The following is a 56,762-nucleotide window of genomic DNA, read 5'->3' as shown; positions in this document are numbered from 1 at the left end:
GCGCTTTTCGGCCGGGAAGGGATCGTCGATGAACGGGATCGGCTTCAGCTCGATGTTCTTGTGGGCCGTCTCCATGAAGCGCTGCCAGGTCATGGCCGGGAGCGAGCCGCCGGTGAGGTTGCGGGTCGGGCGGAAGCTGTCATTGCCGTACCAGACGGCAGCGGTGAAATTGCCGGTGTAGCCGACGAACCAACCGTCGCGGTAGCTCTGGGTGGTGCCGGTCTTGCCGGCGACGCGGGTCATGGAGAGCTGGGAGCGGCGGGCGGTGCCGCGTTCGGAGACCGCGACGAGCATCTCGTTCATGGATTTGGTCGCGTCCTCGGTGAGGATGCGCTTACGCGACGGCATGTCGCGGCGGGCATCCCAGATCGTCTGACCGGAGGCGTCCATCAGCTGCATGATGGCGTGGCGATGGGAATCCATGCCGCCATTGACGAAGACGCCATAGGCGGTCGCCTGGTCGAGGACGGTGACCTCGCTGGTGCCCAGCGCCATGGTCTTGTCGCCGCGCAGCGGGGATTCGACGCCCATCTCGCTGGCCAGCGCCGTGACATTGTCCATGCCGACCTTCTGGCTGAGCTTGACGGCGGGCACGTTGAGGGAACGGGCCAGCGCATTGGCCAGGGTGACGCGGCCGGAGAAGGAGCGGCCGTAATTCTGCGGCGACCAGCGGCCGATGGTGATCGGGCTGTCGACGATGGTGTCGGACGGAGTCATGCCGGCCTGCATGGCGGCGGCATAGACGAAGACCTTGAATGAGGAGCCCGGCTGGCGCAGCGCATTGGTGGCGCGGTTGAACTGGGAGACGCCGTAGTCGCGGCCGCCGACGATGGCACGCACGCCGCCATCCTCGCCGATGACGACCATGGCGCCCTGCTCGACGTCGTAATTCGTGCCGAACTGGCGCAGATGATACTCGACCGATTCATCGGCGAGCTGCTGCAGCCGCATGTCGATGGTGGTGCGGGCGAGAAAGCTGCGCTGCTTGAGGCCCGCCTCGCGGGCGAGGCGCTGCACCTCCTCGAAGGCGAAGTCGAGGAAATAGTCCGGCGACTGGGTGGAGGAGCGGTCGACGGCAACGGCCGGCTGGCGGCGGGAGGCGACGACCTGGCCCTCGGTGACGAAATTGGCCTGGACCATGTTGGTCAGGACCTCGTTGGCGCGGGCGCGCGCCGCCGGCAGGTTGATGTGCGGCGCATAGCGGGCCGGGGCCTTGAACAGGCCGGCCAGCATGGCCGACTCGGCCATGGAGACGTCGCGGATGTTCTTGTCGAAGTAGAATTCCGCCGCGGCGGCCGCGCCGAAGGTGCCGCCGCCCATATAAGCGCGGTCGAGATACATGGCGAGGATCTCGCGCTTGGTCAGATTCGACTCCAGCCAGAGCGAGATGAAGGCTTCCTTGATCTTGCGATCGATGGTCCGCTCGTTGGACAGGAACAGGTTCTTGGCGAGCTGCTGGGTGAGGGTGGAGCCGCCCTGGACGACGCCGCCGGCGCGGGCGTTCTCGGACATGGCGCGGGCGAGGCCGAAGAAGTCGATGCCCCAATGCTCGAAGAAGCGCCGGTCCTCGGTGGCCAGTACCGCCTTGATGAAGGAATCCGGCATCTCGTCGATGGGCACGGCGGCCGCGCGCAGCACGCCGCGGCGGCCGATCTCGTCGCCATGGCGGTCGAGGAACTGGACGGAATAGTCGGTTTCCTGGGGCAGGCCCTTCGCCGTGACCTTCATCGCCGGCTGGGCCAGCGCCAGAAGCAGCACGAAGCCGGCAAGACCAAGGGTCAGGCCTTCGCCCATGACCTCGAACAGGAAGCGGTTGAAGCCGCGCACGCGGAACTTGCGGGAGAACACGGTGACGCCTTCCCACCACGCCGCGAAGGCATGGAAGGAGCGCCACAGGCTGGAGTCGATCCAGGCGTCGATCTCGATCAGTCGCGAGGGCTGCCTGCGCCGCCGGCGTTTTTCGGGAGTTTCGTCCAAGGTCAACCTGTCACTCTCGGCCGGACCCCGCGCCCGCGACGCATCTGCGGCCGCGACGCGACGTCCCTTCATCAGGAAGTGCTTGTACCCTATACGTCGAGATCATGAAAAAGTCGCGAGGAAGTGCAGACATTTCAACCATGCGTGATTCCGGCAACAAGCCCTTCTGGCAGGCCAAGAGCCTCGAGGAGATGACCCCCCACGAGTGGGAGTCGCTCTGCGACGGCTGCGGGCGCTGCTGTCTCAACAAGCTGGAGGATTGGGACACGGGCGAGATCGCCTGGACCAATGTCGGTTGCCAGCTCTTGGACGGCGAGAGCTGCCGCTGCCGCGACTACGACAACCGGCAGGCGACGGTGCCCGACTGCGTGTCGCTGGACGTGGCGACGGTGCGCTCGATCGGCTGGCTGCCGCCGAGCTGCGCCTACCGGCTGGTGGCCGAGGGGAGCGATCTCTACTGGTGGCACCACCTGGTCTCGGGCGATCCCGACACGGTGCACCAGGCCGGCGTCTCGGTGCGCGGCCGCACGGTCAGCGAGGCCGGCATGGCGCTGGAGGATTACGAGGACCATCTGGCGGCCTGGCCGGGCGAGAACCCGATGGATGATGCCGCTTAGGGGGGGCATGAAAGAACTAGGGAAAAAGACCTAATTATATACGTGATAAAATTGAAATATTCCTATGGGTGATCCGCGACAGGCCGGCAGAGACGGAAGCGGAGATCGAGGTTACCCTTGAGATGGTGGCCGCTGCTGGAACTCTGATTTCGCTGAACAACGCGGAGAGGGATTCCGGCGCAAGCTAACTATAGATGTCTATAAGGCGATGGAGTCGGCAAGGATTCAGCGTAGTGATAGTCGATTGTAGAAATTTTTACCGACGCGTTGATTGTTTTCGCGCATAAGTTGGCGATGTCTTCGGATTTCACAGGTTTCAGGTCTGACAAAGTCAAAGCTCTAGTTCTCGACTGTGGTTTTTCTAGCTTAGGGTTTATGCGCAGGAGGTGTATCTCTTGTGCATCCTTGACGGGGATTGTCGTCCAGAAATCATGAATAAGCCGGTTCCTCTCGGTTCTTATCTCATTGTCGATCTCGTTTATCGTGTCTTCAAGCTCAGTGAACCAATCGTGAGATATCTTCTTAGCGAAGCCAAGTGTCCGCAGAGCCTGAATTTTGGATCGCATGTCCAGCTGGCTAAGCATGATTGTCTTCGTGTTGGGGTCCGAGAAGTCCGCTAGTCTTGCAAGCAAGATGGTAATGTCCATCTCAAGGGCGCTCCAAGCGACGCATAGACGACCGATTTCATGGGCGTGGGAGTCGAATGCCTGCATCCGCGTTTTCATGAAATTTTCCAGACCGGAGATGACTTCCATGGCGGGGACCCCAAAGACAAAGAGATGGATGAAACCACGCGCATTATGGAGCGCTTGGTTAATACGCCTTCCAGTCTAAGGGCGGGAGGGAGGATAAGGAAGGCGAGCAGGCTTCGCGGAGGACTGCAGTGAAAAGGACTCGCGAAAATTGCGACGCTGTAGTCGGATGGGCGGATGGAAAACCGACCTCCTCTCCCACGCCGCCCTTCGGCGTGGTCTCGAACGAGCCATCCTTCATAGCCTCGCGAATGCGAAGGCACATGAACCAAGCGGTCTTGTAGCTAGGAAAAAAGTCCTTGACGGCGTGACGGTGGTCGGGTAGGGTTCAGCTACAGTCGAGAAATTGCGGGCGGCGGGGTTTGACCCCGGCGCCCTTTTTGTTGGCCGGTGTCGCCGGCGGCGGGTTCGGGGGCAGGCGCGGCATGGCGGAGCTGTTGTCGGAGCGACTGTTCGTGCTGCTGCGCCGCGAGGTCGAGACGCTGCAGGCCGAGTTCTCGGACAATATTCCTTTATCGCGGGCGGCCGGCGCGGCGCGGGCCAATGCGCCCAGGGCAGCGACCGCCAACGGGGCGAAGCGGCGGGCGCCGGCGAAGGCTGGCGGTGAGGCCGCGCAGGCGCCGCGTCGGGCGAGCGCCAAGGAGCGGGTGGAGAGCATCGGCCAGGCGGCACGCACGCTGGAAAAGCTCCTGGAACTGAAGCGGCTGGAACGGCTGGCGGTGGAGGGCGGCGACGCGGACGCGGCGGAGACGGCCCGGCTGCGCGAAGAGTTTCTGTCGCGGCTGCGCAGCCTCGATGCGCGGCGGCGCGAGGGGGCGACCTTGTTCGATGCCGACGGCGCCTATGCAGGCGATCCGCGGCCGGTGGATGACGGGCCGGCGGGGCCTTCCGCGGCGACGGATGGCGCATGACCGGCGGGCGGCGGGTTGGCGCGACGGGGCAGGGCGGCGGCGACGATGAAGGCGCCGATGGCGGGTCGGGCCGTGCGGGTTTGGCACGGGGCGTGGGTGCGGCGTCTAGGGTCGCTGGGAGCAAGGCGGCGGCCGGCGATGGCGGCGCTGCCGTTGCGGGCGGCTGTGGAAACGGATCGGAGGTCGGAGCCGCTGCGGCAGCGGACGACGCGGGGCTGCCGCTCTTGTCGGAGGCGGAATATCAGGCGGAAGTGGCCGAGCTGTCGGGCGAGTATCCTGGACCGGTGCTGGCGAGCGCGTCGCCGCACTGGCTGCGGCTGGCGCGGCGCTCGCAATTGCCGCCGCCCGGCCACTGGCGGCAATGGCTGCTGATCGGCGGGCGCGGCTCGGGCAAGACCCGGGCCGGGGCCGAATGGGTGCGGGCGATGGCGGCGGGGGCACCGCCGATCGCCGCGCGCCCGCATGGCCGGATCGCGCTGATCGCCGAAACCCTGGGAGATGCGCGCGAGGTGATGATCGCCGGCGAAAGCGGGATCGTGGCGGCCTCGGTGGAGGGGCGGCCGGTCTATGAGGTGAGCCGGCGGCGGCTGGTGTTTCCGAACGGGGCGATCGCGCATGTGTTCTCGTCGGAGGACCCGGACGCGCTGCGCGGCTACCAGTTCGACGCGGCCTGGGGCGACGAATTCGCCAAATGGGTGCATGGCGAAGCCTGTTTCGACAATCTGCAGTTCGGTCTGCGCCTGGGCGTGCGGCCACGGGCGCTGTTCACCACGACGCCGCGGCCGATCCCGCTTCTGAAGCAGTTGATGGCGGATGCCGGGACGGCGACGACCCACATGCGCACGGCGGAGAACGCGGCGAATCTGGCGCCGGGATTCCTGGCGGCGATGGAGGCCCGCTATGGCGGGTCGCGGCTCGGCCGGCAGGAGCTGGAAGGGCTGATTCTGGAGGCGCGCGAGGACGCGCTGTTCGACGTGGCGGCGATCGACAGGGCGCGGGTGCGCACCGCGCCGGAGCTGCGGCGGGTGGTGGTGGCGGTGGACCCGCCGGCGACGGCGACGACGCGCTCGGACGCCTGCGGCATCGTCGCGGCAGGCCATGCGGCGGACGGCACGATCTATGTGCTGGCCGATGCGAGCCGGCGCGGGGCGAAGCCGCATCAATGGGCGGGCGCCGCGGTGGCGCTGTTCGAGCGGCTGGAGGCGGACCGGATCGTCGCCGAGGTGAACCAGGGCGGCGACATGGTGGAGGCGGTGATCCGCGCCTGCGCGCCGAGCGTGCCGTTTCGCGCCGTGCGGGCGTCGCGGGGCAAATGGCTGCGGGCCGAGCCGGTGGCGGCGCTCTACGAGCAGGGCCGGGTGCGCCATGCGGGGCGGTTTCCCGAACTGGAAGACGAGATGGCCGATTTCGGCCCGGACGGCTTAAGCGGCGGGCGCTCGCCGGACCGGCTCGACGCGCTGGTCTGGGCGGTAACGGCGCTGACCGGGCCGGTGCGCGACCCGCGGGTGCGCGGGCTTTGAGGCGGCTTCCGCGTCATTCGAAGCAATCTGGAGACATTTCATGGGACTGGCACGGACGATCGCCGACTGGCTCGGCGGCGGGAGCGATGCGCGTGCGGCGGTGCCGGGGGAGCGAAAGGGCGTGGGGTCTGCCGGCGGGGCGCTGGTGTTTTCGGGCGGCGGCGATCCGGGCGGATGGAGCGAGCGCGGCTATGAGGGGCTGGCGCGGGCGGGCTTCATGCAGAACCCGGTGGTCTATCGCTCGGTCCGGCTGATTGCCGAGACCGCGGCGGCGATCCCGATGCTGCTCTACGAGGGCAGCCGGGAGGTCACGGCGCATCCGATCCTCGACCTTCTGCGCCGACCGAACCCGGCCAGCGACGGCCAGAGCCTGACCGAGACCCTGTGCGGGCATCTGCTCCTGTCGGGCAACGCCTATCTGGAGGCGACCGGCATCGACGGCGAGATCCGGGCGCTGCATGCGCTGCGGCCGGACCGGGTGCGGATCGTCGAGGGCAGCGATGGCTGGCCGGAGGCTTATGAATATCGCGCCGGCCACGCGGTGCGCCGGATCGCGGCTGAGGGGAATGGCGAGCGGCCGGCGACGCTCCTGCACGTGCGGCTGTTCCATCCGCTTGCCGAAACGGCGGGCTATTCGCCGCTGGCGGCAGCGCAGACGGCGCTCGATTTGCACAATGCGGCGTCGCGCTGGAACAAGGCGCTGCTCGACAATTCGGCCCGGCCGTCAGGGGCGCTGGTCTATCAGCCGGCCGACGGGGGCAATCTGGCGCCCGAGCAGTTCGACCGGCTGAAGGCCGAGCTCGAAAGCGGCTATGCCGGGGCGGCGCGGGCCGGGCGGCCGATGCTGCTGGAAGGCGGGCTCGACTGGAAGGCGATGGCGCTGTCGCCCAAGGACATGGATTTCATCGAGGCGCGCAACGGCGCGGCGCGGGACATCGCGCTGGCCTTCGGCGTGCCGCCGATGCTGCTGGGGATCCCCGGCGACCTGACCTATGCGAATTATGCCGAGGCCAACCGCGCCTTCTTCCGGCTGACGGTGCTGCCGCTGGCGGGACGCCTGGCCGGGGCGATCGGCGACTGGCTGGGCGGCCATTTCGGCGCGCCCGACCTGCGGCTGGCGCAGGATCTCGACCGGGTCGAGGGGCTGAGCGCCGAACGCGAGGCGTTGTGGGCGCGGGTGGGGACGGCGGACTTCCTGTCGCGCTCCGAAAAGCGCGAGGCGGTGGGGTACGGCGCCGAGGTGTGAGGCGTCCCGGAGCAATCGCGACACTTGGTTAAGTCCTGGCTAACCACCGGGCGAGGTAAGCCCGTGGAAACCATGCGGCCATCCTTCTCGTGCCTGTCTGTAGCTGCAGTGTCGCGGCTTCGATGAATGCGAGAGGAGCCCGCCGTGAAAGACGACGATGGCGCCATTGGCTGCGCCAGGGCCGGGCTGATCCTGCTGCTCGTGTGCCTGGTGTTCTGGGGCATCGTGTTCTGGTGGATCGCCTGATCGCGCCCGACGGCTGATGGGGCCGCGCGGTTTTCCCGCGCGGCCCGCCGCTTGGGTGGGCGCTGTTGCTGCGTGGCCGAAACCGGCATCCGGCGGTTCGGGAAACACCCGAGACGTCTTCTGTAATCGACAGACATGACATGTGCCGGGGTCCTTGAGAGCGGGCCGGCCGGCGCGCGACCATCCCATGGAGGTGCCGATGAACGTCGAACCCGTGTCCGTTCTGGCGCTCTGGGCGTCGAAGATCCTCGGCGCGGCGGCCGGGTCGGCGATCTCGGTCGCCTATCTCTTGCCCAAGGGGCGGCGCGAGGCGGCGTCGCGCTTCCTGATCGGCATGGTGACCGGCGTGGTGTTCGGCCCGCCGGCCGGGCTGATGCTGGCCGAGCATCTCGACCTCGGCCAGACGCTGAGCGCCATGGAGCTGGCGCTGATGGGGGTCGGCCTCGGCGAGCCTGTGCGCCTGGTGGGCGCTGGGCGTGCTGTCGCGCTTTGCCGACGGGTTGTTTCGCGGCGGCGAGAACCGGCCGTGGAGAAAGCGATGACCGGCGGGCTGCGCGCCCGCACGGCGCCCGGCGCGACCGAGGACGGGGCGATCCGCGGCTATGCGGCGATCTTCGGCGAGACGGATCTCGCCGGCGACATCATCGAGCCGGGGGCCTTTGCCGCCTCGGTCCTGCGCCGGGGCATGGCCGGCATCGCCATGCTCTCGCAGCACGATCCCGGCCGGCCCGTGGGGCGCTGGCACCATGTGCGCGAGGACCGCACCGGTCTTTATGTCGAGGGCGCCCTGGCGCTGGCGACGGCGGCCGGGCGCGAGGCGGCCGGGCTGATCGCGGCGGGGGCGCTGGACGGCCTGTCCATCGGCTTTCGCACCAGGCTCGCGCGCCGCGGCGCCGGCACAGCCCGGCGGCGGCTGGTGACCATCGATCTGTGGGAGGTCTCGCTGGTGACCTTCCCGATGCAGGAGCGGGCGCGCCTGTTTGCGGGCGTGGCCAGCGCGGCGGATCATGCCGCCCCGCGGCGCGCCCTGACCGCGACCGGCTTTGCCGACTGACATCTGAACTCTTCAGAAGCGAAACGGAGAATCCGCATGAGCGACCATTCCCATCCGTCCCTCGAGACCAAGGCGCATGCGCCGGAGGCCGGAGCGGCCTTCCACGAATTCATGCAGGCCTTTGAGAGCTTTCGCGAGGCCAATGACGAGCGCCTGGGCGAGATCGAGAAGCGCATGAGCGCCGACATCCTGACCGAGGAGAAGGTCGATCGGATTTCCAGGAGCCTCGACGAGCAGGAGCGGCGTGTCGAGCGGCTGATCCTGAAGGAGGCGCGGCCGGCGCTTGGCGGGGGCGAACGCCGGCCTGCGGCCGGGCCGAGCGAGCATCGCAGCGCTTTCGAGCGCTATGTGCGCGGCGGCGACGAGCAGGGGCTGCGGCGGCTCGAGGAAAAGGCGATGTCGAGCCTGACCGGCGCCGATGGCGGCTTCCTGGTGCCGGACGAGACCGAGACCGAGATCGGCCGGCGGCTGGCGGCGATCTCGCCGATCCGGGCCATCGCGACGGTGCGCATGGTCTCGGCGGCCGTGCTGAAGAAGCCCTTCGCGATCGACGGCGCGCAGACCGGCTGGGTCGGCGAGGCCGATGCCCGGCCGCAGACCACCGCACCGCAGCTCGCCGAACTCGCCTTTCCGACGATGGAACTCTACGCCATGCCAGCGGCGACCAACGCGCTGCTCGACGATGCGGCGGTGGATATCGATCGCTGGATCGGCGACGAGGTCGAGCAGGCCTTCGCGGCGCAGGAGGGCGCGGCCTTCGTCAATGGCGACGGCGTGGCCAAGCCGAAGGGCTTCATGACCTATCCGACGGTGGACGAGGGCGCCTGGGCCTGGGGCTCGGTGGGCACGGTGGCGACCGGCGCCGACGGCGGCTTTGCGCCGGGCGAGGCGGCCGACAGCCTGCTCGACCTCGTCTATGCGCTGAAGGCCGGCTACCGGCAGAACGCCAGCTTCGTGATGAACCGCCGCACCCAGGCGAGCGTGCGCAAGCTGAAGGATGGCGACGGCAACTATCTGTGGCAGCCGCCGGCCAGCGCCGGGGCGCGGGCGACGCTGATGGGCTTTCCGACGGTCGAGGCCGAGGACATGCCGGATATCGCCGCGGACGCGAAGGCGATCGCCTTCGGCGATTTCGGCCGCTTCTACCTGGTCGTTGACCGGCAGGGCGTGCGGGTCCTGCGCGATCCCTATTCGGCCAAGCCCTACGTCCTCTTCTACACGACCAAGCGGGTCGGTGGCGGCATCCAGGACTTCGACGCCGCCAAGTTCCTCGACTTCGCCGCCTGAAGGGCGGCTGAGCGGCGAGACGGATGACGGCCGGGCAGACGCCCGGCCGTTTGCTTTGGCGGAGGGACGGATGACGATCATCGATCTGGGGCTCGGCGGGGCCGAGGAGCCGGCAAGCGTGGCCGAGGCGAAGGCCTGGGCACGGATCGACCGGGACGACGAGGACGATCTGATTGCCGCGCTGATCCGCGCGGCGCGCGAGACCATCGAGGCGATGGCCGGGCTGGTCCTGGTGCAGCGGTCCTTCCGGCTGGCGCTCGATCCGGTGCCGGCCGACGGCTGGGTGGAGATCGCCCGCCGGCCGATGGGGGCGATCACCGGCGTGACCGCCTACGCCTCGGGCGGAGTGCCCGTGATGTTCGATGCGGGCGAGGCGATCGTCGAGCGGGCGCTGGGAGTGGAGGCGATCCGGGTGTCGCCGGGCGTGCGGGCGGCGGCGGTGAACGGCGTCGAAGTGGAGTTCGAGGCGGGATTTGCGGCTGGTGCGGTGCCGGAGAATCTGCGAACCGCGCTCCTGGTGATCGTCGCGGCATCCTACGAGATGCGGGCGGCGGTCGATCCCGGGCAGCAGCCGGCGGTGATGCCGGAGCTCGCGCGGTCGCTGATCGCGCCCTATCGGCGGGTGCGGATCTGATGGCGCCCCTGTTCCTCGATCCGGGGCTGCTGCGCAAGCGCGCGGCGCTGCTGGCGCCCGAAGCGGAGCCGGACGGCGCCGGCGGCGCGGCGACGCGCTGGACGGAAATTCGGGAGCTGTCGGTGCATGTGGAGCCGGTGACCGTGGCGGCGCGCGAGCGGTTCGACCGACAAGAGGCGACGATCACGCACCGGGTGATCTGCCGTTCGAGCGGGGAGGTGGTGCGCGGGCGCGCCTTCGGCATCGGGACGCGGCGCCTCGTCATCGCCTCGGTGCACGATCCGGACGAGACGGGGCGCTTTCTGGTGTGCCGGTGCGAGGAGGAGGCGTGATGCGGATTGCGGTGGAGATCCGGCGGCTGCGCAGCCGCCTGCCGCTCGAACGGCTGGTGCGCGCGGGTCGCCGGCCGGGGCGCCCGCGCTCGACCGTGCCGGCGGGGAGCTGGCCGTCGACCTCGAACATGCCGCGGCATCTCGGGACGCTGGACGAGGGCGATACGGGGCCTGGCGACGATCTGCGGGATGCGTGGGGCTCGCCGGCGACGGTCTGATCTTGCGGGCCAGCGCGATCACTTGTGCGCGACGAGGCATAAGAGGTCGCAGTTCGTCTGGCGGACGCAAGGGCACGCCATATATCATCTTGTAGACATCCGTGAGCGAGGAGGATGACATGGCGCATCCCAGTGCCGAACTCCAGACGACGATCTTCGAGACGCTGACCGCCGACCCATCGCTGACATCTTTGTTGGGCGGGCCGAAAGTGTTCGACCGCAGACCGGAACATGCAAGCTTTCCATATCTGACGCTCGGCCGCACGGCGGTGGTGGACTGGTCGACCGGGACCGAGGACGGCTCCGAGCACATCCTGACCCTGCATGTCTGGGCGAAGGGTGGCGGCAAGGCCGAGACCTACGAGATCATGGACAAGGTGGCCGGCCGGCTGAACGACGCGCATCTGCCGCTGGAGGGCCACCACCTGGTCAATCTGCAACTGCAATTTGCCGAGGCACGGCAGGAACCGGACTCGGCCACCTATCACGGCATATTGCGGTTCCGGGCGGTGACCGAACCGCTGGCCTGACCGCCAGCCGGAGCGGGGCATCTCCCGCAGACACTCAAGCGACATCGACACGGGCGGTCTTTCGGGGCCGCCCTTTTCTTTGGCCGGTGCCCACTGGCACCGGGGCGGAAAGGACGACGCGAATGGCCGCACAAAGAGGCAAGGACCTTCTCCTGAAGATGGACGAAAACCGGGACGGGAGCTTCGTCACCGTGGCGGGGCTGCGGACCCGGCGGATCGCCTTCAACGCCGAGACGGTGGACATCACCGACGCCGAGAGCGCCGGCCGCTGGCGCGAACTCCTGGGCGGGGCCGGGGTGCAGCGGGCGTCGCTGTCGGGATCGGGCATCTTCAAAGATGCCGCCTCGGACGCCAGTCTGCGGCAGGTGTTCTTCGCCGGAGACATCGTGCCGTATCAGGTGGCGATCCCGGAATTCGGCACGATTACCGGACCGTTCCAGCTGACGGCGCTGGAATATGCCGGCGAGCACAATGGCGAGATCACCTTCGAGGCGACGCTGGAATCGGCCGGCGCGCTGGCCTTCGTGGCGGTCTGACGATGGCGGTCAATCGCCATCGCGGCGAGGTGCCGGCGATCATCGACGGGCGCGAGCGCACGCTCTGCCTGACGCTGGGGGCGCTGGCCGAACTGGAGGACGCCTTCGCGGCGGACAGCCTGGCCGGGCTGGTGGAGCGCTTCGGCACCGGCCGGCTGTCGGCCCGCGACCTGACGCGGATCCTGGCGGCGGGTCTGCGCGGTGGCGGCGCGGATGTCAGCGAGGCCGAAATGGGGGCCATGCGGATCGACGGAGGGGCGGCGGGCGCGGCGACGGTTGCCGCGCGATTGCTGGCCGCGGCCTTCGGCACGCCGGGCGAGGAGACGGAGCCGGCCCCGCCAAACCCCTGAACGCCGTGCCGGATCGACCGGCGCCCGGCACGGCATTTCCCTGGAGCGAGGCGATGCAGGCGGGGCTCGGCCTGCTGCGCCTGTCGCCGCGCGCATTCTGGGCCGCGACGCCGCGCGAGCTGGCGGCAGCGCTGGCGCCCTTCGGCACCGTGGCGGGCGAGGCGCCCGCACGCGCCGCGCTGATTGCCCTGATGCGGCGCTTTCCCGACCGGGATTCTTCGAACTGACGAGGTGACAGGATGGAGCCGGACGAGACCATGAACGTCGCGATCGTCGCCGATACCAGCGGGTTCGAGCAGGCGATGGGGGACCTGACGCAGCGCGCCAATTCCTTCGGCTCGGCGATCGCGTCGGCGATGAAGGGCGCGGTGACGGGCGGGCGCTCGCTCGACGGCGTGTTGCGCCAGCTCGGCCAGCGGATCTCGACGATCGCGCTGGATGCCGCGCTGAAGCCGCTGACGGATCAGGCGGCGAACGTCCTTGGCAATGTGCTGGGCGGGCTGGGTGGCGATGGCGGCGTGCCCGCCGCGACCGGCATCGTGCCCTTCGCCAAGGGCGGCGTGGTCGCCGCGCCGAGCTATTTTCCGACGGCCGGCAAGCTGGGGCTGATGGGCGAGGCGGGGGCAGAGGCGATCCTGCCGCTGCAGCGCGGCGCCGACGGAACGCTGGGGGTGGCGAGCACCGGTGCGCCGGCCGGCCCGTCCATCGTGTTCAACGTGACGACGCCCGATGCGACGAGCTTCAAACGGTCCGAGGCGCAGATCCAGGCGATGCTGGCGCGGGCCGCCAGCCGCGGCCGGCGGGGATTGTGACCATGGCAATCGAAGCCTTCAGCGAGGCGCGGTTTCCGCTGCGCGTGTCCTTCGGGACCAGTGGCGGGCCGGAGCGGCGCACGGAGATCGTGCGGCTGTCGACCGGCTTCGAACATCGCAACCAGCGCCACCGCCATTCCGTGCGCCGCTACGACGCGGGGTCGGGCGTGCGCAGTCTCGCCGATCTGGTGGCGGTGCTGGATTTCTTCGAGGCGCGCCGGGGCCGGCTGACGGGGTTCCGCTTTCGCGATCCGCTGGACTGGCGGTCCTGCGCCCATGGGGGGAGCCCAAGCGCCCTCGATCAGGCGATCGGTGTGGGCGATGGCGTGACGACGGAATTTGCGCTGGTCAAGCGCTATGGCCTGGGCGCCGACGCCTATGTCCGGCCGATCGCCAAGCCGGCGGGGGAGACGGTCCGGATCGCAGTGGACGGGAGCGAGGTCGCGGCGGGGATGGCTGTCGACCCGGTGACCGGGATCGTCACCTTCGCCGCCCCGCCGGCCGAGGGCGCGGCGATCACCGCCGGTTACGATTTCGATGTGCCGGTGCGGTTCGACATGGACCAGCTGACCGTGAACCTCGCGGCCTCCGAGGCCGGGGAAATCCCGTCCATCCCGCTGATCGAGGTGCGCCTGTGAGACCGATTCCCCCGGGACTGGCGACGCATCTGCAGGGACCGCAGACGACGCTCGCCCATTGCTGGCGCCTGACCCGCCGGGACGGCGTAGTGCTGGGCTTCACTGATCACGATGCGGCGCTGGTTCTTGCCGGGACCCGCTTCGAGGCGGCGACGGGCCTGACCGGCAGCGAGGCCGAGGAGATGCTGGGGCTGGCGGCGGCCAGCCGCGAGGTCGAGGGGGCGCTGGATTCCGCTGCCATCGACGAGGCCGACATCCGGGCAGGGCGCTACGACGCGGCGCGGATCGAGACCTTCGTCGTGAACTGGCAGAGCCCGGAGGATCACGTCCTCGTCGATGTCGCGGAACTGGGCGAAGTGAAGCGGGGCGAGACCGGCTTTGCCGCCGAACTGCGCGGCGTCGCGGCACAGCTCGACCGGGTGCGGGGGCGGATCTACCGGCGGCGATGCGATGCGGTGTTCGGCGATGCGCGCTGCGGCTTCGCGGCCGCGGTGGCGCCCTACACGATCGAGACGACTGTCGTGGGCGGCGAGGGATCGCGGATGGTCGTCGCCGACACGCTCGGCGGTGCGCCGGCGCTGTTCCAGAACGGCCGGCTGACAATGCTGGGCGGAATGGCCGAGGGGCTCGGGGCCGACATCGTCTCGGCCATGGCGGGCGGCGAGGGGACGGTGACGCTGGTGCTGGCGGAGGCGCCGGGGGCGACGCCTTTGCCTGGGGACGCGGTGCGACTGGTGCAGGGCTGCGACAAGCGCTTTGCCACCTGCCGCGACCGGTTCGGCAATGCGGTGAATTTTCGCGGCTTTCCGCACATGCCGGGCGGCGATGCGGCGCTGGCCATCGCCAAGAGCGACGGACGCCATGACGGCGCGCCGGTGGTGCCATGAGCACGGAGCAGGCGGACCCGCACGAGGCTGCTGCTGATGGTGGCGGGCCGGCCGTTGATGCGGAGTTGCCGCCGGCGCTGATCGTGGCGCGCGGCTTCCTGGGAACGCCCTATCGCCATCAGGGCAGCCGGCGGGGCGTCGGCTGTGACTGCCTCGGCCTGCTCCGCGGGGTCTGGCGCGAGCTGCATGGCGCCGAGCCCGAGGATCCGGGGCCCTACCGGGTCGACTGGGCGACGCGCTCGGGGCCGGATCGGCTGCTGGAGGGTGCGCGGCGGCATCTGCGGGAGATCGCCAGCGCCGATGCGCGGCCCGGCGATGTCCTCCTGTTTCGCTGGCGGGTCGGCGCGCCGACCACCCATTGCGGCATTCTCGACGCAGAGGATCGTCTGATCCACGCCTATGAGGGCGCTTCGGTCGTTTCCTCGCCGATGCCGCATGCCTGGACGCGCTGCATTGCCGGCGTCTTTCGCTTTCCGGAGTAGACCATGGCGACGATCCTGTTGCAGGCGGCCGGCGGTCTCGTCGGCGGTGTGCTGGGCGGGCCGTTCGGCGCGGTGCTCGGCCGCGCGGCCGGTGCCCTGGCGGGCGCCTCGATCGACGCGGCGTTGTTCGGCACGACGAAGCGGACGGAAGGCCCGCGGCTGACGGAAAGCCGGATCATGGGCGCCGACGAGGGCGCCGGCATTCCACGGCTCTACGGCACGGCGCGGGTGGCGGGGCAGGTGATCTGGGCGACGCGCTTCGAGGAGGATTCGGCCACCGAGCGGCGCGGCGGCAAGGGCGGCGGCCCGAAGGTCGAGAGCACGACCTACAGCTATTACGGCAATGTCGCCGTCGGCCTGTGCGAGGGGCCGATCGCCGGCATCCGCCGGATCTGGGCCGATGGCGAGGAGATCGACCGCGAGCAGGTCGTCCACCGCGTCTATCCGGGGAACGAGATCCAGGCGCCCGATCCGCTGATCGAGGCGCGGCAGGGGGCGGGCAATGCGCCGGCCTATCGGGGGCTCGCCTATCTCGTCTTCGAGCGGCTGCCGCTGGAGCGCTGGGGCAACCGGCTGCCGCAGATCACATGCGAGATCCTGCGTCCGGTCGGGCAGATGGAAGCGCAGATCCGTGCCGTCACCATCATTCCCGGCGCCAGCGAGCACGGGCTCGATCCGCTGCCGGTGCGCGAGCGGCTTGGACCGGGCGAGGACCGGCTGGTCAACCGCAACATGCTGTTCGGACCGAGTGACTGGACCGCGTCGCTGGACGAGCTGGAGGCGCTGTGCCCGGCGCTGGAGCGGGCGGCGCTGGTGGTGTCCTGGTTCGGCGACGATCTGCGGGCGGGACACTGCACCTTGCGGCCGGGGATCGAGATCGGCACGCGTGACGAGACCGAGGAATGGCGGGCAGGCGGCGTCGGTCGCGGTGGGGCACGGCTGGTCAGCCGCGTCGATGGCGGGCCGGCCTTCGGCGGTACGCCGGGCGACCGGGGCGTCTCGCGGGCGATCGCCGATCTGAAGGCGCGGGGGCTGGCCGTCACCTATTATCCCTTCGTCCTCATGGACGTGCCGCCGGGCAACGGCCTGCCCGACCCCTATGGGGCAGGCGAACAGGCGGCGTTTCCCTGGCGTGGGCGGATGACGCTGGATCTGGAACCGGGCCGGGCCGGCTCGACCGACGGCACGGCCGCGGCCCGCACCGCCATCGCGGCCTTTCTCGGCACGGCGGGGCCGGAGCATTTCTCCGTCGCGGGCGGAGAGGTCGTCTATGCGGGGCCGGCGGAATGGTCGTATCGGCGGATGATCTTCCATCAGGCGACGCTGGCCGCCATGGCCGGCGTCGACGCCTTCGTCATCGGCTCTGAAATGCGTGGCCTGACCCGCATCCGCGACGAGACCGGGGCGTTTCCCTTCGTCGAGGGTCTGATCGCCATTGCCGGGGCCGTAAAGGCGATGCTGCCTAGCGCGGTCGTGACCTATGCGGCGGACTGGAGCGAGTATGCCGGCTACCAGCCGGCGGATGGTTCGGGCGACGTCTTCTACAATCTCGATCCGCTCTGGGCTTCGCCGGCGATCGACGTGGTCGGCATCGACAATTACCTGCCGCTCGCCGATCTGCGGGACGCAGGCGAGGATGCGGCGGCGGACGAAACGCCTTCGCAATACGACCGGGCGGCGCTGCGGAGCGGCATCGCCGGTGGCGAATATTTCGACTGGTACTATGCCAGCGCGGGCGACCGCGCGGCGGGGCTGCGCACGCCGATCACCGACGGCGCCCATGGCAAGCCCTGGGTCTATCGCGCCAAGGATCTGGCGGGGTGGTGGGCGAACCCGCATGTCGAGCGGCGCGGCGGCGTGGAGATCGCCGGAACCTCGCCCTGGGTGCCGATGGGCAAGCCGATCTGGTTCACCGAACTCGGCTGCCCGGCGATCGACAAGGGCGCCAACCAGCCGAATGTCTTCGTTGATCAGAAATCGTCGGAAAGCCATACGCCGCATTTCTCGGCGGGGGGCCGCGACGATCTCGCCCAGCGCCGCTTCGTCGAGGCGCATCTGGAGCACTGGGACCCGGCCTCGCCAGTCTTCGATGCGGCGGCCAACCCGGTCTCGCCGGTCTATGGCGAGCGGATGGTGGCGCCGGACGCCATCCATCTGTGGACATGGGATGCGCGACCCTATCCAGCCTTTCCCGAGCGATCCGATGTCTGGGCCGATGGCGACAACTGGCGGCGCGGCCACTGGCTGAGCGGCCGGCTGGCGAACGCTCCGGCGGATGCGCTGTTTGCCGCGATCCTGCGCGATCACGGCATTGCCGATTTCGACGTCTCGGCGGTGGATGCGGTCGTGACCGGCTTTGTCGCGGGCGGGCCCAGCTCGGCCCGCCAGGCGCTGGAAGAGCTGATGCGGCTCACCGGGACGGTCGGCCATATGGCGGCGGGCCGGCTGGTGCTCCGCTCGCTGGCCCGGCTGCGGCCCGAAGCGGCGATCACCGCCTTTGCCGACGGGGAGGGGCCCTATGTCGAACTGCGCCGGGCCGATGCGAGCGAGCGGGCGCAGGAGGTCTCGCTGGGCTATCTCGATCCGGCGCGGGCCTATCAGCCGAGCGCCGCCGAGGCGGTGCGGGCGAGCGCCGACCGGCCGCGCAAGGAGATCGTCGAACTGCCGGTGGTGCTGGATGAAGCCCATGCGCGGGAGCTGGCGGCCGCGATGCTGGCGGAAATGGGCAGGCATGCCGAGACCGCGCGCTTCGGGACCGCGACATCGGAACTGGCGCTGGAGGCCGGCGATACGGTGCGGCTCGACGGCCGGGACGGGGCCTGGCTGATCACCCGGATCGAGACGGGGCTCGCCCGTCAGGTGGAAGCGCGGCTGCTGCCGCCACGGCGGCGCGCCTATCCCGACCAGGGGAAGCCGCCGCCGGGGCCGGGGCCGCTGGTGCCGCTCGGTGCCTCGCGGCCGCTGGTGCATCTGCTCGACCTGCCGCTGCCGGAAGGCGGCGACGCCATCGCCGGCGCGCGCTTCGCGATCCACGCGAGGCCTTTCGCGGGCTATGCCGTCGGCGTGTCGCGTACGGGCGACGGCTTCGACACACGCAGCATCGCCACCCGTGCGGCGACGACCGGGGCGCTGATCGAAGCGCTGGAAGCCGGCCCCCGCGGTGTGCTCGACCGCGGGCGTCGGCTGGTCGTGCGGCTGCATCGCGGCGCGCTGTCCTCGATCGACGAGGGAGCGCTGCTCGATGGCGGCAATCTCTGCGCCGTTGAGAGCGCGTCGGGCGCCTGGGAGGTGCTGCAATTCGCCAGCGCTACCGAGACCGCGCCGCAGGTCTTCGAGCTGAGCAGATTGTTGCGGGCGCAGGGCGGCACCGAGGATGCGATGGCGGCGGGAGCCGCGCCGGGGGCGGCCTTCGTGCTGCTCGATGCGGCCTGCGAAGCGCTGGGCCTTGGCACCGGCGAGGTCGGGCGCGACCTGACGATCCGCGTATCGCCGCTCGGCCGGCTCGCCGACGATCCGGCGGTCGTCACACTGCCCGCCACCCTGGGGGCACGCTCGGTGCGGCCGCTGTCGCCGGTGCATCTGCGCGCGCAATTCCAGCCGGACGGCGCGCTGGCGCTGGCGTGGATCCGGCGGACGCGGATCGGCGGCGACGGCTGGGACGGGCTCGACGTGCCGCTGGGCGAGGAACGCGAACTCTACAGCGTCGAGATCGGCGACGGATCAGGGGCGGTTCTTTCCCGGCAGACCGAGTTGCCGGCGTTGGCAGTCACGGCGGCGGAACAGCACGCCGCCTTCGGCGCGCTGCCGGCGACGGTGACGGTGACCGTAGCCCAGACGAGCCCGGTCTGGGGCGACGGAACCCCATCCGTCCAGACCTTCATCCGTCCGGGCTGACCCGGCAAATCGAGGCAACAGGAGGAGAGGCGAGATGAGTGATGCAAAACCCTGGTACCAGTCGCGCAGCATCTGGGGAGGGCTGGTGGCGCTGGTCGCCGGCGTCGGCGGGATGGTCGGCGTCGAGATCGACGCGGCCACCAGCGAGACGCTGGTGCTGTCGCTGACCAACGGCGCCGCAGCAATCGGAGCGGTGGTCGCGATCCTCGGTCGGCTGGCGGCGCAGAAGACCCTGCGATAGCGGCGCGGCTGCGGCCGGAGCCGCCACGCGTCCGTGCCGGATGCGTGGCGGTTCGGCGCGCCGGAGACTGCCGGAATCTGCGCGCGAACCGGCATCATTCATGGGCGGTTCAGCGAGACCTTGCTAGGAAGGGGTCGGCTGCCATGTCTGTGGCCGGTGGCGTTCCGATCTAGCTGGGCAATCCATGACCCGAATTCGTACCATCTTTCTTGTGTTTCTCGCCGCCCTGACGCTGGGCGCCGGGCCCGTTGCCGCGCGTGACGGTGCGGGCGACTGGCCGCAGCAGCTCCGCCGGGCGGCGCCGGTGACGGACGGTCTGGTGCGCCTCGCCCAGGCCGATTGCTCGAGCGCCGGGTCCAAGGCCGCGGCGCAGACCGGCGGCGAAGTGCTGTCGGTCTCGACCCGCACCGAAGGCGGCCAGACGGTCTGCGTCGTGACGGTGCTGGTGCCGGGCACCGATGGCGGCCGCCCGCGCAAGACGACGGTGACCATTCGCCCGTAGGCCGGGCAGCGCTGGGTCCGGCCGGGCAAGCGCGCGATCCGGCTTCGAGCGATGCCGGACGAATTGCAGAGAGGGGACGATCCGCATGCGGATACTCGTCGTGGAGGACGACCAGACACTGAACCGCCAGCTGGTCGAGGCGCTGAACGGCGCCGGCTACGTGGTCGACAAGGCGATGGACGGCGAGGAGGGGCATTTTCTCGGCGATACCGAACCCTATGACGCGGTGGTGCTGGATGTCGGCCTGCCGCTGATGGACGGCATCAGCGTCCTGGAGCGCTGGCGGCGCGACGGCCGCACCATGCCGGTGTTGATCCTGACCGCCCGCGACCGCTGGAGCGACAAGGTCGCCGGCATCGACGCGGGCGCCGACGACTATGTCACCAAGCCGTTCCATGTGGAGGAAGTGCTGGCGCGGCTGCGGGCGCTGATCCGCCGGGCGGCCGGTCATGCCTCTTCGGAGATCCACTGCGGGCCGCTGCGGCTCGATACGCGCGCGGCCCGGGTGACGCTCGACGGCACGGCGCTGAAGCTGACCTCCCACGAATATCGCCTGCTCGATTATCTGATGCACCATCAGGACCAGATCGTCTCGCGCACCGAATTGATCGAGCATCTCTACGACCAGGATTTCGACCGCGACTCCAACACCATCGAGGTGTTTGTCGGGCGGCTGCGCAAGAAGCTCGGCGGCGCCGAGCTGATCGAAACCGTCCGCGGGCAGGGCTACAGGATGCATGATGGCGGCACCGGCGGTTAGGTCACTCACCGCCCGGGTCATCCTGCTGTCGAGCGTCTGGGCGATGGTCGCCTTCGCGGTGGCCGGCGGGCTGATCTCGACGCTGTACGAGCGGACCGCGCGCAAGGGGTTCGAGGACCTCCTGACGGCGCAGCTCTACAATCTCGTCAACAGCGTCAGCGTCGGCGATTCCGGCTATCTGTCGGGCTCGCCCGATCTTGGCGACCTGCGCTACCTGCAGCCCTTGTCGGGCTGGTACTGGGAGGTCGTGCCGGCCAGCGCCAACACGCAGGGACGGCTGAGTTCCGGCTCGCTGGGGATCCTCGACGTTCCGCCGACCGCGACTGCGCAGGTGCCCTTCGACGCCGCCTATCGGCGCAGCTACGATGCCGACGGCCTCGACGGCGAGCAATTGCGGATCATCGAGACCGAGGTCGTGCTCGACAGCCAGAACCATGCGGCGCGGTTCCGGGTGATGGGCAATGCCAGCGTCGTGGCCGCCGAAATCGGCGAGTTCGACCGCATCCTCACCCTCTATCTCGGCGCCGTCGGGCTGGGGACGGTGCTGGTCAACGGTCTCGCCATCCTGTTCGGGCTGGGGCCGCTGCGGGCAGTGCGCGCGGCGCTGAGCGACGTTCGGACGGGCCGGGCGGAGCGGCTGGAGGGGCGCTTCCCCATCGAGATCGAGCCGCTGGCGGTCGAGATGAATGCGCTGATCGACAACAATCGCCGCATCGTCGAGCGCTCGCGCACCCAGGTCGGCAACCTCGCCCATTCGCTGAAGACGCCGATCGCCGTCCTCGTCAACGAGGCGAGCGCGATGGGCCGTGAGCGCGGCCAGGTGATCGGCGACCAGGCCGAGCGGATGCGCCAGCAGGTGCAGCATTATCTCGACCGGGCGCGGGTGGCGGCGCAGAGCGAGGGCGGCGTGTTCCGCACGCCGGTGGCGCCGACGCTGGAGCGGCTGGTGCGGGTCGTCGCCAAGCTCAATCCGGGCATCGACCTCGATTTCGACGCGGAGGCGGCGGCCGATCTGGTCTTTGCCGGCGAGAAGCAGGATCTGGAAGAGATCGCCGGCAATCTCCTGGAAAATGCCGGGAAATGGGCGAAGGCCCGTATCCGCGTTTCGGCCGAGGCGACGGGCGCCGACCGTGTCTCGGTGAGCATCGAGGATGACGGGCCGGGGCTGACGGCGGAACAGATCGTCGAGGCCAAGAAGCGCGGCACGCGGCTCGACGAGGCGACGCCCGGCAGCGGGCTCGGCCTGTCCATCGTTCTCGACATGGTGCGCGAATATCGCGGCGTCCTGGATCTCGGCCGCTCCGAACTGGGTGGCCTGAAAGCCACGGTGACGCTTCCCCGCGCGCCGGGCGGCCTGGCCGCTTGACATGCCGGGCAAGACCCATGATCTCCGACAGGCCTTCCCTGGCGCAGTCTTGCGACGGGCCTGCCGTATTCGGATGGATCATATGCGCATTGTCTTGAAGCTTCTGGTTCCGGTTCTGGCGCTTCCCGTGTCCGGTTGCCTGAGCGCCGGGTTCGGCGGCGGAACCCTGTCGCCGCCGACCGAGGGCGTCGCGGCGCTGGACGGCGGGCTGATCGGGCAGGATCCGGTGGGCCGGACGCTGCCGGAGGACGCCCGCGCCCGGGCGCTGGAAGCGGAATTCCAGGCACTGAACTTCGCCACGGCCGGACAGCCGGTCGCATGGAACGCCGACGGCTACAGCGGCGAGGTCGTGCCGACCCAGCTCTACCGCGTCGGTTCGCAGGACTGCCGGGGCTATTCGCATGTGTTCCAGGGCGAATCGCCGGCGGTGAAGGCGGTGGGAACCGCCTGCCGGACGGCCAGCGGCTTCTGGAAGCCGGTGGTCTGACGATCATGCGGCGCGCGGTCGACCTGCTTCGCCGCAGAGGGCGGGCGAGGCCGAAGGCCGCGTTTCCTTTGGCCGTCGCCGTGAGTATAGGGATGGCATGATCTTCTGGTTTATCGCCGCCGTGATGACGGCGGCCGTCACGCTTCTCTCGCTGTGGCCGCTGCTGCGCTCCCGGCAGGAGCATCTGGCCAGTCGTGCCGAGCACGACGTGGAAGTCTATTCCGCGCACTTGCGCGAGCTCGACGCGGATGTGGCGCGCGGGGCGATGGCGCCCGCCGAGGCCGAGACCGCAAGGGCGGAGATCGGCCGGCGCCTGCTGCGGGCCGCCGATCGCGGCAAAAGCGAGAGCCAAGCCGGCACCGCGTCGTGGCAGCGGCCGCGCATGCTGGCCGCCATCGTGGCGGTCGCGCTCCTCGTGCCGATCGGCTCGGTGGTGCTGTATGCCCAACTCGGCGGCGCGGGGCGCCCCGATGTGCCGCTGGCCGGACGCAGCGCGCCGACGAGCGGCCCCGGCGACATCCAGACCCTGATCGCGGGCGCCGAGGAACGGTTGCGCGCCGAGCCGGAGGATGGCCGCGGCTGGGATGTGCTGGCGCCGATCTATCTGCGGATCGGCCGCGTCGAGGATGCGGCCGAGGCCTTTCGCAACGGTATTCGCCTCAACGGTTCGTCGGCCGCCCGCGAAAGCGGACTGGGCGAGGCGCTGACGCAGCTTGCCGGCGGCGAGGTGACGGATGAGGCGCAGGCCGCCTTCGAACGGGCCGTGGCCGCCAATCCCGCGCATCTGCCGGCGAAGTTCTTCCTGGCGCTGAACCTGTCGCAGGAAGGGCGCCGCGACGAGGCGGTGACCGCCTGGACGCAGCTCGTCGAGATGAGCCCGCCGGATGCGCCGTGGCTGGAAATCGCCAATGCGGCGATCGCCGATGCGCGCGGTGAAGCGCCGCCGGCAGCTGCGACGGCGGACGCCGGAACCGCGGCGCCGGCGCGCGGGCCCGGCGAAGCCGACATCGCGGCCGCGGCCGACATGGCGGCGGAGGATCGCCGGGCGATGATCGAGGGCATGGTGTCGCAGCTTGCCGCCCGGCTGGAAACCGACCCGAACGATGTGGAAGGATGGAAGCGCCTGATCCGGTCCTATACCGTCCTCGGTGACGACGAGGCGGCGAGCGCGGCCTATCGCACGGCGCGCCGGACCTTTGCCGCCGATTCCGCCGCCGGCCGGGAAATCGCCGCTTTCGGCGACGAGCTTGGGCTGACCGCCGAGGGAGAGACGCAGACACAATGACCCGCAAGCAGAAGCGCCTCGCCTCGATCGCCACGATCCTCGTCGTCATCGGCGGCGCGGCCGCGCTCGTCCTGACCGCACTGTCCGACAGCGTCGCCTATTTCCATTCGCCGAGCGACATCGTCGCCAAGGCGCCTGCGCAGAGCCAGCGCATCCGGCTTGGGGGTCTCGTGGAGGCCGGCTCGGTCGTGCGCGACGGCTCGCAGCATGTCAGCTTCAAGGTGACCGACTCGCTGGAGAGCGTCGAGGTCGCCTATACCGGGCTCCTGCCGGATCTGTTTCGCGAAGGGCAGGGCGTCGTCACCGAAGGCACGCTGGGGCCTGACCGCATCTTCATCGCCGACACGGTGCTGGCCAAGCATGACGAGACCTACATGCCGAAGGAGGTCGTCGACGACCTGAAGGAGCGCGGGCTCTGGGAGGACGGCAAGGGCATGGTGAACAAGGACACGCCCGAGGCCGTGGTGACGCAGACGTCGGGGGCCGGCTCGTGATTGTCGAGATCGGCCATTACGCCCTGATCCTGGCGCTGTCCCTGTCGCTGGTGCAGTCGGTGCTGCCGGCGATCGGCGCGCGCAGCGGCGACGCCCGGATGATGGAAACCGGCACGATCACCGCCACCGGTGCCTTCGTTCTCCTGATGCTGTCCTTCTCGGCCCTGACGGCGGCCTATGTGACGTCGGACTTCTCGGTCCTCAACGTCTTTCAGAATTCGCATTCGCTGAAGCCGATGCTCTACAAGGTCACCGGCGTGTGGGGAAACCACGAGGGCTCGATGCTCCTGTGGGTCTTGATCCTCAGCCTGTTCGGTGCGCTGGTGGCACTGTTCGGCCGCGACCTGCCGGCCAGCCTGAAGGCCAATGTGCTGGCGGTGCAGGCCTGGATCACCGCCTGCTTCCTGCTCTTCATCCTGACCACGTCGAACCCGTTCACCCGCGTCTTTCCGGCGCCGATGGAGGGGCAGGACCTCAACCCGATCCTGCAGGACATCGGTCTCGCGATCCATCCGCCGCTGCTCTACCTCGGCTATGTCGGCTTCTCGATCGCCTTCTCCTTCGCCGTGGCGGCGCTGATCGACGGCCGCATCGACGCGGCCTGGGCCCGCTGGGTGCGGCCCTGGACGCTGACGGCCTGGGTGTTCCTGACCGCCGGCATCGCGATGGGCTCCTACTGGGCCTATTACGAGCTCGGCTGGGGCGGCTGGTGGTTCTGGGACCCGGTGGAGAACGCCTCCTTCATGCCGTGGCTGTCCGGCACTGCGCTGTTGCATTCGGCGCTGGTGATGGAAAAGCGCTCGGCCCTGAAGATCTGGACGATCCTCCTGGCGATCCTGACCTTCTCGCTGTCGCTGCTCGGTACCTTCCTGGTGCGCTCGGGCGTTTTGACCTCGGTGCATGCCTTCGCCACCGACCCGACCCGCGGTGTCTTCATCCTCGCCATTCTGTGCCTGTTCATCGGTGGGTCGCTGGCGCTGTTCGCGCTGCGCGCCTCGTCGCTGGAGGCGGGCGGCCTGTTCGCGCCGATCAGCCGCGAGGGCGCGCTGGTCGTCAACAATCTGTTCCTGACGACGGCCACCGCGACGGTGCTGGTCGGCACGCTCTATCCGCTGGTGCTGGAAGTCCTGGGCGGCGCCAAGATCTCGGTCGGCGAGCCGTTCTTCAACCTCACCTTCGGCCCGCTGATGGTGCCGCTGCTGTTTGCCGTGCCGTTCGGCCCGCTGCTGGCGTGGAAGCGCGGCGACCTTCTGGCCGCGGCGCAGCGTCTGTATTTCGCCATCGGCGCGGCCATGCTGACCATCCTCATCGCCGTGGCGCTGACCTCGGGCACGCGCATCCTGGCGGCGCTCGGCTTCGGCCTCGCGGTGTGGCTGATGGCCGGTGCCCTGACCGATCTGTTCGTGCGGGCGAATTTCGCCAAGGTCGGCTGGCGCACGGGTCTTGCCCGCATGCGCGGGCTCCCGCGCTCGGCCTTCGGCACGGTGCTGGCGCATTTCGGCCTCGGCGTGACGGTGCTCGGCGTGATCACCGCCTCGGCCTTCCAGACCGAGACCGTGACCGCGATGCGGGCCGGGCAGACGGTGAATGCGGGCGGCTACGAGGTGCGCTACGAGGGCGCCCAGCAGCGGCAGGGGCCGAATTACGAGGAGCAGGTGGGCACGTTCACCCTGCGCCGCGACGGTCTCGATGCCGGCACGATCGAAAGCGCCAAGCGCTTCTACCCGGCGCGGCAGATGCCGACGACCGAGGCCGGCATCCACACACGCTGGTTCTCGCAGCTCTACATCTCGCTGGGCGATCCCTCGCCGGATGGCGCGTCGATCGTCGTGCGCGTCTGGTGGAAGCCGCTGATCACGCTGATCTGGATCGGCGCGATCTTCATGGCGGTGGGCGGCACGGTGTCGCTGTTCGACCGGCGCCTGCGGGTCGGTGCGCCGGCGCGCAGCCGCAAGCGGCAGCTGGCAGCGGGAGCCGAAGCGTGATCCGGCCGGGCTGGCGCGCCATCGCTGCGAGCCTCGTGCTCTCCATCTTCGTGATCGCCGGGCCACAAGGCGCGGCACCGGCATTCGCGGTGACGCCTGACGAGGTGCTGAGCGATCCGACGCTGGAAGCGCGGGCGCGGCAACTGTCGACCGGGCTGCGCTGCCTCGTCTGCCAGAACCAGTCGATCGACGACAGCAATGCCGATCTCGCCAAGGATCTGCGGCTCCTGGTGCGCGAGCGGCTGGTGGCGGGCGACACGGATGACGAGGTCATCGACTATCTGGTCTCGCGCTATGGCGAGTTCGTGCTGTTGAAGCCGCGCTTCGACTGGGCGACGCTGGCGCTGTGGGGCACGCCGGTGGTGGTGCTTCTGGCCGGGATCGGGTTTGCCATTATCACCGTGCGCGGCCGTCGGCAGGCCACGGCGCCGACGGCGCTCTCGCCGGAAGAGGAAGCGGCGATCGCCGAGGTGACGCGCTCGCGCGGCTGACGGTTCCGGGCGTCCGGGCGCCAACCTTACGAAGATTTCACACGCCCGAAAAGGTCCCGTAATCTGGCAATCCCTAGATTGGCATCCATCGATGGCGCACGGCTCGTGCCGGCGCCACAGGGATCGAAGACCAATCGAAGAGGGTTTCCAATGCGCAACGATGCGAACAAGACGAAGCGTGGCGGTCTGATTGCCGGCGTTCTGGCCGCGGGCGTCGCCAGCGTCGCGCTGACCGGCGTCGTCGGCAACACCGTGCCGGTCTTCGCCGAGCCGGTGAAGGTCGAGGCACCGGTCCAGAATTTCGGCTTTGCCGACGTGGTGGAGAAGGTCTCGCCCGCCGTCGTCTCCGTCCGTGTCACCCAGGAAGTGACCCCGACCATGTCGCAGGGCCGCGGCCCGCAGATGGGTAGCCCCTTCGACAGCCTGCCGGAAGATCACCCGCTGCGCCGCTTCTTCGACGTGCCGGGCGGCGACAACGCCCCGAACGGCATGCGCCCGGATCGCGAGCCGCGTACCCGCATGGGCCAGGGCTCGGGCTTCTTCATCTCCGACGACGGCTTCGTCGTGACCAACAACCACGTGGTCGAGGGCGGCAGCCAGTACACGGTCGTCATGGATGACGGCACGGAGTACGACGCCGAGCTGATCGGCACCGATCCGCGCACCGATCTCGCGCTGCTCAAGGTCGACGAGAGCAACACCAAGTTCACCTATGTCGAGTTCGGCGACGACGACGCTGTGCGCATCGGCGAATGGGTCGTGGCAGTCGGCAACCCGTTCGGTCTCGGCGGCTCGGTGACGGCCGGCATCGTCTCGGCCCGCGGCCGCGACATCGGCGCCGGCCCCTATGACGACTTCCTGCAGATCGACGCGGCGGTGAACCGCGGCAATTCCGGCGGCCCGGCCTTCGGTCTCGACGGCAAGGTCATCGGCGTCAACACGGCGATCTTCTCGCCGTCGGGTGGCAATGTCGGCATCGCCTTCGCGATCCCTGCCTCGGTCGCCAAGGACGTCATCCAGTCGCTGCGCGAGGACGGCAGTGTCGAGCGCGGCTGGCTGGGCGTGCAGATCGCGCCGGTCACCGACGACATCGCCGAGGCGGTCGGCCTCGACGAGGAGAAGGGCGCCATCGTCACCCTGCCGGACAACGAGACCCCGGCGACCAAGGCCGGCATCAAGACCGGCGACGTGATCACCGCAGTCAACGGCGAGACGGTCGAGGGTCCGCGCGAGCTGGCTCGCATGATCGGCAATTACCGTCCGGACACCAAGGTCGACGTGACCATCTGGCGCGACGGCAAGGCGCAGGACGTGTCGGTGGAACTGGGCAATCTGTCCAGCCTCGACGAGGCCGCCTCGGCCCGCGGTTCGGGCGTTCCGGTCGATCCGTCCTCGCTGTCGGGCTACGGCCTGACCCTGACCCCGTCGGAAGACGGCGAGGGTGTCGTGGTCACCGACGTGAAGCCGGATTCCTCGGCCTCCGAGAAGGGCATCAAGGCCGGCGACATCATCATCGCGGTGAACGGCGAGACGGTCGAGACCCAGAAGGACGTGCAGTCGGCGATCGACGCCGCTGCGGAATCCGGTCGCAAGGCGGCGCTGTTCCAGCTCCAGACCAATGGGCAGAACCGCTTCGTGGCGCTGCCGATCGCCAAGAGCTGATCCTTCCGACGATGATGGCGAGGCCTTCGGGCCTCGCTCTCTCCACCCGCGGCGGCTGACCGACGCGCCAGGCCTGCGCCCGGCACGCCGGTCAGCCGCTTTTCTTTTGCGCCGAATGGTTCACATAGGAGAAACCGAGATGTCCTTCTCCCCGAGCCCCGCAACGCTGCCCGACCCCATGCGCATCCTGATCATCGAAGACGACAGCGAAGCCGCGGCCTATCTGGTCAAGGCGCTGCGCGAGGCCGGCCACGTCGCCGAACATGCCGGCGACGGCGACGACGGCTTTCACATGGCCGACAGCCGCAGCTACGACGTCCTCGTCGTCGACCGCATGCTGCCGAGGCGCGACGGCCTGTCGATCATCTCGGGCCTGCGCGAAAAGGGCAACGAGACGCCGGCGCTGATCCTGTCGGCGCTGGGACAGGTGGACGACCGGGTCACCGGCCTGCGGGCGGGCGGCGACGACTACCTCGCCAAGCCCTTCGCGATTTCCGAGCTCCTGGCGCGGATCGAGGTGCTGGGGCGGCGGCGCGGCAGCAAGGACGTCGAGACCAGCTACCGGGTCGGCGACCTAGAGCTCGACCGGCTGTCCCACGAGGTGCGCCGCAACGGCAAGCCGATCGTGCTGCAGCCGCGCGAGTTCCGGCTGCTCGAATATCTGATGAAGCACGCCAACCAGGTCGTGACCCGCACGATGCTCTTGGAGAATGTCTGGGACTATCATTTCGACCCCCAGACCAACGTGATCGACGTGCATATCTCGCGGCTGCGCTCCAAGATCGAGCGCGACTTCGACACGCCGCTGCTGCACACGGTGCGCGGCTCGGGCTACATCATGCGCAGCGACGCGTAAGCCCCGATGGCGCGTTTAAAGGCCCTGATGCGGATGACCGCCGTCCGATTGTCGGCGGTCTATTTCCTGCTGTTCTCGGTCGCCGCCGTGATCCTCGTCTTCTATGTCACCGCGACGGCGTCGAGCATCCTGCAGAACCAGAGCCGGGCGGCGATCAACGAGGAAATCGGCGAGATCGCGCAGATCTACGATGCCGCTGGCATTGCCGGCCTGGTGCGCACCATCGACCGCCGCGCGCGCCAGCCGGGTGCCTCGCTCTATCTCGTCACCGACGCCACCGGACGCATTCTCGCCGGCAATGTGGAGAGCCTGCAGGCGGGCGTCCTCGACGAGGGCGGCTTCACCGAACAGCCCTTCGGCTACGAGCGCTTCGCCGACGATCCGGGCGACCGCTACCATCTGGCGGTGGCGCAGGTGGTCAGCATGCCGAACGGCATGCGGGTGCTGGTCGGCCGCGACCAGACCGAGCAGGAACGCTTCCGCCAGATCGTGCGCAGCGCGCTGATCCTGGCCTTTGCGCTGATGGGGGCGGCGGCGCTGTTCGCGTGGTTCCTTGTCGGACGGCAGGCACTGCAGCGCCTCGACCGCATGTCCGGGGCGAGCGCGCGGATCCTGGCCGGTGATTTGACCGAACGCCTGCCGGTGACCGGCACGGGCGACGAGTTCGACCGGCTGTCGGACAATCTCAACACGCTGCTTGCCCGCGTCGCCCTGCTGCAGGAGGGCCTGCGCCAGGTCTCCGACAACATCGCGCACGATCTGAAGACGCCGCTGACGCGCCTGCGCAACCGTGCCGAGGCGGCGCTGTCGGCCGATGTCGACGCCGCCGGCACGCGCACCGTCCTGGAGGGGATGATCTCCGAGGCGGACCAGATGATCCGCACCTTCGACGCGCTGCTGATGATCTCGCGGGTCGAGGCGGGATCGCACCCGGTGATCAAGACCCGGGTCGACGTCGCCGGGATCGTGGCGGATGTCTGCGAACTCTACGAGCCGCTCGCCGAGGAAGCAGGCGCGACGCTGGTCTTTGTGCCGAGCCCGCCGGTGCAGGCCTCCGTCAGCCGCGAACTGATCGCCCAGGCCCTGTCGAACCTGATCGACAACGCGCTGAAATACGGCGTTGCGGATGGCGGCGGCGCCAGGATCGCCGTGCGGCTCGAGCTGACCGATGGCGTCTGTCGCCTGTCGGTGTCGGACGACGGTCCCGGCGTGCCCGCCGACCAGCGCGAGCGCGTGCTGGAGCGCTTCTACCGCCTCGACCAGAGCCGCTCGCTGCCGGGCTCCGGCCTCGGCCTGTCGCTGGTCCAGGCGATCGCGCGGGTGCATGGCGGACGTCTCGCGCTTGAGGATGCGGCGCCGGGCCTTAGAGTGGTCCTGGAGTTTCCTCAGGATGGAAAGACGGTCGCCGATGGCGAAACAGGACACGGCGCAAGAGCATGACAGCGATCTGGGCATCGGCGGCGACATCGCCCCGACGCCGCTCGATCCCGGCAAGGCGGAGGCGTGGCTCACTGACCTGAGCAAGGCGGCGGCGGCGCAGGATCTGACGCGGCTCGGCGAATTTCTCGCGCGGGGCGGCCCGGACGTGGCGCGGCTCGGCGCGGTGCTCGACCTCTCGACCTATCTCAACACCCAGATGCTCCAGCACCCCGAATGGCTCGACGCGCTGTTCGACGCGCCGGCCCGCGAGAGGATCGCGCAGCGGATCGGCGAGTTGCGCGACATGGAGGTGGCGGAACAGGGCGAGACGGCGCTGATGGCGACGATCCGCCTGATCAAGCGCGAGGTCTCGCTGCTGATCGCGCTGCGCGACCTGTTCGGCGCGGCGAGCGTCAAGGAGACCACCGAGGACCTCTCGCAACTGGCCGAAGCGGCGGTCGCCACGGCGCTGCGCTTCTGCCTGATCGCGGCCCACAAGAGTGGCAAGATCGTGCTGCCTCACCCGGCCGACCCGGAGGCTGGATGCGGGCTGTTCGTCCTCGGCATGGGCAAGCTGGGCGCGCGCGAACTGAACTATTCCAGCGATGTCGACCTGATCGTCTTCTTCGATCCCGAGCAGTCGGTCGCCGCTGATCCGAGCGAATCGGTCGACACCTTCTCGCGCATCGTGCGGCGGCTCGTGCGGATCGTTGGCGAGCGGACCGCCGACGGCTATGTCTTCCGCACCGATCTGCGGCTGCGGCCCGACCCGGGCGCGATGCCGCTGGCGATCTCCACCGATGCGGCGATGAGCTATTACGAAGGCTCGGGGCGCAACTGGGAGCGCGCCGCCATGATCAAGGCCTGCACCATCGCCGGTGACCGGGCGGCGGGCGAGGCGTTCCTGCAGGAGCTGACGCCCTTCGTCTGGCGCAAATATCTCGACTTCGCGGCGATCGCCGACATCCAGGCGATGAAGACTCGTATCGATCGCCATCGCGGCTTCGACGACATCGCCGTCGGCGGCCACAATGTGAAGCTCGGCCGGGGCGGCATTCGCGAGGTCGAGTTCTTCGTCCAGGCGCAGCAGCTCATCGCCGGCGGACGGGCACCGCAATTGCGCAGCCGGCGCACGGACGAGGCGCTGCAGGAGCTGGCCGAGGGAAGCTGGATCACCGCCGATACGGCCCGCGACCTCCTCGAGGATTACTGGTTCCTGCGGCGGATCGAGCACTGCATCCAGATGGTCGCCGACGAGCAGAGCCACACGCTGCCGGAGGACGAGGAAGGGCTGGAACGCATTGCGCGGCTGGCCGGCTTTGCCGATCGCGAGGCCTTCGCCGAGGCGCTGCTGTCGCATCTGCGCCGCGTGGACCGGCACTATACCAGCCTGTTCAACGACGGCCGCGAGCGCGATGCCGGCGAGGGCGAGGAGGCGGTCTCCAAGCGCCTCCTGTCCAGCGAGGACGATCCCGACGCGCTGGCGCGGCTGAAGGAGCTGGGCTTCGCCCGGCCGGAGGACGTCGCGCGGATCGTGCGCGGATGGGGGTTCGGCCGCTATCGCTCGACGCGGTCGGAGACGGCGCGCGAGCGTCTGGCTTCCGGCCTGCCGATGCTGCTGGCGGCCTTTTCCAACGCCAAGGACCCGGACGGGGCGATCGCCGCCTTCGACACGTTTCTGGCGGGGCTGCCGGCGGGCATCCAGTTCTTCTCGCTGATCGCCTCCAACCCCCGCATCCTCGACCTTCTGGCGCTGATCATCACCTCGGCCCCGGCGCTGCGCGAGACCATCGCGGCGCGCCCGCACGTCTTCGACGCGCTGCTCGACCCGGCCTTCTTCGACGAGGTGCCCGAGAGCGCGATGATGGAGAAGCGGCTGGCGAGCTTCCTGTCGGAGGCGAACGGCTACGAGGACATTCTGGCGCGGCTGCGGATCTTCGCGTCCGAACAGCGTTTCCTGGTCGGTGCGCGCCTCCTCAGCGGCGTCGTCGACGTCGGCGAGGCGGGGCCGGCCTTCTCCAACATCGCCAATGTGGTGCTGGACGCCACGCTGAAGGCGGTCGGCGATGCCTTCGCCGAGAAGCATGGCCGGGTGCCCGGCGCGCGGCTGGCACTGCTCGGCATGGGGCGGCTGGGCAATTGCGAGCTGACGGCCGGCTCCGACGTCGACCTGATCCTGCTCTACGACCACGACCCGGATGTCGAGGAATCGGACGGCGACAAGCCGCTCGCCACGGGGCTGTATTTCGCCCGGCTGACCCAGCGGCTGATCGCCGCGCTGACCGTGCAGATGCGCGAGGGCATCCTGTACGAAGTCGATTTCCGCCTGCGCCCGTCGGGCAACATGGGGCCGCTGGCGACGCGCATCGATTCCTTCCGCCGCTACCAGGCGACCGACGCCTGGACGTGGGAGCGCATGGCGCTGACCCGGTCGCGGCCGATCGCCGGCGATCCGGAGTTCCGCGACGAGGTCGGCCACACCATCTGCGACATTCTCGGCGAGGCCCGCGACGAGGCCATGACCAGCCGCGACGTGGCCGACATGCGGGCGCGGCTCGACCGCGACAAGCCGCCCAAGGGCCCGCTCGATCTGAAGCTGATCCCGGGCGGCCTGATCGACCTGGAGTTCCTGGCGCAATGGGCCTTGCTGACCGGGCGGGCCGATTCCGATCTCGTCGGCAGCCCGACCGTATCCGTCCTTTCGGCCGCCGATCTGGCCGCCGTGGATGCCGACGGAGCGCCGGTGGACCTACCGGGTGCGATGCGGACCTATACGTCGGTCATCCAGATCCTGCGGCTCGGCCCGACCGGGGTCGAGCGGATCGAGGATCTGCCGCCGGGGCTGGCCGACCGGCTGACGCGGGCACTGGGGCTGGAGGAGCCGGGCGAGGTGGCGCCGTTGCTCGCCGAAACGGCGGCGCGGGTGCGGCACGCCTTCAACACGCTGCTGCCTGTCTCCGGCGAGGACGAGACGGCGCCGGCCGATACCGCGACGGCGGCGCAAGGGGGCTGATAACGTCCTCTGCCATGTCGGCCGCGCGATCCGTTGTCGCCTGGCTCTCTAGCGGGGACTGATCTTCGCAGGGCTGCGGGCGCGGTCGTGCCTGCGCGGCGTTGCCGCGAAGGGGGTCAGGCGACGGAGGCCGCGTCGAGCGCTTCCGTCTGTGCCGGGGCGGGGGTGAGCGGCAGGCGAATGGCGACGATGGTGCCTTCGCCGACCTGCGAGCTGATCCGCATGCGGCCGCCCTGCAGGGCCACCAGCGACCGGGCGATGGCGAGGCCGAGACCGGTGCCCTTGTTGGTGCGGGTCAGCTCGTTCTCGATCTGCTCGAAGGGCTTGCCGAGGCTCTTCAGCGCGGCGCGGGGAATGCCCATGCCGTTGTCGGCGATGGTGATCAACGCCGCGTCGCCGACCGTGCGCAGCTTCATCTTCACCGTGCCGCCATTGTCGGTGAACTTCACGGCGTTCGACAGAAGGTTCAGCACGATCTGCTTGGTCGCGCGGCGGTCCACCGTCAGCTCCATGCGCTCCGGCACGTCGGCATTGAGGCGGATCGCCTTCTGGTCGGCCTGGACCTCGATGATCTTGCCCGTCTCGGTGGCGATCTCGCTGAGGTCGACGGTCTCGTGGTTCAGGACGAGGCGACCGGCCTCGATCTTGGCCATGTCGAGAATGTCGTTGATCAGTTTCAGCAGGTAGTGGCCGCTCTGGTGGATGTCCTCGGCGTACTCGCCGTATTTCGGACAGCCGATCGGGCCGAAAGTGCCCTGGCGCATGATCTCGGAGAAGCCGAGAATGGCGTTGAGCGGCGTGCGCAGCTCGTGGGACATGTTGGCCAGGAAGGTGGTCTTGGCGCTCGAGGCCGTCTCGGCGCGCTCCTTCTCGGCGGCGTAGTTCTGGTTCATCTCGGTCAGCTGGACCGCCTTGCGCTCGGCATCGCGCCGGGCGATCGACAGATCGTCGATGACCGCCATCAACCGGCGCTCGGAATCCGACAGACGGGCCTGATGCAGCTTGAGCTGGGTGACGTCGGTGCCGATGGAGACGAAGCCGTCGTCGGCGGTGCGGCGCTCGGACAGGAGCAGCCAGCGGCCGTCGGGCAGCAGCGCCTCGGAGGCGCGCTCGCCGCTGGCGAAGGTCGGGCTGGTCACGGCATGGCTGTCGATCGGCTTGCGGGCCTTGGCCATGACGGTGGCCAGCGGCGTGCCGCGGGCCACGTCCGCCTCGGTCAGGCCGAAGGTCTCGCGATATTTGGAATTGCAGAGGACCAGGCGATCCTGGCTGTCGCACAGGACGAAGGTCTCGGAGATGTTCTCGATGGCGTTGTTGAGCTGGGTGTTGGCCTCGTCGGTGCGGCGCGCCAGCTCCTGCTGCTCGGACACGTCGACGGCCACGCCGATCAGGTGGACCTCGTTCTCGGCGGTGCGCGACACCTCGGCGCGGGCCCGCAGCCAGACATAGCTGCCGTTGCGGTGGCGCATGCGGAAGACGCGGTCGAGGCTGGTGATCTTGCCGGCGGCGACCTGCCGGGCGACCTCGAACAGGCTGCCGTCGTCGGGATGCATCAGCGGCGCGATGTCGCCGAAGGCCAGGACGCTGTCCCTGGGGCAGAGGTCGAGAATTTCATACATGGAGCGCGACCAGTACATGCGGCCGCGCGCGATATCCCAGTCCCAGAGGCCGCAATGGCCGCGCGACAGGGCGGTATCCACCCGCTGATGAGTTTCCAGATACAGCGCGTCGGCGTCCTGGGCCCGCGTCGCCTGGCGGAAATAGGCATAGAGCACAACCAGCATGATCGTGGAGGTCAGCGCGAAGAGCGTGACGTTGACCGAGACCGAATGGCGCCATTCGGACAGAAGGTCGGTCTCGCGCTGGACGAAGGTGAGGATGCCCTGATTGTCGGCGAGGCGGGCGCTGGCGACGAGAGCCGGTTCGCTGCCGAAGCGGGTGTCCTGCACGCCGGCGCGCTCGCCGAACATCAAAAGTTCCTGGTGCTCGCCGATCAGGCGCTTGAGGTCACCGCCGACGAGGTTCTCGAAGCCGGGCATGGCCGCGACGATCATGCCGTCACTGTCGCTGACCACGGCGAAGCGGCCGTGGCGCAGGAGTTCGGCGGGCAGGGCGCTGGCCAGCAGATCTGCGGCCAGCGCGACGCCGTCGCTATCGGCCTCGATGGCGTGGCTCTCGGCGCGCATCAGCGCTGTGGCGATGGTCAGATCGCGGACGGCACCCTCTTCGAGAGCCATCCGCTCCTCGACGAGGGTCGCCAGGCGGATGACCGCCGCGAGCGCCAGGAAGGAGACGATGAGGATGGGGATCGAGCGGCGAAGCGCCTTCTCGGAGCGCAGAAGCTGTCGGTAGGCCGGGGCCGCCAACATCTTGGCGTGTCCAGCAATTTCCGTTCGCGCAGTCAGCAGGGCCTCGAATCGGGACAATAGTCCCCCTGCCGGCGCGTTGGACGCGTCCGCTCGCATGCTCACCCCTCGTAAACCGCATCTTAACGATCAGGAACGCCGCCGATCCGAATCATTACCAATTGAGCAAATGCGAATCACCTTGTCCAGCGTGGAATTGCGGCAGAATCTGGGAGTCAACGAATTGATGAGTCATTTCAAAGACCTTCCCAAGATATCTCCAAGATCCGTCGAAAGATGTTCAGTCTCAAGCAGTTGCCGCAGAGTCGTTTCGGCCTGCCCGCGGCGGGTCGGCTCGAAGCTGCGCCACGACCGGAAGGTGGTTGCGATGCGCGCCGCGATCTGCGGATTGAGGCGGTCGAGCTCGACCAGCCGCTCGGCCACCCAGCGATAGCCTGCGCCGTCGGGGCGATGGAAGGCGAGCTGGTTGCCCGCCGCGAAGGTGCCGATGACGGCGCGCACGCGGTTCGGGTTGCGCATCGAGAATTTGGCGTGGCCGGTGAGGGCGATCACCGTCTCCAGCGTTTCGGGCCGCGGCACGGTCGCCTGCAGGGCAAACCATTTGTCGAGGACCAACTCGTCGGTCTCGAAGCGCCGGTAGAAATCGTCGAGAGCGGCCTGCGAGGCCGGGGCGTCCGGGAAGCGATGGACGAGGATGCCGAGCGCGGCGAGGCGGTCGGTCATGTTGGAGGCGCTGGCATATTGCGCCTCGGCTGCCGCCGGGTCGTTCGTGGCGGCCGTCAGATAGGCGAGCGCCGCATTGGCGAGCGAACGCCGGCCGGCGCTTTCGGCGTCCGGGGAGAAGGTCTGGACCGTCGCCATCTCGGCGGCCAGTCGCTCGAAGACCTGCACGCCTGCGCTGCCGATCGCCTTGCGGGCGGCGTCCACCACGTCGTGGACGATCTGCGGGTCGACGTCGCGGCCGAGCATGCGTGCCACGTCCGGTTCGGCCGGCAGGGCCAGGGCCTGCGCCCGGAAGGCGGGCTCCAGCGCGGGGTCGGCGGCGGTGACCAGCACCGCGTCGACGATCTCCGCCGGCAGCGGCGAGGCGGTCGCCGCCCCGCCCGCGCGGCAGGCACGCACCATCGCCTCGCCGAGGAGATCGTTGAGGACGCTCCAGCGGTTGAAGAGGTTGGGGTCGAGCCGCGCCAGTGCCAGCCGATCGGCTTCGCTCTGGGCGAAGTCGAGATTCACCGGGGCGGAGAAGTCGCGCAGGATCGAGAGGTAGGGGCGCTCGCCGAGATTCTCGAAGACCAGCGTCGTCTCGGCCTCGGTCAGGTGAATGACGTCGCCCTCCACGTCCGGGCCATGGGTCGGCACGGCGTCCTTGTCCTGGCCGTTGGAGCCGACGAGGCCGAAGCGGATCGGGATATGGACCGGATCGGCCCTCGTGCCGGCGGCACCCGGCTCGAGCGACTGGCGCAGGGTGACGGTCAGCCGGTCGGTGCCGGCATCGTAGTCCTCGCGCACCGACAGGGTCGGGGTGCCGGCCTGGTTGTACCAGACCGCCAGATGCGAGAGGTCGACGCCCGTGGCCGCCTCGAAGCAGGCGAGATAATCTTCGATCGTGGCGGCGTCGCCGTCATGGCGCTCGAAATAGAGGTCCATCCCCTTCCGGAAGCCGTCCTCGCAGAGGATGGTGGCGAGCATCCGGACGATCTCGGCGCCCTTGTCGTAGACGGTCGCCGTGTAGAAGTTGTTGATCTCCCTGTATTCCGTCGGCCGGACGGGATGCTGGAGCGGGCCCTGATCCTCGGGGAACTGGTGCGCCTTCAGGCGCCGGACCGAGCCGATGCGCTGGACCGTGGCGGAGCGCTCGTCGGCGCTGAACTCCTGGTCGCGATAGACCGTCAGGCCTTCCTTCAGGCAGAGCTGGAACCAGTCGCGGCAGGTGATGCGATTGCCGGTCCAGTTGTGGAAATATTCGTGGGCGATCACTGTCTCGACGCCGGCATAGTCGGTGTCGGTCGCCGTCTGCGGATCGAGCAGCACGTATTTGTGGTTGAAGACGTTGAGGCCCTTGTTCTCCATCGCGCCCATGTTGAAGTCGGCGATGGCGACGATGTTGAACACGTCGAGATCGTATTCGCGGCCGAAGCGGCGCTCGTCCCAGACCATCGACCGCTTCAGCGCGTCCATGGCGTAGCCGGCCTGCCCGGCGCGGCCCTTCTCGGTGTAGACGGCGAGTTCGACCGGCTTGCCGCTGGCGGTGGTGAAGGGCTCGCGGATGGAATCGAGATCGCCGGCGACCAGCGCGAAGAGATAGGCCGGCTTGTTGAACGGGTCGTCCCAGACGGCGTAATGGCGGCCGTCGCCGAGATCGCCGCTCTCGGTCGGGTTGCCGTTCGACAGGAGGACCGGGGCGGCGGTGCGGTCGGCCTCGATGCGGACCCGGTAGGGGGCGAGCACGTCGGGCCGGTCGAGGAAATAGGTGATGCGGCGAAAGCCCTCGGCCTCGCACTGGGTGCACCAGATGCCGTTGGAGCGGTAGAGCCCCATCAGCTTGGTGTTCTCTTCCGGCACGATGCGGGTGGCGATGTCGAGGAGGAAGCGGTCGCGGGCCGGGGCCTGGCGGATCGTCAGCCGGTCGGGCGTCGCCGTATAGGCGTCGGCCTCGAGCACGGCGCCGTCGAGGGCAAGGCCGGTTAGGGTCAGTTCGTCGCCGTCCAGCACCAGCGGCGCATCCTCGGCCACGCCGTCGCGGCGCTCCAGCACCAGCCGCGTGTCGATCTCGGCCCGGCCTTCGAACAGGCGGACCGTCATGTCCACGCAATGCAGGATGAAATCGGTCGGGCGATAATCTTCCAGCCGGATCGTCTGGCCGTCTTCACTGCGCAGCATGGGCTTCCCTTTCCTGATTTTCCCGGCAGTTAGACCGGAAACCGCAGATTGCCAATCGCGTGCGGCGGTGGGGCACATGCGGCGGGCCGGCAACCTCCACCCTCGACGGGCTGCGCCGGAAGCAATAAGTGGTGTTTAAGACCATTGTGGCCGACCCTCCCGTTGCGAACGGGTCCTGTCCACGGCGATCGGTTCGCGTCGAAGGAGCTTTCCCATGAACGTCATGACCCCAAAGTTTGGCCTCGGCGCGTCGGTGCTGCGCAAGGAAGACGACGCCTTCATCCGGGGCGAGGGCCACTATACCGACGACGAGACCCGCGCCGGCCTGCTGCACGCCGCCGTGGTGCGCTCGCCGCATGCCCATGCCCGCTTCACCATCGGCGACCTGGAAGCGGCGCGCAGCGCCCCGGGCGTGCGCATGGTGCTGACCCATGCCGACATCGCCGATCTGGGCGAAGTGCCCTGTCTCGCCAGCCCCAAGCAGGTGGGCGGCGAGCCGTTCCAGCCCCATGACGCGCCGGTTTTGTGCCGCGACACTGTGCGCCATGTCGGCGACGCGGTCGCCTTCGTCGTGGCGGAGACGGCGATCCAGGCGCGCGACGCGGCCGAGCTGATCGAGATCGACTACGACGTGCTCGACGCGGTGCCCGATCTGGCGGCGGCCAAGGCCGGTCATGTCCTCGCCTGGGACGATCGCGACGGCAACATCGCCGGCCATATGCATGAGGGCGACCGGGAGAAGACGGACGCGGCCTTCGCGCAGGCGGCGCATGTCACCACCCTCGACCTCGTGCAGAACCGCCTCGTCTGCAACTACATGGAGGTCCGCTCCTCGGTCGGCGAATATGACGCCGAGAGCGAGCGCTACACGCTGACCACCGGCAGCCAAGGCGTGCACGGTATGCGCGACACGCTGGCGGCGCGCGTCCTGAAGGTCGGCAAGGACAAGATTCGCGTCGTCACCCGCGACGTCGGCGGCGGCTTCGGCACCAAGGCGTTCCTGTATCGCGAGCACGCGCTGGTGCTGGTCGCGGCGCAGCGGCTGGGCCAGCCGGTCAAGTGGACCGCCGACCGCACCGAGCATTTCGTCACCGACGCCCATGGCCGCGACAATATCGTCACCGGCTCGATGGCGATGGATGCCGACGGCCGGTTCCTGGCGCTGAAAATCGATCTGCACGCCAATCTCGGGGCCTATGCCTCGCAGTTCGGGCCGATGATCCCGTGGTTCGGCATGTCGATGGCGACCGGCCTCTACGACATCCCGGCGATCGACGTGGACTGCCACCTCTATTATTCCAACACGGTTCCGGTGGACGCCTATCGCGGCGCCGGACGGCCGGAAGCGGCCTATCTGATCGAGCGGCTGGTGGACGAATGCGCCATCGAGCTTGGCCTCGGACGCGACGAGATCCGCAAGCGCAACTTCATCCGCTCCGACCAGCTGCCCTACCGCACCCCGATTGGCCGCCTGTACGACACCGGCGATTTCGCCGGCCATCTCGACGCCGGCCTGCGGCGGGCGAACTGGGGCAGTTTCGAGACCCGGCGCGAAGCGGCCCGCAAGAACGGCAAGCTGCGCGGCATCGGCTTTGCGACCTATGTGGAAGCTTGCGCCTTCCCCGGTTCGGAGCCGGCCTATGTGGAACTGACGCATGAGGGGCGGATCGAGCTGAAGATCGGCACCCAGACCAACGGGCAGGGCCATGCCACGGCCTATGCCCAGTTCGTCGCCGAGGCGCTGAAGCTGGACTACGACCGGATCGACGTGCGCCAGGGCGACACGGACGAGACCCCGACCGGCGGCGGCACCGGCGGTTCGCGCTCGATCCCGCTGGGCGCGGTGTCGGTGCGCCGGGCCAGCCAGTCGCTGGCCGAGAAGCTGAAGAAGCTGGCCGCCGACGAGCTGGAAGCCGCGGCGACCGACATCGAGCTGGAAGGCGGCGAGGCGCGGATCGTCGGCACCGACCGGGCCATCGACTTCGCCGCGCTGGCGGCGGCGGCCAAGTCCGACGACGATCGCAAGGCGGTCGGCGAGTTCAAGCAGGACGAGGCGACCTATCCGAACGGCACCCATGTCTGCGAGGTCGAGATCGACCCGGAGACCGGCATGACCGAGCTTCTGTCCTACACGATCTGCGACGATTTCGGCGTGACGGTGAACCCGATCCTTCTGGCCGGCCAGATCCATGGCGGCGTCGCGCAGGGCATCGGCCAGGCGCTGATCGAGAACGCCGTCTATGACGAGACCGGCCAGCTGGTGACCGCCAGCTTCATGGACTACGCCATGCCGCGGGCCTGGGACTTCCCGTATTTCGACTTCCAGACCCGCAACGTGCCGTCCACCACCAACGCCCTCGGCATCAAGGGCGCCGGCGAGGCCGGCACGATCGGCGCCGCACCGGCGGTGATGAATGCCGTCGTCGACGCGCTGCGGCCGGCGGGCGTCGCCCATATCGACATGCCGGCAACCCCGCTGCGGGTCTGGGAAGCGCTGCAGGCCGCCCGCTAGGGCCCGAAGGTCGCCCGGTTGCCCGCGAGACGGCCGGCCGGGCGATGACAGAAACGCATGATCGACGATGCCGGCGCCTGCAAAGGGGCGCGGCGGTCTGAGGGGACGAATGCCACAGGTGCCTGGCGACGCGGCCTCACCCAATCCGATGCTCGGCATCATGCTCAAATGCATCTCCGTCGTGGTCTTCGTCGGCATGCAGACCTCCATCAAGGCGGGGGCCCAGGGCATTCCGGCCGGCGAGATCGTGTTCTTCCGCTCGTTCTTCGCGCTGGTGCCCGTCGTCATCTATCTCGCCTGGCTCGGCGATCTGCGCACGGCGCTGACCACCGACCATCTCGGTGGCCATGTCTGGCGCGGCGTCATCGGCGTGACCTCCATGGGGTTTGGCTTCTTCGCCCTGACGCGGCTGCCCTATCCCGAATGGATCACCATCACCTATGGCGCGCCGCTGCTGACCGTGGTGTTCGCCGCGATCTTCCTGAAGGAGGTGGTCTGGCTCTACCGCTGGTCGGCGGTGCTCGTCGGGCTGATCGGGATCATGGTCGTGACGCTGCCGAAACTGTCGCTGGGCAGTGACGGGCTGGCCGATGGCGAGGCGATCGGCATTGCCGCGGCGATGGTCTCGGCCACCGTGGCCGCCATCGCCATGATCCAGATCCGCCGGCTTGTCCACACCGAGAAGACCGCCACCATCGTCATCTATTTCTCGCTGACCTCGTCGGCGCTGGCGGCGCTGTCGATCTTCTTCGGCTGGGTGGTGCCGACATGGGAGCAGGCCGGTTTCCTGATCCTCGCGGGCCTGTGCGGCGGCGTCGGCCAGCTGCTCCTGACCGCCTGCTACCGCTATGCCGACACCTCGACCATCGCGCCCTTCGAATACACCTCGCTGATCCTCGCCATCATCATCGGCTACGTGATCTTCGACGAGGCGGCGAGCGGCACGACGATCCTCGGCGGAGCCATCGTCGTGTCGGCCGGCATCTTCATCATCTGGCGCGAGCACCGGCTGGGCCTGGAGCGTTCGCGGGCCCGCCGGGTCACCCCGCCAACGGGCTGAAACGCCGTCGGCGCAGGCCTGCGCGCCTTCCGCGGCCTTCACAGTGGCGTGTCATCGGCTTGTGACCTTGCCTGATTATGCGATGCTGGAACCGTTCCAAAAGTTGGACGGTGCCGGATTTCGCAAGATCAGGGGGCGTCGATGAACGAACATGCAAGCCGTGCGGTATTCCGCACCAGCCAGCTGGAAGAGGCCGATGGCGACGGTCTGAACCCGACCGACAACCGCACCATGGGCGACGTGATCGCGACGCGCTTCTCGCGCCGCGACTTCCTGCGCGGCTCGATGGCCGCCACGGCGATCGCCGCCACGGTGAGCCCGCTGGCGCTGATGGCCGCCGACGAGGCCCATGCCGAAGGCGCCGCGGGCTCGAAATTCGACTTCACCGAGGTCGAGGCCGGCGTCGACGAGATGCATCACATCGCCGAAGGCTACGATGCCGACGTGCTGCTGCGCTGGGGCGACCCGGTCTTCGCCGATTCACCGGAGTTCGATCCGGCGAACCAGACGCCGGAAGCCCAGGCGCGCCAGTTCGGCTACAACAACGACTATGTCGGCTTCATCCCGATCGACGGTTCGTCGGAGCATGGCCTGCTCGTCGTCAATCACGAATACACCAACGAACACCTGATGTTCCCGGGCATCGTGAAGGTCGAGGGCGACAAGCTCACGGTCGCCGCGGCCGACCAGAAGCGGGTCGACATCGAGATGGCGGCCCATGGCGGCACCATCGTCGAGATCCGCAAGGAGAACGGCAAGTGGCAGGTGGTGACCGACGGTGCTAGGAATCGCCGCATCACCGCCGGGACCGAGATGGAGCTGCGCGGCCCGGCCGCCGGCCACGCCCGCCTGCAGACGAAGGCCGATCCGTCCGGCACCAAGGTGTTCGGCACCATCAACAATTGCGCCGGCGGCGTCACGCCGTGGGGCACCTACATCATGGCCGAGGAGAACTTCCACGGCTATTTCGTCGGCGAACTGCCGGCCGATCACCGGGAAGCGCAGAATTACGAGCGCTACGGCGTGCCGGACGGCAGCTATGAATGGGGCAATTTCCACGACCGGTTCGACGTGTCGAAGGAGCCGAACGAGCCCAACCGCTTCGGCTGGATCGTCGAGGTCGATGTCGAGGACCCGAACTCGGTGCCGAAGAAGCGCACCGCGCTCGGACGCTTCAAGCATGAAGGCGCCGAGTCGATCGTCGCGGCGGATGGCCGGGTGGTGTTCTATCTCGGCGACGACGAGCGCTTCGACTATGTCTACAAGTTCGTCACCGCGGGCACCTACAACCCCGACGACCGGGCCGCGAACATGGATCTTCTCGACGAGGGCACGCTCTATGTCGCCAAGTTCGAGGACGACGGCTCGCTGACCTGGATGCCGCTGGTCTTCGGCGAAGGCCCGCTGACCGCCGAGAACGGTTTCGAGAGCCAGGCCGACGTGGTCATCGAGACCCGGCGCGCGGCCGATCTCCTCGAGGCGACCAAGATGGACCGTCCGGAGGACATCGAGCCGAACGGCACCAATGGCCGCGTCTACGTGATGCTGACCAACAACACCAAGCGCGAGGAGGCCGATGCCGCCAATCCGCGCGCCAAGAACGCCTTCGGCCACATCATCGAGATCGCCGAGGACGGCGGCGACTTCGCCGCCACCAAGGGCACCTGGGAAGTCCTTTTGAAATGCGGCGACCCGTCGGTCGCCGATGTCGGCGCGACCTTCTCCACGGAAACGACGAAGAACGGCTGGTTCGGCATGCCGGACAATTGCGCGGTCGATGCCGAGGGCCGGCTGTGGGTCTCCACCGACGGCAATTCGCCGAAGGCGACGGGCCGCACCGACGGCCTCTTCGCCGTCGACACCGAGGGCGCGGCCCGCGGCACGTCGAAGCTGTTCTTCCGGGTCCCGGTGGGCGCCGAGATGTGCGGTCCGCTGATCCTGCCGGACATGCAGACGGCCTTCGTGGCGGTCCAGCATCCGGCCGATGGCGGCGAGGACTGGGAGGGCTTCGGCCGGCCGTCCTATTACGAGGATCTCTCGACCCGCTGGCCGGACTTCAAGGACGACATGCCGGTGCGTCCGTCGGTGGTGGCCATCACCAAGCAGGGCGGCGGCCGCATCGGCTGACCGCCGGACAGGTCCGAAACGCGAAACGGGCGGCCATCACGGCCGCCCGTTTTCGTTTGTGTGGGTGCAAGACCCGGAGGCGTTCGACAGGTCCCGCTTTCGCGAAGGGCGCGGATGATCGCCCGAGGCCGGGGAGGGAGCTGGCGTCCGCGTCTTGTGCTCAGATGCCGCCGGCCTTGTCGTCCGGCGGGGTCACCGGTTCGGCCGGACGCGCGGTGGCGGCGGCATCGCGGTCGGTCCGGTCCGCCTCTGCCTCAGCCTCGGCTGCTGTCTCTGCGTCGGCACTGGCCTGCGCCGCTTCTGCTTCGGCCTCCGCTTCGGCACTGGCCATTGCTTCGGCTGCCTCGGCCTCGTCGCTGGCGGCGAGTTCCTCCTCGGCGGTGATCGAGGCTTCGGCGCGCGGATCCAGCGTGAAGCTGGTCGGCGTCTGGGTGCGGGCCAGCGGCACGGTCTGGAAGTCGGCCCGCTCGTCCACCGGCAGCGCCTCGCGGCGGTAGGTCCGGTAGTAGGAATAGGCGGCATAGGCGACGGCCGAGGTGCCGACGGCCTGGAACATGCCTTCAGGGCCGAAGCTCTCCATCAGGAATGCCGCATAGATCGGGCCGATCATGGTGCCGACGCCGTAGAGGATCAGGAGGCCGCTGGAGATCTTCACGAAATCCTCGTCGGCGGCGTAGTCGTTGGCATGCGCCACGGCCAGCGAATAGGACGGATAGACGATGCCGCCGAGGATGAAGGCGACGACGAAATAGACCGTCGCGCCCCAGGGCATGGCGTCGACATAGACGCCGAGGACGGCGGCGATGAAGCCGATCAACCCGGCCGCGGTCATCACATAGCGTCGATCCATCCTGTCGGAGAAGCGGCCGAGCGGCACCTGGAAGACGATGCCGCCGGCCATGGCGACGACGACGAGCGTGGCGATCTCGGTGGTCGACAGGCCGATCTTCTGGCCGAACACCGGCGCCATGTTGTTCCAGCCGCCGGACATGATGCCGGCCAGGAGCACGCCGACGGCCGCGACGGGCGAATTGCGGAAGATCAGGCCGACATCGATCTTCACGCTGGTCAGCGGCTTCGGCGAGGCGGCGCGCGACAGCGCCGTCGGGATCACCGCCAGCGCGAACAGGATCGCGCAGAGCATGAAGGGAATGGTCAGCTCGGGCCGGCTGAGCGGCATGACGTACTGGCCGCCCATCATCGCTGCCATGGTGACCACCATGTAGATCGAGAAGATCTTGCCGCGGCTCTCGTTGGTGACCCGCTCGTTGAGCCAGCTCTCGACGACCATGTAGGTGCCGGCCAGCGCGAAGCCGGCCATGGCGCGGAAGACGATCCAGGCCAGCGGATCGATGAGGACGCCGCTCAGAAGCACCGAGATCGCCAGGAGGGCGGCGAGGCTGGCGAAGGTACGCACATGGCCGGCGCTGCGCACGATCACCGGCATGACGAAGCAGCCGACCGTGAAGGCGATGGCGTAGGAGGTGCCGAAGGCGCCGATCTGGTAGCTCGACCAGCCCTCGATCGAGCCGCGCACCGGCAGGAGAATGCCCATGAGCCCGGCGCCGGCCATCAGGAAGAAGGTCGATGCGAGCAGTGCGGCGATCGGCAGGATCTGCAGTGGCATGGGACGGCCCCGGAACGGTGTGGTCGATGCGGCGCGTTGCCTCGCGGGCAGAGCTAGGCGTTTCGGACCGATTTGGCGAGTGCCTTTTCGCCGCCGATTCGTGAGGCGGCCCGCTCCCGCGTCAGCCCGCCGTCGATTTCTGCGCCAGACGCTCGCGCAGGGCGATCAGGTCGCGCCAGGCGAGACGCTTCTGGGCCGGCTGGCGCAGCAGATAGGCCGGATGCAGCATCGCCACCGCGTCGATGGCGTCGCATTGCTCCAGCCCGAAACTGTAGGTCGTCCAGCGGCCGCGCACACGCAGGATGCCTTCCTGCGCCCCCAGGATCGCCTTGGCCGAGGGCGAGCCGAGGCAGACCAGGATCTTCGGCGCCACGAGTTCGATATGGCGCTGGACGAAAGGCAGGCAGATCTGCGTCTCGGCCGGCGTCGGCGGGCGGTTGCCGGGCGGGCGCCAGGGCACGGTGTTGGTCACCCGCACCGCCTCGCGCTCGAGCCCGATGGATTCCAGCATCCGGTTAAGAAGCTGGCCGGAGCGGCCGACGAAGGGCACGCCGGCGGTGTCCTCCTCGCGGCCCGGCGCTTCGCCGACCAGCATCAGATCGGCGGTCTCGCTGCCGTCGCCGAACACCGTCGAGCGGGCCGAGATCCGCAGATTGCAGCCGTCGAAATCCTCCAGCGCGGCGCGCAATTCGGCGAGGGTCGTGGCCGAGCGGGCGCGTTCGCGCGCATCGGCGACGGCGATGTCGTCGGGCACCGCGATGCGCGGCGAGGGGAAGCCGGGCTCCTCGGCCGGCTGGGGCGTCCTGGCCGGGGCGGCCCTCGCTTCCTGCGCGGGGCGCGGGGCATCGCCGGACGCTGCCGGGGCGGCGCCCGCCGGCTGGCTGCGCCGGGCCTTGCGGGCGGCGATCTCGGCCTGGGTCTCGGCAAAGCGGTCGCGCGGGTGCTCGCCGGTCACCGCATCGACGCCGGCGGCGCGGTACCATTCGAGGAGGGCGATGGCCGCCTCGCGGTCGATGGGATGGGGCTCGGCGTTCATGGCCATTCCCTAGCCGATTTTTCCGCGCGGCGCGACGGCGGCGTCAGTGTCCGAGCGACTGGGAGAACAGGTTGATGACGAGGACGCCGCCGACGATCAGCGCCAGGCCGAGCAGGGCCGGCAGGTCGAGGGTGACGCGGAACCAGAAGATGTCGATCAGGGCCAGCAGCACGATGCCGGTGCCCGACCAGATCGCATAGACGATGCCGACCGGCATGGTGCGCAGCGGCAGCGACAGGAAGTAGAAGGCGAGCACATAGGTCGCCACGGTGACCAGCGAGGGCGCGAGCCGGGTGAAGCCTTCGGTCGATTTGAGGGCGGTGGTACCGACGATCTCGCAGAGAATCGCGATGCCGAGATAGAGCGCGTTCAAGCCGGTCTCCTTGTGTCGGGCCGGGCCTGTCTGATCCGCCCGCGGGCGGCGCGTCAAGGGCCGGGGACGTCCGCGACGATCCGCACGACGCCGGCTGTTTGACGGAAAGGTCAATCAGGCTAGAACTCGTCCAAACAGGCCCGTGCCCTAGTCTTGGAACGACGGCACACGGTGCGAACGTGTACGAGGATGCGCGGCATCTGCCCGCGCCACCGAAAGGACCCAGAGACGATGAGCGATACCGCCAGCCAGACCGAGACCCTGCCCGAACGCGAGTCGATGGAATTCGACGTGGTGATCGTCGGCGCCGGGCCGGCGGGTTTGTCGGCGGCGATCCGGCTGAAGCAGATCGACCCGGAGCTCTCCGTCGTGGTGCTGGAGAAGGGCGCCGAGGTCGGCGCCCATGTCCTGTCCGGCAACGTGCTCGATCCCTCGGCCCTCGACATCCTCTTGCCGGAATGGCGCGAGGAAGAGACGCCGATCAAGACCAAGGTCACCGACGACCGGTTCTATCTCTACGGCGCCAGCGGCTCGCTCCGCCTGCCCAATGCGTTGATGCCGAAGCTGATGAACAACCACGGCAATTTCGTCGTCTCGCTCGGCCTCGTCTGCAAATGGATGGCCGAGAAGGCCGAGGCGCTGGGCGTCGAGATCTATCCGGGCTTCGCGGCCTCCGAGATCCTCTACGACGAGAGCAATGCGGTGATCGGCGTCGCCACCGGCGACATGGGCGTTGCCCGTACCGGCGAGCCCGGCCCGATGTATCAGCGCGGCATGGCGCTGATGGGCAAATACGTGATGATCGGCGAGGGCGTGCGCGGCTCGCTGGCCAAGCAGCTGATCCGCGGCTACGGCCTCGACGAGGGCCGCGAGCCGGGCAAGTTCGGCATCGGGCTGAAGGAATTGTGGGAGATCGATCCGGCCAAGTCGAAGCCGGGCCGGGTGCAGCACTCCTTCGGCTGGCCGCTGGACAGCGGCACCGGTGGCGGCTCGTTCCTGTACCATCTGGGCGAGAACCAGGTCTATGTCGGCTACGTCGTCCACCTGAACTACAAGAACCCGTATCTATCGCCCTTCGAGGAATTCCAGCGCTTCAAGACGCATCCCGACATCGCCGAACTCCTGGAAGGCGGCAAGCGCATCGCCTATGGCGCGCGCGCCATCACGGAGGGCGGCTGGCAGTCGGTGCCGAAGCTGGTCTTCCCGGGCGGCGCGCTGATCGGCTGCTCGGCCGGCTTCGTCAACGTGCCGCGGATCAAGGGCGTCCACAACGCCATGACCTCGGGCATGCTGGCCGCAGAGAAGGCCGCCGAGGCGATCAAGGCGGGGCGCGCGCACGACGTGCTGTCGGCCTATGACGACGAATGGCGCACGTCGGCGATCGGCCGCGACCTCAAGCCGGTGCGCAACGTCAAGCCGCTCTGGTCGAAATACGGCACCCTGCTCGGCATCGGGCTGGGCGGCCTCGACATGTGGACCAACTCGCTGTTCGGCTTCTCCTTCTTCGGCACCCAGAAGCACGGCAAACCCGACCATGCCTGCCTGGAGCCGGCGGCCAAGCACAAGAAGATCGACTATCCCAAGCCCGACGGCGTCCTGACCTTCGACAAGGTCTCTTCGGTGTATCTGTCGAACACCAATCACGAGGAGGACCAGCCGGTCCATCTGCAGGTCAAGGACCCGCAGCTGCAGCACGATTCCGAATTCGCGGTCTATGCCGGGCCGTCGCAGCGCTATTGCCCGGCCGGCGTCTACGAATGGGTGCAGGAGGGCGGCGAGGAGAAGTTCGTGATCAACGCCCAGAACTGCGTCCACTGCAAGACCTGCGACATCAAGGACCCGAACCAGAACATCAACTGGGTGCCGCCGCAGGGTGGCGAGGGGCCGGTCTATCAGGTGATGTAGGAGCCGCGTCGCGCTGACCTGCGCAGCGTTGCACGTCGTGCCGTGAAGGGGAGACCGCCATGCGCCTGGCTTTGCCGCTGATTGTTCTGGCTCTGCAGCTGCTAGCGCTGCCGGCGCGCGCCGACGACGCCTATGATGCGTGCCTGCGCGAGGCCGATGCGAGCATGCGGGAGATGGGGGACTGCGGCGGTGCCTGGATGGATCGCGAGGATGCGCGCCTCAACGCGGCGTGGCAGGCGCTCCTGGCGGAGCTTCCCGAGGAGAGCCAGCCGATGCTGCGCGACGAGCAGCGGGCATGGCTCACCTATCGCGACCAGACCTGCCTGTTCTACCTGGACCCGGCCACATACGGTTCGATCGGCCGACACCTGTCCTATCCGTCCTGCCGGGCGTTCGTCATCGCGCAGCGGACGCAGGCGCTGAACGAGATCCTGGTGTCGGTCGCGCCGCAGTAAGGGGGGGGGGACCGTTACAGGGTCTCCATGGCCCTTGAGGATCCGAGACAGGGCAGCAAACGGGGCCGCTCCGGGGCTGCATGGGGCCAGTCCATCCGATGACGTCGCAGCCGGAACGGTCGCCGAGGCTACAGTGCGGCGGCCTGCGGGGTGTCCGGGGCGGCCGGTGGCGGGGCCGGCAGGCTGAAGGTCGCGGCGATCGGCAGGTGATCGGAGGCGGTGGGCGCCAGCGTGCCGAGCTGCCGGATCACGATGCCGGGTGTCGCCAGCACGTGGTCGATCGGCAGGCCGATATAGGGCGCCAGCGCTCCCGGCAGGGCGCGCAGGAGCCAGGTGAAACCGATGCCCGTCATCGGTGTCGTGCCGCTGGCCGCCGCATAGGTCGCCAGCGCGGCGCTCCACGGCGCGGCGTTGAAGTCGCCGGCGATCAGCACAGGGCCCTGCAGCAGGCGCAGTGTCTCCTGCAATTCTGCCAGCTGGCGCCAGTGGCCGAAGGGCCAGGGCCATTGCAAATGCTGGGAAACGATGGTCGCGACGGTGCCGTTGAAATTGATGCGCCGCGCGGCGAAGCCGTTCTCCACGTCGCAATATCCGGTCTCGTCGACGAAGGGACGCTTCGACAGGATGGCGACGTTGCCCTGCGCGAAGCGGCCGCTGCAGTAGAACTGATGCGGATAGCTGGCCGAGAGGGTTTCGAGCCGCGCCTGCCAGTCGCGCCCGGTTTCCTGCAGGGTGACGACGTCCGGTGCTTCGGCGGCGATCCGGCGGATGGCCTCGGCCGGTTCGGCGACGTCGTAGCGCAGATTCATCTGCAGGAGGCGATAGGCCGGCCGGCCCGCGACGGCGTCGGCGGCTATCGGGGTGCTGTCCGGCAGGACATAGGGCGCCACCGTCACAAAGCCGGCGAGCGCTGCGGCGATGGCAGCGCTGCCGGCGATGCGCGGAATGGCCGGGCCGGCAATCAACGCGGCGATGCCGACGAGCAGGGCGGCGACCGACAGATGGGCGCGAAAATGCCCGATGGAATCGAAGGCGGCGACGTGATCCCCGAAGAAGCCGGCGACGATCGCCAGGGCGCAGGCCAGCGCCAGTGCCGCGAGCGCCCACCGCAGCCAGCGGCGCCCGCCGGTTCGCCCGCGCGCCGGCGCGTCTGTCGTTCCGGTTCCTGGCATGTGTCTACTGGAATGCCGTCTCGAAGAAGGAGCGCAGCTTGCGCGAATGCACCCGCTCGGAGGGCAGTTCGGACATCAGTTCCAGCGCCCGCATGCCGATGCGCAGATGCTGGGCCACCTGCCGCTTGTAGAATTCCGTCGCCATGCCCGGCAGCTTCAACTCGCCATGCAGCGGCTTGTCGGAGACGCAGAGCAGGGTGCCGTAGGGCACGCGGAAGCGGAAGCCGTTGGCCGCGATGGTCGCCGATTCCATGTCGAGGGCGATGGCCCGCGACTGGGACAGGCGCTCGACCGGCTCGCGATGGTCGCGCAGTTCCCAGTTGCGGTTGTCGATGGTGGCGACCGTGCCGGTGCGCATGATCTTCTTCAGCTCGTAGCCGGACAGGCCGGTGACCTCCTCGACGGCCTTCTCCAGCGCCACCTGCACTTCGGCCAGCGCCGGGATCGGCACCCAGACCGGCAGGTCGGCGTCGAGGACGTGATCCTCGCGCACATAGGCATGGGCAAGGACGTAGTCGCCCAGCTCCTGGCTGTTTCTGAGGCCGGCGCAATGGCCGAGCATCAGCCAGGCATGGGGGCGCAGGACGGCGATGTGGTCGGTGATCGTCTTGGCGTTGGACGGGCCGACGCCGATATTGACCATGGTGATGCCGTGGCCGTCGGCGCGCTTGAGGTGATAGGCCGGCATCTGCGGCAGGCGCGAGGGCGCGACGCCCTGATGCGGCTTGGCCTCGCCGGGGCTGGTGACGACATTGCCCGGCTCGACGAATTCGACATAGCCATCGCTGCCGCGCATCATCATCTCGCGCGCCATCATGCAGAATTCGTCGATGTAGAACTGGTAGTTCGTGAACAGGACGAAGTTCTGGAAATGCGCCGGATGGGTGGCGGTGTAGTGCGACAGCCGGTGCAGCGAATAGTCGACGCGCTGGGCCGTGAAGGGCGCCAGCGGCATCTCCTCGCCGGGGCCGGTCTCGTGGTTGCCGTTGACGATGCGGTCGTCGGTGGCTTCCAGATCGGGCACGTCGAAGACGTCGCGCAGCGGCCGGTCGAGCCGTTCGGCCATGCTGCCGTCCACATAGGTGCCTTCGCCGAAGGCGAAATGCAGCGGGATCGGCGTGGTGGAATCGCCGACCAGAACCGGCTGGCCGTGATTGCGGATCAGGAGCGCGATCTGGTCCACCAGGTAGCGCTCGAACAGGTCGGGCCGGGTCACCGTCGTCGCGTAGCGGCCGGGGCGCGGCACATGGCCGAAGGCGAGGCGCGAATCGACCCGCGCATGGGTCGTCGTGGCCAGCGAGATTTCCGGATAATAGGCGCGGTAGCGATGGTCGAGATCGCCGTCCTTCAGCACCGCGTCGAAGCTGTCGGACAGGAAGGCGACGGAGCGGCCATAGAGGCGGATGACTTCCGCGACGGCCTCCTGCGCATCCCAGTACGGGCGGCGTTCGGCGGTCTCGGGCGTGACGATGCGGCTCTCGGCCGGGGCGGGAACGATCTCGGTCATGCCCCTGTCTAACCGGCTGTCACGGCAGCGAGAAGACGCCGGGTCTCAAAAACCGCCGGTGGTGTTCTGGAGAACGATCGGATCGCGAACCAGCGGGCAGACGATGCCGCGGCGATAATCGCAATCGTCGCCGGTCAGGGAGCCGAAGGCGCTGCCGGGGCGCTCGCCGATGTCCTGCACCAGGAAGCTCAGGACAGTGCCGATCCCGGCGATCAGGACCGTCAGCGCGGTCATTCGTGTCATCATGGTGCCGCCCTACAGCATTTTCGCCACAATTGCACATGGCGCTGAAGCGAGGCTGACACGCGCCCGGCTCGGATGGCCGGGCGAGAGCGGATGGGGCCGCGGACGGGGCGCGCTTTGGGGCGCGGCGGCGGTCGGTTGTCGGTGCCGGTCAGGCCGTACGGCTCAGAGCTTTACCCAGGTCTGGGTCTTGCAGAAGATCTTGAGGGCGCAGCCGGTGAGCTCCAGCTTGCCGCCCTTGACCACGGCATTGCCGCTGTAGGTGCGGTCGTCGCGGGGGTCGGTCACCTCGCCCTCGTAATCGGCGCCGCTGCCGGTCATGCGGCCGACGGACTTGCCCTTGTGCTGGCCGGAGATCACCTCGGCGCAATAGGCGCCGCCGCAGCTCGACACCTGCACGATGCCGCCGCCCGGCGCGCGCCATTTGCCGACGATGGGCTCGGCGGCCCATGCGGAGGTGCCGAGCGCCATGGTGGCGGCGGCTGCTGCGATGAGAATCGTCTTCATGGCGGGCTCCGTGGTCTGTTCAGGATCGAACAGACAGAACGCCGCTGCCGCGCCAAGGGTTGCGCGGCCGATATGTCGCCATCGATGACGGGCCGATGCGGGCCGGTGCGCGCCAAATGGTGCGCGGAACGGGCGGGCAGGAGGCCTGCCCGCCGGGCCGGATCAGAGGCGGGTGAGGCTCTGCGAACGGCAGATCAGGCCGCCGAGGACGCAGCCGGAGACCGACAGCGTGTTGCCGGACAGCGCGCCCTTGCCGGAATATTCCTTGCCGCCCTTGGTGTAGTCGGTGACCGTGCCGGCATATTTGCCCTTGCCGGTCGGCTGCATCTGCCCGAAGGTTTTCCCCTTGTGGGGGCCGGTCGTGTAGGTCAGGCAGAAGGCGCCGCCGCAGCTGGTGATCTTGGCATTGTATCCGGACGGCATCTTCCAGTTGCCCTCGATCGGATCGGCGTGCGCGATGCCGCCCATGCCAAGGCCGAGGGCGGCCGCCAGTATCAGTCGCTTCATGTTCTCGCTCCCCATCAGGGCAAGCCGGCGTCCTCCTCGACACCGTGACGCTTCCCTTCACGTAAGAGTAAACGAGACGCCGCAAATGGCAATGCTCGCGTCCCTGCCGGACGCGCGAATTCGGCGATGGGTTCGAAGGCGAAGAATCTGCCGCAAAGGCATGGAATGCGACGGCACGGTTAGCAACGGGTGAATCTTCCGAAACGGAAGCGGTCCGTCCTCAGATCGGATTGTCCCGAAGGTTCATGGGCTTGAGCGCGTTTTCCCGAACCAAATGCTCACACGCATTTATCTCGAATTAATCGAAAACTTTAAGCACCCCTTCAGTCGTCGCGGTCATTCTCGACCCATCGGACAGCAGCCGATCAACAGCGACAGGGACGCGAAAGACAATGGCTCGCATCGACTTCCAGAACTACGACGACATCTCGGCCAGCGGCGCGGTGTTCGTCGACGCGGACATCCTCTTCGACCTCGGCATGCGCGCGGCCTGCGGCCATGACGGCGCGGTCGATTTCGTCGCCGCCCACATGTATTTCAACCTCGCCGATCGCAAGGGTTCGGACGTGGCCGCCTATCACCGGCAGGACGTCGCCAGCCAGATGTCGAAGGCCGAGGTCGCCGCCGCGCTGCGCGCCGCGCGCCAGTGGATGACCCGTCACTGATCGCCCGCGACGCGTCTCCACGGCATCGGGCGCATCGGCGCCCAGCCTCTGACACAAGCGGTCGCCGTCAGGCCGTCCGGGGCCGGCCCACTTCCGCCAGCGCCTCGCCGAGCGCGGTCTCGAAGATCGCCAGATCCTCGTCGCGGCCGACGGTCACGCGGATCATCCGGTCGAGCGGCGCGACGCCCGGCATGCGGATGAACACGCCGCGCCGGATCACCGCCTCCAGGATCGCGCGGGCATAGGCCCCGTCGCCGCCGCAATCCATGGCGACGAAATTGGTCGCCGACGGCAGCGGGATCAGCCCGGCCGTCGTTGCGATCTCCGCCAGCCTGCCACGGGCGGCCACGATCTTCTCCACCGTCCGGCGCAGATAGTCCTGGTCGCGCAGCGCCGCGAGCGCACCGACCTGCGACACGCGCGAAATGCCGAAATGGTTGCGGACCTTCTCGAACTGCACGATCGTCCCGGCTTCGCCAATGGCATAGGCGATGCGCGCACCGGCAAGGCCATAGGCCTTGGAGAAGGTGCGGAAGCGCAGAAGATTGGGGCGCATGACGCTCATCGCCGGCAGGGCGGAGGCGGGGGCCATGTCGGCATAGGCCTCGTCGAGAACGAGGATCGTCTCCGCCGGCACGGCGTCGATCAGCCGTTCGATCTCCGCCGCCTCGTACCAGGAGCCGGTCGGATTGTCGGGATTGGAGACGTAGAGCAGCTTCGGCTTCAGTTCGCGCGTGCGGGCGATCAGCGCGTCGAGATCCTCGCGGTCGTCGCGATAGGGCACGAAGTCCAGCGCCGCGCCGTGGCCGACCACATGGTAGTTGAAGGTCGGATAGGCGCCGTGGGAGGTGACGACGCGGTCGCCGGGCTCGCAGGTGAGGCGCACCAGCAGGCCGAGCAGCCCGTCGATGCCTTCGCCCACCATGATATTGTCCGGCGCCAGGCCGAGATGCGCCGCCAGTGCCTCCTTCAGATGGTGATTGGCGGAATCGCCATAGCCCCAGCTGTCGGCGGCGGCCCGCGTCATCGCCTCGATGGCGTTCGGCGACGGGCCGAAGACACTCTCATTGGCGCCGAGGCGGGCCTTGAAGCGCACGCCGGTCTGCCGCTCCAGCGCTTCCGGCCCCACGAAGGGCACCGAAGCGGGCAGCGATCGCACGAGATCGGTGAAGAGCGGCATGGGGAACTCCGGACGGGAATGGGACGAGCCGTCGCCGCGCGGGGCGGCAGGCATGCGGCCCGGCGGCGATGGCCGGGCCGGGCGGTCAGGCCTTCGGCGCTTTGGCGTTGCCCGGCTCGATCGGCACGAGGCCCTTGGCGAAGCGCCGGGCGTTGCGGGCGTAATGCTCCGCCGACAGCCTGAGGCCGGCCTCGGCCTTTTCGTCCAGTGTGCGGGCGACCCGCGCCGGCGCGCCGACGATCAGCGAATTGTCGGGGAATTCCTTGCCCTCGGTCACCAGCGCATTGGCACCGACGATGCAGTTGCGGCCGATCTTGGCGCCGTTGAGCACCGTCGCGCCCATGCCGATCAGCGAATTGTCGCCGATGGTGCAGCCATGGACGATGGCGGCGTGGCCGAGCGTGCAGCCGGCGCCGATGGTCAGCGGAAAGCCGGCATCGCTGTGCAGGGTGCAATTGTCCTGGATGTTGGTGTCGTCGCCGATGGTCATCCATTCATTGTCGCCGCGCAGCACGGCGCCGAACCAGATGCCGACATTGCGGCCGAGCCGCACCCGGCCGATGACATGCGCCCCCGGCGCGACGAATACGCTGTTATCGTCCGGCAATTCCGGCCGGTCTTCGTCGAGCGCGTAAATGGGCATGGGCAACCTCCCGAGCTGATGCGCAGCGAAACTGCGTCAGCGGGGGGCGGGAATCAAGCGCGGTGGCGGCGGCTCATTCCGCCACCGCCTTGAGCATCGCCTTGGTCAGCGACTGGCGCACCGAATCGTAGTCGGCCCATGGATCGGCTTCGTCGAGGCGGGCGGCGACCGTGTCGAGGGTGAAGCCATTGGCGGCGTCGAGCTCGGCCAGTTCGTCCCAGGTGACGGGCGTCGCGACCGGCGCGCCGGCGCGCGAGCGAGTGGAATAGGGGGCGATGGCCGTGGCGCCGCGTTCGTTGCGCAGCCAGTCGATGAAGATCTTGCCGGTGCGCTTGGCCTTGGACATGGTGGCGACGTAGCGGTCCGGCTCCTCGCGCGCCTGCAGATGGGCAAAACCGCGGGCGAAGCCTTTCAGATCGTCCCAGCCCTGGCGGCGCTCCAGCGGCGCGATGACGTGGACGCCCTTGCCACCGGTGACCATGGCGAAGGTCGTCAGGCCGAGATCGGCGAGGC

Annotated in this window: 51 protein-coding genes and 1 pseudogene (1 of these 52 running past the window's edge); 37 read left to right on the top strand and 15 right to left on the bottom strand. The window is 68.7% G+C overall.

Going from position 1 to position 56,762, the window contains the following annotated elements:
• Positions 1-1,977: the 5' portion of a transglycosylase domain-containing protein gene (locus ACEQX1_RS07510; protein WP_370196674.1), read on the bottom strand. Its footprint begins 177 nt before the window's first position; 1,977 of the gene's 2,154 nt are visible here — the first part of the coding sequence; the start codon lies at positions 1,975-1,977; its stop codon lies off the left edge, out of view.
• 140 nt (positions 1,978-2,117) lie between these two features.
• Between ACEQX1_RS07510 and ACEQX1_RS07505 the strand changes: the two genes are divergently transcribed.
• A complete protein-coding gene (locus ACEQX1_RS07505; protein WP_024348740.1) occupies positions 2,118-2,594 on the top strand; it encodes a YcgN family cysteine cluster protein in 477 nt (158 codons plus the stop codon).
• A 188-nt stretch (positions 2,595-2,782) separates the two neighbouring features.
• On the opposite strand, the gene ACEQX1_RS07500 is transcribed toward ACEQX1_RS07505, so the two are convergent.
• A complete protein-coding gene (locus ACEQX1_RS07500) occupies positions 2,783-3,349 on the bottom strand; it encodes a hypothetical protein (RefSeq protein ID WP_370195490.1) in 567 nt (188 codons plus the stop codon).
• A gap of 422 nt (positions 3,350-3,771) precedes the next feature.
• Here ACEQX1_RS07500 and ACEQX1_RS07495 point away from each other — a divergent pair, with 422 nt between their 5' ends.
• The 30 genes from ACEQX1_RS07495 to ACEQX1_RS07350 all read left to right on the top strand — a co-directional run bounded on the left by ACEQX1_RS07495 (position 3,772) and on the right by ACEQX1_RS07350 (position 33,484).
• Positions 3,772-4,257: a hypothetical protein gene (locus tag ACEQX1_RS07495; RefSeq protein ID WP_230789937.1), complete on the top strand. Its 486-nt coding sequence runs from the start codon at positions 3,772-3,774 to the stop codon at positions 4,255-4,257.
• A gap of 284 nt (positions 4,258-4,541) precedes the next feature.
• Entirely contained in the window at positions 4,542-5,777 is a 1,236-nt protein-coding gene (locus ACEQX1_RS07490; RefSeq protein WP_370195492.1) for a DNA-packaging protein, read from the top strand.
• 40 nt (positions 5,778-5,817) lie between these two features.
• Positions 5,818-7,023 (top strand): phage portal protein, encoded by a 1,206-nt coding sequence (locus ACEQX1_RS07485; protein ID WP_370195489.1) that lies wholly within the window; start codon positions 5,818-5,820, stop codon positions 7,021-7,023.
• 445 nt (positions 7,024-7,468) lie between these two features.
• Positions 7,469-8,323 carry an HK97 family phage prohead protease gene (locus ACEQX1_RS07480; protein WP_370196673.1) on the top strand — a complete coding sequence of 285 codons (855 nt, stop codon included), beginning with the start codon at positions 7,469-7,471 and terminating at the stop codon, positions 8,321-8,323.
• 36 nt (positions 8,324-8,359) lie between these two features.
• A complete protein-coding gene (locus ACEQX1_RS07475) occupies positions 8,360-9,610 on the top strand; it encodes a phage major capsid protein (protein ID WP_370196672.1) in 1,251 nt (416 codons plus the stop codon).
• A 70-nt stretch (positions 9,611-9,680) separates the two neighbouring features.
• Complete coding sequence (locus ACEQX1_RS07470) at positions 9,681-10,244, top strand: head-tail connector protein (RefSeq protein WP_277027126.1); 564 nt, start codon at positions 9,681-9,683, stop codon at positions 10,242-10,244.
• Positions 10,244-10,576: a phage head closure protein gene (locus tag ACEQX1_RS07465; RefSeq protein ID WP_370195485.1), complete on the top strand. Its 333-nt coding sequence runs from the start codon at positions 10,244-10,246 to the stop codon at positions 10,574-10,576. The genes ACEQX1_RS07470 and ACEQX1_RS07465 overlap by 1 nt, the downstream gene beginning before the upstream one ends.
• Complete coding sequence (locus ACEQX1_RS07460) at positions 10,573-10,794, top strand: hypothetical protein (protein ID WP_370196671.1); 222 nt, start codon at positions 10,573-10,575, stop codon at positions 10,792-10,794. Before ACEQX1_RS07465 ends, ACEQX1_RS07460 begins: the two co-directional genes overlap by 4 nt.
• Positions 10,795-10,913: 119 nt before the next feature.
• On the top strand, positions 10,914-11,324 hold the full coding sequence (locus ACEQX1_RS07455) for a DUF3168 domain-containing protein (RefSeq protein WP_024348730.1): 411 nt from the start codon (positions 10,914-10,916) through the stop codon (positions 11,322-11,324).
• Between the two features lie 122 nt (positions 11,325-11,446).
• Positions 11,447-11,860 (top strand): phage major tail protein, TP901-1 family, encoded by a 414-nt coding sequence (locus ACEQX1_RS07450; protein WP_370196670.1) that lies wholly within the window; start codon positions 11,447-11,449, stop codon positions 11,858-11,860.
• Positions 11,861-11,862: 2 nt separating this feature from the next.
• Positions 11,863-12,210 (top strand): gene transfer agent family protein, encoded by a 348-nt coding sequence (locus ACEQX1_RS07445; RefSeq protein ID WP_370196669.1) that lies wholly within the window; start codon positions 11,863-11,865, stop codon positions 12,208-12,210.
• Positions 12,211-12,263: 53 nt separating this feature from the next.
• A complete protein-coding gene (locus ACEQX1_RS07440; protein WP_370196668.1) occupies positions 12,264-12,437 on the top strand; it encodes a rcc01693 family protein in 174 nt (57 codons plus the stop codon).
• Between the two features lie 30 nt (positions 12,438-12,467).
• Positions 12,468-13,022: a phage tail tape measure protein gene (locus ACEQX1_RS07435; RefSeq protein ID WP_370196667.1), complete on the top strand. Its 555-nt coding sequence runs from the start codon at positions 12,468-12,470 to the stop codon at positions 13,020-13,022.
• Between the two features lie 2 nt (positions 13,023-13,024).
• Positions 13,025-13,660: a TIGR02217 family protein gene (locus ACEQX1_RS07430; protein ID WP_370196666.1), complete on the top strand. Its 636-nt coding sequence runs from the start codon at positions 13,025-13,027 to the stop codon at positions 13,658-13,660.
• On the top strand, positions 13,657-14,547 hold the full coding sequence (locus tag ACEQX1_RS07425) for a DUF2163 domain-containing protein (RefSeq protein ID WP_370196665.1): 891 nt from the start codon (positions 13,657-13,659) through the stop codon (positions 14,545-14,547). The genes ACEQX1_RS07430 and ACEQX1_RS07425 overlap by 4 nt, the downstream gene beginning before the upstream one ends.
• A complete protein-coding gene (locus tag ACEQX1_RS07420) occupies positions 14,544-15,029 on the top strand; it encodes an NlpC/P60 family protein (RefSeq protein WP_370193496.1) in 486 nt (161 codons plus the stop codon). The genes ACEQX1_RS07425 and ACEQX1_RS07420 overlap by 4 nt, the downstream gene beginning before the upstream one ends.
• Before the next feature lie 3 nt (positions 15,030-15,032).
• Positions 15,033-18,923 carry a glycoside hydrolase/phage tail family protein gene (locus tag ACEQX1_RS07415; protein WP_370196664.1) on the top strand — a complete coding sequence of 1,297 codons (3,891 nt, stop codon included), beginning with the start codon at positions 15,033-15,035 and terminating at the stop codon, positions 18,921-18,923.
• 34 nt (positions 18,924-18,957) lie between these two features.
• Complete coding sequence (locus tag ACEQX1_RS07410; protein WP_024348722.1) at positions 18,958-19,164, top strand: hypothetical protein; 207 nt, start codon at positions 18,958-18,960, stop codon at positions 19,162-19,164.
• Between the two features lie 184 nt (positions 19,165-19,348).
• The gene (locus ACEQX1_RS07405) at positions 19,349-19,666 is read left to right on the top strand and encodes a hypothetical protein (protein WP_370193533.1); all 318 of its coding nucleotides are present in this window, start codon (positions 19,349-19,351) and stop codon (positions 19,664-19,666) included.
• Between the two features lie 85 nt (positions 19,667-19,751).
• Positions 19,752-20,426: a response regulator transcription factor gene (locus ACEQX1_RS07400; RefSeq protein ID WP_009208915.1), complete on the top strand. Its 675-nt coding sequence runs from the start codon at positions 19,752-19,754 to the stop codon at positions 20,424-20,426.
• On the top strand, positions 20,404-21,792 hold the full coding sequence (locus tag ACEQX1_RS07395; RefSeq protein WP_370193532.1) for an ATP-binding protein: 1,389 nt from the start codon (positions 20,404-20,406) through the stop codon (positions 21,790-21,792). The genes ACEQX1_RS07400 and ACEQX1_RS07395 overlap by 23 nt, the downstream gene beginning before the upstream one ends.
• Before the next feature lie 82 nt (positions 21,793-21,874).
• Complete coding sequence (locus ACEQX1_RS07390) at positions 21,875-22,279, top strand: hypothetical protein (RefSeq protein ID WP_024348718.1); 405 nt, start codon at positions 21,875-21,877, stop codon at positions 22,277-22,279.
• A 97-nt stretch (positions 22,280-22,376) separates the two neighbouring features.
• Entirely contained in the window at positions 22,377-23,564 is a 1,188-nt protein-coding gene (ccmI, locus tag ACEQX1_RS07385) for a c-type cytochrome biogenesis protein CcmI (protein WP_370196663.1), read from the top strand.
• A complete protein-coding gene (gene ccmE / locus ACEQX1_RS07380; protein ID WP_228238865.1) occupies positions 23,561-24,058 on the top strand; it encodes a cytochrome c maturation protein CcmE in 498 nt (165 codons plus the stop codon). Before ccmI ends, ccmE begins: the two co-directional genes overlap by 4 nt.
• Positions 24,055-26,043, top strand: a complete 1,989-nt coding sequence (locus ACEQX1_RS07375; protein WP_370196662.1) for a heme lyase CcmF/NrfE family subunit — start codon at positions 24,055-24,057, stop codon at positions 26,041-26,043. The genes ccmE and ACEQX1_RS07375 overlap by 4 nt, the downstream gene beginning before the upstream one ends.
• Complete coding sequence (locus ACEQX1_RS07370; RefSeq protein ID WP_370193529.1) at positions 26,040-26,534, top strand: cytochrome c-type biogenesis protein CcmH; 495 nt, start codon at positions 26,040-26,042, stop codon at positions 26,532-26,534. Before ACEQX1_RS07375 ends, ACEQX1_RS07370 begins: the two co-directional genes overlap by 4 nt.
• A 150-nt stretch (positions 26,535-26,684) precedes the next feature.
• Positions 26,685-28,196 carry a Do family serine endopeptidase gene (locus ACEQX1_RS07365; protein WP_370196661.1) on the top strand — a complete coding sequence of 504 codons (1,512 nt, stop codon included), beginning with the start codon at positions 26,685-26,687 and terminating at the stop codon, positions 28,194-28,196.
• A gap of 178 nt (positions 28,197-28,374) precedes the next feature.
• The gene (locus tag ACEQX1_RS07360) at positions 28,375-29,052 is read left to right on the top strand and encodes a response regulator transcription factor (RefSeq protein WP_024348712.1); all 678 of its coding nucleotides are present in this window, start codon (positions 28,375-28,377) and stop codon (positions 29,050-29,052) included.
• Between the two features lie 6 nt (positions 29,053-29,058).
• Positions 29,059-30,492, top strand: a complete 1,434-nt coding sequence (locus tag ACEQX1_RS07355) for an ATP-binding protein (protein ID WP_187392207.1) — start codon at positions 29,059-29,061, stop codon at positions 30,490-30,492.
• Positions 30,461-33,484 (top strand): bifunctional [glutamine synthetase] adenylyltransferase/[glutamine synthetase]-adenylyl-L-tyrosine phosphorylase, encoded by a 3,024-nt coding sequence (locus ACEQX1_RS07350; protein ID WP_370193341.1) that lies wholly within the window; start codon positions 30,461-30,463, stop codon positions 33,482-33,484. Before ACEQX1_RS07355 ends, ACEQX1_RS07350 begins: the two co-directional genes overlap by 32 nt.
• A gap of 116 nt (positions 33,485-33,600) precedes the next feature.
• Here ACEQX1_RS07350 and ACEQX1_RS07345 read toward each other — a convergent pair whose 3' ends face one another.
• Both ACEQX1_RS07345 and pepN read right to left on the bottom strand, forming a co-directional pair.
• A complete protein-coding gene (locus ACEQX1_RS07345) occupies positions 33,601-35,853 on the bottom strand; it encodes a PAS domain-containing sensor histidine kinase (protein ID WP_370196660.1) in 2,253 nt (750 codons plus the stop codon).
• 228 nt (positions 35,854-36,081) lie between these two features.
• Positions 36,082-38,727 carry an aminopeptidase N gene (gene pepN / locus ACEQX1_RS07340; RefSeq protein WP_370196684.1) on the bottom strand — a complete coding sequence of 882 codons (2,646 nt, stop codon included), beginning with the start codon at positions 38,725-38,727 and terminating at the stop codon, positions 36,082-36,084.
• 217 nt (positions 38,728-38,944) lie between these two features.
• Here pepN and ACEQX1_RS07335 point away from each other — a divergent pair, with 217 nt between their 5' ends.
• The 3 genes from ACEQX1_RS07335 (at position 38,945) to ACEQX1_RS07325 (ending at position 44,429) form a co-directional block, all read left to right on the top strand.
• Complete coding sequence (locus tag ACEQX1_RS07335) at positions 38,945-41,242, top strand: xanthine dehydrogenase family protein molybdopterin-binding subunit (protein ID WP_370193578.1); 2,298 nt, start codon at positions 38,945-38,947, stop codon at positions 41,240-41,242.
• Between the two features lie 109 nt (positions 41,243-41,351).
• Positions 41,352-42,302, top strand: a complete 951-nt coding sequence (locus tag ACEQX1_RS07330; RefSeq protein WP_035694397.1) for a DMT family transporter — start codon at positions 41,352-41,354, stop codon at positions 42,300-42,302.
• A gap of 141 nt (positions 42,303-42,443) precedes the next feature.
• Complete coding sequence (locus ACEQX1_RS07325; protein ID WP_370196659.1) at positions 42,444-44,429, top strand: PhoX family phosphatase; 1,986 nt, start codon at positions 42,444-42,446, stop codon at positions 44,427-44,429.
• Between the two features lie 160 nt (positions 44,430-44,589).
• Here the strand turns inward: ACEQX1_RS07325 and ACEQX1_RS07320 are convergent, their stop codons facing one another.
• The 3 genes from ACEQX1_RS07320 to ACEQX1_RS07310 form a co-directional block, all read right to left on the bottom strand.
• Positions 44,590-46,056, bottom strand: coding sequence for an MFS transporter (locus ACEQX1_RS07320; RefSeq protein WP_370196658.1), 1,467 nt, complete (start codon positions 46,054-46,056; stop codon positions 44,590-44,592).
• A gap of 121 nt (positions 46,057-46,177) precedes the next feature.
• Positions 46,178-47,098: a uracil-DNA glycosylase family protein gene (locus ACEQX1_RS07315; RefSeq protein ID WP_370193581.1), complete on the bottom strand. Its 921-nt coding sequence runs from the start codon at positions 47,096-47,098 to the stop codon at positions 46,178-46,180.
• Positions 47,099-47,135: 37 nt separating this feature from the next.
• A complete protein-coding gene (locus ACEQX1_RS07310; RefSeq protein WP_040325405.1) occupies positions 47,136-47,465 on the bottom strand; it encodes a multidrug efflux SMR transporter in 330 nt (109 codons plus the stop codon).
• A 231-nt stretch (positions 47,466-47,696) separates the two neighbouring features.
• Between ACEQX1_RS07310 and ACEQX1_RS07305 the strand changes: the two genes are divergently transcribed.
• Together ACEQX1_RS07305 and ACEQX1_RS07300 are read left to right on the top strand one after the other, a co-directional pair.
• Positions 47,697-49,370 carry an electron transfer flavoprotein-ubiquinone oxidoreductase gene (locus ACEQX1_RS07305; protein ID WP_024348701.1) on the top strand — a complete coding sequence of 558 codons (1,674 nt, stop codon included), beginning with the start codon at positions 47,697-47,699 and terminating at the stop codon, positions 49,368-49,370.
• A gap of 59 nt (positions 49,371-49,429) precedes the next feature.
• The gene (locus tag ACEQX1_RS07300) at positions 49,430-49,825 is read left to right on the top strand and encodes a lysozyme inhibitor LprI family protein (RefSeq protein WP_370193583.1); all 396 of its coding nucleotides are present in this window, start codon (positions 49,430-49,432) and stop codon (positions 49,823-49,825) included.
• A 128-nt stretch (positions 49,826-49,953) separates the two neighbouring features.
• Here ACEQX1_RS07300 and ACEQX1_RS07295 read toward each other — a convergent pair whose 3' ends face one another.
• From ACEQX1_RS07295 to ACEQX1_RS07275, 5 genes are all read right to left on the bottom strand, one after another.
• Positions 49,954-50,997, bottom strand: coding sequence for an endonuclease/exonuclease/phosphatase family protein (locus tag ACEQX1_RS07295; protein WP_370196657.1), 1,044 nt, complete (start codon positions 50,995-50,997; stop codon positions 49,954-49,956).
• A 4-nt stretch (positions 50,998-51,001) separates the two neighbouring features.
• The gene (locus tag ACEQX1_RS07290; RefSeq protein ID WP_370193585.1) at positions 51,002-52,504 is read right to left on the bottom strand and encodes an AMP nucleosidase; all 1,503 of its coding nucleotides are present in this window, start codon (positions 52,502-52,504) and stop codon (positions 51,002-51,004) included.
• A gap of 45 nt (positions 52,505-52,549) precedes the next feature.
• Entirely contained in the window at positions 52,550-52,747 is a 198-nt protein-coding gene (locus tag ACEQX1_RS07285) for a hypothetical protein (RefSeq protein ID WP_155898338.1), read from the bottom strand.
• 165 nt (positions 52,748-52,912) lie between these two features.
• Positions 52,913-53,254 carry a DUF2147 domain-containing protein gene (locus ACEQX1_RS07280; RefSeq protein ID WP_370193586.1) on the bottom strand — a complete coding sequence of 114 codons (342 nt, stop codon included), beginning with the start codon at positions 53,252-53,254 and terminating at the stop codon, positions 52,913-52,915.
• Positions 53,255-53,416: 162 nt separating this feature from the next.
• Positions 53,417-53,761 (bottom strand): DUF2147 domain-containing protein, encoded by a 345-nt coding sequence (locus ACEQX1_RS07275; RefSeq protein ID WP_187392217.1) that lies wholly within the window; start codon positions 53,759-53,761, stop codon positions 53,417-53,419.
• Between the two features lie 392 nt (positions 53,762-54,153).
• Between ACEQX1_RS07275 and ACEQX1_RS07270 the strand changes: the two genes are divergently transcribed.
• On the top strand, positions 54,154-54,426 hold the full coding sequence (locus ACEQX1_RS07270; RefSeq protein ID WP_370193587.1) for a sel1 repeat family protein: 273 nt from the start codon (positions 54,154-54,156) through the stop codon (positions 54,424-54,426).
• Positions 54,427-54,493: 67 nt separating this feature from the next.
• On the opposite strand, the gene ACEQX1_RS07265 is transcribed toward ACEQX1_RS07270, so the two are convergent.
• The 3 genes and pseudogenes from ACEQX1_RS07265 to ACEQX1_RS07255 all read right to left on the bottom strand — a co-directional run.
• Positions 54,494-55,606, bottom strand: a complete 1,113-nt coding sequence (locus ACEQX1_RS07265) for a pyridoxal phosphate-dependent aminotransferase (RefSeq protein ID WP_370196656.1) — start codon at positions 55,604-55,606, stop codon at positions 54,494-54,496.
• A gap of 85 nt (positions 55,607-55,691) precedes the next feature.
• Positions 55,692-56,249, bottom strand: a complete 558-nt coding sequence (locus ACEQX1_RS07260) for a gamma carbonic anhydrase family protein (RefSeq protein ID WP_370196655.1) — start codon at positions 56,247-56,249, stop codon at positions 55,692-55,694.
• Between the two features lie 73 nt (positions 56,250-56,322).
• Positions 56,323-56,762: pseudogene (locus tag ACEQX1_RS07255) on the bottom strand (ATP-dependent DNA ligase); the annotation flags it as partial.

The organism is Aurantimonas sp. (assembly GCF_964217435.1).
GTDB classification, from domain to species: Bacteria; Pseudomonadota; Alphaproteobacteria; order Rhizobiales; family Rhizobiaceae; genus Aurantimonas; species Aurantimonas coralicida.
Note: the sequence above shows the minus strand (reverse complement) of the source record. Positions and strands in the feature narration are given on the sequence as shown.

Bases quoted from the DNA above. Each gene is read 5' to 3' on its own strand.
- ACEQX1_RS07505 (WP_024348740.1), top strand. From the start codon at position 2,118: ATGCGTGATTCCGGCAACAAGCCCTTCTGGCAGGCCAAGAGCCTCGAG.
- ACEQX1_RS07500 (WP_370195490.1), bottom strand. From the start codon at position 3,349: ATGGAAGTCATCTCCGGTCTGGAAAATTTCATGAAAACGCGGATGCAG.
- ACEQX1_RS07495 (WP_230789937.1), top strand. From the start codon at position 3,772: ATGGCGGAGCTGTTGTCGGAGCGACTGTTCGTGCTGCTGCGCCGCGAG.
- ACEQX1_RS07485 (WP_370195489.1), top strand. From the start codon at position 5,818: ATGGGACTGGCACGGACGATCGCCGACTGGCTCGGCGGCGGGAGCGAT.
- ACEQX1_RS07480 (WP_370196673.1), top strand. From the start codon at position 7,469: ATGAACGTCGAACCCGTGTCCGTTCTGGCGCTCTGGGCGTCGAAGATC.
- ACEQX1_RS07475 (WP_370196672.1), top strand. From the start codon at position 8,360: ATGAGCGACCATTCCCATCCGTCCCTCGAGACCAAGGCGCATGCGCCG.
- ACEQX1_RS07470 (WP_277027126.1), top strand. From the start codon at position 9,681: ATGACGATCATCGATCTGGGGCTCGGCGGGGCCGAGGAGCCGGCAAGC.
- ACEQX1_RS07465 (WP_370195485.1), top strand. From the start codon at position 10,244: ATGGCGCCCCTGTTCCTCGATCCGGGGCTGCTGCGCAAGCGCGCGGCG.
- ACEQX1_RS07455 (WP_024348730.1), top strand. From the start codon at position 10,914: ATGGCGCATCCCAGTGCCGAACTCCAGACGACGATCTTCGAGACGCTG.
- ACEQX1_RS07450 (WP_370196670.1), top strand. From the start codon at position 11,447: ATGGCCGCACAAAGAGGCAAGGACCTTCTCCTGAAGATGGACGAAAAC.
- ACEQX1_RS07445 (WP_370196669.1), top strand. From the start codon at position 11,863: ATGGCGGTCAATCGCCATCGCGGCGAGGTGCCGGCGATCATCGACGGG.
- ACEQX1_RS07440 (WP_370196668.1), top strand. From the start codon at position 12,264: ATGCAGGCGGGGCTCGGCCTGCTGCGCCTGTCGCCGCGCGCATTCTGG.
- ACEQX1_RS07435 (WP_370196667.1), top strand. From the start codon at position 12,468: ATGAACGTCGCGATCGTCGCCGATACCAGCGGGTTCGAGCAGGCGATG.
- ACEQX1_RS07430 (WP_370196666.1), top strand. From the start codon at position 13,025: ATGGCAATCGAAGCCTTCAGCGAGGCGCGGTTTCCGCTGCGCGTGTCC.
- ACEQX1_RS07420 (WP_370193496.1), top strand. From the start codon at position 14,544: ATGAGCACGGAGCAGGCGGACCCGCACGAGGCTGCTGCTGATGGTGGC.
- ACEQX1_RS07415 (WP_370196664.1), top strand. From the start codon at position 15,033: ATGGCGACGATCCTGTTGCAGGCGGCCGGCGGTCTCGTCGGCGGTGTG.
- ACEQX1_RS07410 (WP_024348722.1), top strand. From the start codon at position 18,958: ATGAGTGATGCAAAACCCTGGTACCAGTCGCGCAGCATCTGGGGAGGG.
- ACEQX1_RS07405 (WP_370193533.1), top strand. From the start codon at position 19,349: ATGACCCGAATTCGTACCATCTTTCTTGTGTTTCTCGCCGCCCTGACG.
- ACEQX1_RS07400 (WP_009208915.1), top strand. From the start codon at position 19,752: ATGCGGATACTCGTCGTGGAGGACGACCAGACACTGAACCGCCAGCTG.
- ACEQX1_RS07395 (WP_370193532.1), top strand. From the start codon at position 20,404: ATGATGGCGGCACCGGCGGTTAGGTCACTCACCGCCCGGGTCATCCTG.
- ACEQX1_RS07390 (WP_024348718.1), top strand. From the start codon at position 21,875: ATGCGCATTGTCTTGAAGCTTCTGGTTCCGGTTCTGGCGCTTCCCGTG.
- ccmI (WP_370196663.1), top strand. From the start codon at position 22,377: ATGATCTTCTGGTTTATCGCCGCCGTGATGACGGCGGCCGTCACGCTT.
- ccmE (WP_228238865.1), top strand. From the start codon at position 23,561: ATGACCCGCAAGCAGAAGCGCCTCGCCTCGATCGCCACGATCCTCGTC.
- ACEQX1_RS07365 (WP_370196661.1), top strand. From the start codon at position 26,685: ATGCGCAACGATGCGAACAAGACGAAGCGTGGCGGTCTGATTGCCGGC.
- ACEQX1_RS07360 (WP_024348712.1), top strand. From the start codon at position 28,375: ATGCGCATCCTGATCATCGAAGACGACAGCGAAGCCGCGGCCTATCTG.
- ACEQX1_RS07355 (WP_187392207.1), top strand. From the start codon at position 29,059: ATGGCGCGTTTAAAGGCCCTGATGCGGATGACCGCCGTCCGATTGTCG.
- ACEQX1_RS07350 (WP_370193341.1), top strand. From the start codon at position 30,461: ATGGCGAAACAGGACACGGCGCAAGAGCATGACAGCGATCTGGGCATC.
- ACEQX1_RS07345 (WP_370196660.1), bottom strand. From the start codon at position 35,853: ATGTTGGCGGCCCCGGCCTACCGACAGCTTCTGCGCTCCGAGAAGGCG.
- ACEQX1_RS07335 (WP_370193578.1), top strand. From the start codon at position 38,945: ATGAACGTCATGACCCCAAAGTTTGGCCTCGGCGCGTCGGTGCTGCGC.
- ACEQX1_RS07330 (WP_035694397.1), top strand. From the start codon at position 41,352: ATGCCACAGGTGCCTGGCGACGCGGCCTCACCCAATCCGATGCTCGGC.
- ACEQX1_RS07325 (WP_370196659.1), top strand. From the start codon at position 42,444: ATGAACGAACATGCAAGCCGTGCGGTATTCCGCACCAGCCAGCTGGAA.
- ACEQX1_RS07320 (WP_370196658.1), bottom strand. From the start codon at position 46,056: ATGCCACTGCAGATCCTGCCGATCGCCGCACTGCTCGCATCGACCTTC.
- ACEQX1_RS07315 (WP_370193581.1), bottom strand. From the start codon at position 47,098: ATGGCCATGAACGCCGAGCCCCATCCCATCGACCGCGAGGCGGCCATC.
- ACEQX1_RS07305 (WP_024348701.1), top strand. From the start codon at position 47,697: ATGAGCGATACCGCCAGCCAGACCGAGACCCTGCCCGAACGCGAGTCG.
- ACEQX1_RS07300 (WP_370193583.1), top strand. From the start codon at position 49,430: ATGCGCCTGGCTTTGCCGCTGATTGTTCTGGCTCTGCAGCTGCTAGCG.
- ACEQX1_RS07295 (WP_370196657.1), bottom strand. From the start codon at position 50,997: ATGCCAGGAACCGGAACGACAGACGCGCCGGCGCGCGGGCGAACCGGC.
- ACEQX1_RS07290 (WP_370193585.1), bottom strand. From the start codon at position 52,504: ATGACCGAGATCGTTCCCGCCCCGGCCGAGAGCCGCATCGTCACGCCC.
- ACEQX1_RS07285 (WP_155898338.1), bottom strand. From the start codon at position 52,747: ATGACACGAATGACCGCGCTGACGGTCCTGATCGCCGGGATCGGCACT.
- ACEQX1_RS07280 (WP_370193586.1), bottom strand. From the start codon at position 53,254: ATGAAGACGATTCTCATCGCAGCAGCCGCCGCCACCATGGCGCTCGGC.
- ACEQX1_RS07275 (WP_187392217.1), bottom strand. From the start codon at position 53,761: ATGAAGCGACTGATACTGGCGGCCGCCCTCGGCCTTGGCATGGGCGGC.
- ACEQX1_RS07270 (WP_370193587.1), top strand. From the start codon at position 54,154: ATGGCTCGCATCGACTTCCAGAACTACGACGACATCTCGGCCAGCGGC.
- ACEQX1_RS07265 (WP_370196656.1), bottom strand. From the start codon at position 55,606: ATGCCGCTCTTCACCGATCTCGTGCGATCGCTGCCCGCTTCGGTGCCC.
- ACEQX1_RS07260 (WP_370196655.1), bottom strand. From the start codon at position 56,249: ATGCCCATTTACGCGCTCGACGAAGACCGGCCGGAATTGCCGGACGAT.